The sequence below is a fragment of the Oryzomicrobium sp. genome, assembly GCF_021287045.1.
In the GTDB taxonomy this organism is placed as follows: Bacteria; Pseudomonadota; Gammaproteobacteria; order Burkholderiales; family Rhodocyclaceae; genus Oryzomicrobium.
Genome location: NZ_JAJTBG010000006.1, coordinates 113,480 through 169,080, shown reverse-complemented (window position 1 = coordinate 169,080; position 55,601 = coordinate 113,480). Strand labels below are relative to the sequence as shown.

Sequence of the window (55,601 nt, the reverse complement as noted above, 5' to 3'; positions counted from 1 at the left end):
GGACACCACGGTGACGCGCCTGCCGTGGCGCGGCCAGGTCCGGCGCGTGCGCATGGTGGTCTACCGGCGCACGTCCGCAGCCCCGGCCCCGCGGCGCGGCCAGTCGCCCGAGCAGGCGCTGACCACGATCTGCGACCGCCTCGCCGGCGGGCTGGCGAATGCCGGCGTGAAAGCCCGGCGTCTCGGCGCGGCGGACATCCACGCCTGGCTGCTGCGCTGGTTCAACCCGAATCCGACTTTGCTCGGCGCCACTGCCGAAGATCGGGAACGCTTCTACGCGCTGACCCGCTACCCGGAAGAGCGGGAGGAGGGCGAGATCGAACTCGCCAGCGGCACCGACTTCGCACAACGGCTGTTCTTCGGCCAGCCATGCTCGGACGTGCCCAACGGCCTGTGGTTCTTCGACGGCATGCCGCATCGGGTGATCGTGATGGATCGTCTGCGCACGCCACCCGTGACGGGCCATCTGACGGGCGAGACGCGCAAGGGCGGCGATGCCATGAACGCGCTGTTCGATCAGATGCCCGAGGACACGGTGATGTGCCTGACGCTGGTCGCCACGCCCCAGGACGTGCTGGAGGCGCACCTCAACCACCTCGCCAGGAAGGCCGTCGGCGAGACCCTGGCCTCGGAGCAGACCCGGCAGGACGTGCAGCAGGCGCGCGGCCTGATCGGCAGCGCGCACAAGCTCTACCGCGGCGCGCTGGCGTTCTACCTGCGCGGCCGCGACCTGGCCCAGCTCGATGCGCGCGGCCTGCAGCTCGTCAACGTGATGCTCAACGCCGGCCTGCAACCGGTACGCGAAGAGGACGAGGTGGCGCCGCTGAACAGCTATTTGCGCTGGCTGCCGTGCGTGTTCGATCCGGCTTCCGACAAGCGCCAGTGGTACACACAGCTCATGTTCGCGCAACACGTGGCGAACCTGGCGCCGGTCTGGGGCCGCAGTCAGGGCACGGGGCATCCGGGCATCACGTTCTTCAACCGCGGCGGGGGCCCGATCACCTTCGATCCGTTGAACCGCCTCGACCGGCAGATGAACGCGCACCTGTTCCTGTTCGGCCCCACGGGTTCGGGCAAGAGCGCGACGCTCAACAACATCCTGAACCAGGTCACGGCGATCTATCGGCCGCGCCTGTTCATCGTCGAGGCGGGCAACAGCTTCGGCCTGTTTGGCGACTTCGCGGCACGGCTGGGTCTCACCGTGCATCGGGTGAAACTTGCACCCGGCGCGGGCGTCAGTCTGGCTCCGTTCGCCGACGCCTGGCGCCTGGTCGATACGCCGAGCCAGGTACAGACGCTGGACGCCGATGCGCTCGACGAAGACCAGACCGATGCCGGCATGGCCGTGGAGGGCGACGAGCAGCGCGACGTGCTCGGCGAGCTGGAGATCACTGCACGACTGATGATCACCGGCGGCGAGGACAAGGAAGAAGCGCGCATGACGCGCGCCGACCGCAGCCTGATCCGCCAGTGCATTCTCGATGCGGCACAGCGCTGCGTAGCGGAGAAGCGCACGGTACTGACCCGCGATGTGCGCGACGCGCTGCGCGAGCGCGCCCGCGATGCGACGCTGCCGGAGATGCGGCGCGCACGGCTGCTGGAGATGGCCGACGCCATGGATATGTTCTGCCAGGGCGTGGACGGCGAGATGTTCGACCGGTCCGGCACGCCGTGGCCCGAGGCGGACATCACCATCGTGGATCTCGCCACCTTCGCGCGCGAGGGCTACAACGCCCAACTCTCGATTGCCTACATCTCGCTCATCAACACCGTCAACAACATCGCCGAGCGCGACCAGTTCCTGGGCCGCCCGATCATCAACGTGACGGACGAAGGCCACATCATCACGAAGAACCTGCTGCTTGCGCCCTACGTGGTCAAGATCACCAAGATGTGGCGCAAGCTCGGCGCCTGGTTCTGGCTCGCCACGCAGAACCTGGACGACCTGCCGAAAGCGGCCGAGCCCATGCTCAACATGATCGAGTGGTGGATCTGCCTGTCGATGCCGCCCGATGAAGTCGAGAAGATCGCGCGCTTCCGCGAACTCAACGCTTCGCAGAAGGCGCTGATGCTCTCGGCACGCAAGGAGGCCGGCAAGTTCAGCGAGGGCGTCATCCTGTCCAAGTCGATGGAAGTGCTGTTCCGCGCTGTGCCGCCCAGCCTCTACCTGGCGATGGCGATGACCGAGCCCGAGGAGAAGGCCGAACGCTTCCAGTTGATGCAGCAGCACGGCATCAGCGAGCTGGATGCCGCCTTCCGCGTGGCCGAGAAGATCGACCGCGCGCGGGGCATCGAACCGCTGGCGCTGGACACGTTGGCCTGACGGGAGCGACACGATGCGCCTGCCTTCATTCGCCCGCCGTCATCCTCGGATCGGTCTGCTGATCGTGGTGACGATTGCGGTGGCCTCGTGGATGCTGCTGCGCGCGCCGCAACCGGCAACCGAGTCCATGCCCCTGGCCGCCGCCGGGTCCGAAGCGCCGAAACCGGCCGGCCCGCCCTGGCTGTATGGCCGTGCCGATGCGCGCTTCACGGTGGTCGGGTACGCCGACCTGGAGTGTCCGTACTGCCGGGCCTACTTCCCCGCGCTCAAGCGCTGGATCGACGCCCATCCCGAGGTGAACTGGCAGTGGCATCACTTGCCGCTGTCCATGCACGAGCCGGCCGCGACTGCCGGGGCACGCCTGGCCGAGTGCGCGGGCGAGACGGGCGGACATGCCACGTTCTGGCAGGCCGTGGCGTGGCTCTACTCGAACACCCGTGGCGACGGCCAGGGCCCGCCGGAAGGCCTGCGCTATCCCGACCTCACACCAGCCATGCAGGGTTGTCTCGACAGCGAGCGCCCCGATGCCGTCATCCGTGCCCAGGCGGTGGAAGCAGCACAACAGGGCATCGCGGCCACGCCGGCCCTGCAACTGCGCGACCGCGAGTCCGGCAAGACCCTCCTGCTGCACGGTCCCGTCGAAGGCGATGCCTTGCTGTCGGCCATCGACCTGCTCGCCGCCGGCAGCACGACCGTAGCCGAACCCGCCCATTCCCCAGACATGCCCGCCGGCGTTGCCGGTGACATGCCCAGGTAGCCATCGATCTTCAAGGCTGCGGCGCGGCTTGTCCGCGTTGATCGAAACCCGTTCGCATCGCATCCCTTGACGCGAACAGCCACCGCATCCGCGGTGGTGGATGCCCGCTCGTCACCCGTTCCATCCCCATCGTCCCCAGGAGGGTTTGCCCTCCAGGGGCAGGCGCCCTCCGATCTCATCCATTGGAGGTTCGCCATGTCTCTTGTCATCGCCGACTCCCGCCCGGAGTCGCTCACCCTGATCGCCGCCCAACACGAAGACTGGATCATCCGGCAGGCCATCACCCTGCTGGAGAACCGCGTGTTCAAGGCCGGTCCGGCGCTGGGCAGTCCCGCCGCCGTGCGCGACTACCTGCGCCTGAAACTGGTCGCGGAGCCGAACGAAATCTTCGCCGTCGTGTTTCTCGACAACCAGCACCAGGTGATCGCCTTCGAGCCGCTGTTCCAGGGCACGGTCGACCAGACTTCGGTGTATCCGAGGGTGGTGGTCCAGCGTGCGCTGGCGCTCAACGCTTCGGCGCTGATCCTGGCGCATCAGCACCCCTCGGGGACCACCGAGCCATCGGCCGCCGATCGTGCGATCACCGAGCGGCTGAAGAGCGCCCTGGCCACCGTCGATGTCCGGGTACTGGATCACTTCATCGTCGGCAAGGGCAGCCCGTACTCGTTCGCCGAAGCCGGCTTGCTGTAGCAGCACCACCCCACGCGCATTCCTTTCATCACCACGGGAGCCCTTGGCTCCCGTTTCTTTTCGCCGGTGCGCAGGAAATCGGGACTGACCGGTTTCGGTTTCTTTGTCGTCCCCTGATCTGCGTTGCGCTCGACTACGAGTCTGCATCGACTCCGCGGAGGCGCGACATGCCGGCTCATTCCCTCAACCTTCCTGCCGCCTCGCGGCGCCCCCTGGCCGCCCGGCTGGCCGCTGGACTGTGCGCCGCGCTGCTCGGTCCCATCGCGGCGGCCGCCGATGTGCTCGTCGTCACCGACAGCCGTCATCCGGTGCAGGCCCCGGCCGGCGTGCGGGTCATCGAGCTGGACCAGGCCACGCGCATCGAGGTCGAACTCGCCGCGCACCTGCCGGCCGACCCGCAACAGGCCGCGGCCCTGGTGCGGCAGCGGTTGCATGACGGCGGCGAGGCCCTGCAGCGCCGCATCGGCCATGCCTACCAAGGTGTCGCGGATGCCTGGGGGCTGGGCATCGCCAAGATTCCCGCCGTGGTGGTCGATCGACGCTACGTGGTCTACGGCGAGCCCGACGTGCCCCGCGCCGTCGCGCGCATCAACGCCTACCGGAGCACGCAGCCATGAGCCTCCTGCTGGCGTCCCGGCGCCTGCGCGCCACCGTCGCCTCGCTGCTGCTGAGCGCGGCCACGTCGACATTCGCCCTGGACACCGCCACCATCGTCTCGTCGACGCTGTCCCCCGACTGTCTCGAATACCGCGTGGTCGGAATCTGCTACTGGCTGTACTGCACGCCCTTCGGCTGCTCGGTTCGCACCTCCGTCAAGGTGCGCCACTACGTCCCCGATGCGGTGGTGTCGAGCTACTCGAACACCGGCGAAAACCCGTGGCTGGAAGTCAGGGCGATGAGCATGCCCAACCCGAGCGCCAAGGCGGGCGGTGACGGCACGACCAATCACGACAACGAGAACAACCTCGCCAAGTTCAAGAACGCCGATGTCATCGGTCATCCGGCCGGGATGGTGTTCAGCCAGTTCGCCAGCGCCTCCGGCTACACCTGCGAAGGCGCGGGCATGGCCTTCATGCCGTATCTGCTGAGCACGCTCGACACGATCGCCTGGCGCTACAACATCCCGGAAGCGTTCTACCCCGAAGCGCTCATCCCCGGCCGGCGCGAAATCGGTACGCGCACCGGCCTGAACCTCTGGGGCAACGTGTATCCCCGCGGCGGCTTCCTGCACCAGACCGACGACCACAAGAGCGGCGCCGTGGTCGCGCAGCGCGCGGGCGACATCGTGACGCGCCGCAACCAGATCCACGTGTACCAGCCCCTGCTGGCCAACGCCCGCGACGGGTACTGGCCGGCCGGCGCGTTGATGGAGACCGACGCCTCGACGGGCAAGTGGCAGGAGCTGACGCCCACGCTCTCGAACACTTGCGTGGTCTTCCCGCACAACCGCACCCGCGTGCAAGCCCAGCAAGGCGACTACGCCTGGGCCTTGTGGCGGCCGTACTCCTGCTGCCGGCGCCGTGGCCAGGTCTTCCTCGGCAGCGTCGATTTCATGTGAGGAACCCACGATGAACGCCTCCCTCCCTGACTTCCTGCGCCGCGCGAAGTCGCACCTGCGGCCCACGCTGCTCGTGGCGACCATCACGCTGGTCGTCGGCGCCGCCTGGGCGCAGACCCGCATCGATCCCAATGGCGTGAACGTCAGCGGCAGCGCGATCGGCGACGACGTGCTCTACAGCATCGGCGGCGGCCGGGCCGTGTCGATGGGTGGTGCCGGCAACATGCAGAGCATCGGCGTCGGCGTCGGCTGGAACAGCAACCTGATCTGCGGCGACATGAGCATCACCACGACGCTGCAGAACCAGCTCAACGGCATCACCAACGGCTTCCAGACGATCATGAGCAACGTGATCCAGAACGCCACCAGCGCCGTGGCCTCGCTGCCGGCCCTGATCATCCAGCGCGCCGACCCGGGGCTCTACAACCTGCTGACCAACGGCATCCTCCAGGCGCGCCTGGACTTCGACCGCTCGAAGATGACCTGCCGGGCCATCGCAAACCGGATGGCGGACATGGCCGGCGGCCAAGCCGGCTGGGACCAACTCGCCGAGGGGATGGCGCTGCGGGATGCGGTCAGCAGCACCGATGCCGTCTCCGCCATCGAGCAGGCCGAGTCCAACAAAGGGAACAACGGCGTGCCCTGGGTCGGCGGCGGCAACGCGGGCGGCTCCGGCCAGAGTTCGATCAAGGTGGTCGGCGACGTGACACGCGCGGGCTACAACCTGCTCAACGGGCGCAGCGCCACCGATACCTCGTCGATCGCGCGCAGCGCCTGCGGCAACCGCCTGACCTGCCAAACCTGGTCCTCGCCCCAGGCGGCCGCGGACTGGGCGACCCGCGTGTTGGGCGAACGCGAGCAGCGCACCTGCGAAAACTGCACGAAGACCCAGACCACGCCTGGCGTCGGGCTGACGCCTATGATCCAGGAAGAGTACGAGACCAAGCTGCAGGCGCTGCAGGAACTGGTGACGGGCGCCCGGCCGACGACGCTGGCCAATCTCGACGCAGCCGGCAGCAGCTCGCTGCCGATCACCCGCGGCGTGATCGAGGCCCTGCGTGACGAACCCGACCAGGACGTGCTGGGCCGGCGCCTCGCGTCCGAGGCTGCGCTGTCCAGCGTGCTGGAGAAGGCCCTGCTGCTGCAACGCACGTTGCTGACCGGCAAGAAGGAGCCGAACGTCGCTGCCAACGAGCTGGCCGTGCAGGCGGTCGACCAGGAGAACAGCGCGCTGGAGCAGGAGATCAACAACCTCAAGACCGAGCTGGAGCTGCGCCGCACGCTGGCCGGCAACTCGGCGATGGCGATCATCCAGCGCCACAGCACCCGCGCTGCCGGTTCGCGCGGCATCTTCGAGGGCGACACCACGCGCGACCGTCTGCGGGAAGTCCAGAAGCCGCGGAGCGGTACGCCATGAGCCGGCTGGCCTGGCTGCGGCTGCCATGGCTGTTCAACCGCCGCGTCGGCGTGGCGCTGCTGTGGACCTTGCTGGTGGTGGCCGCGGCGGTGGCGGTGAACATCGCCGGCATCCACGTGGTCGGCGGCGTCGAGGGCTGGCAGCACTGGCTGCAGGCGCACGCCGGCCACTTCTTCGTGTGGCGGCTGTGCCTCTACGGAGCGACGGCTTACGGCTGGTGGTGGATGCGTCGGCGCCTGTTGCGGCGGGAGCCGTCCCGCGAGACGCATCAGCGCCTGCTGCGCACGGAGATCGCGGCCGTGATCGCCGTGGTCGCGCTGGAAGCCAGCCAACTGTTGCGGCACGGCTGAGACCGGGAGGCAGGCATGACGCTCTACACCACGGACTACCTGGAGTATTACCTGACCCTGGTGGCTTGGGTGGTCAACAACGGCATCTGGAGCATCCTCGTGGCCAGCGGCGTGTTCGCGCTGCCGTTCGTGGCCATCGTGATCCAGGAATGGCTCAAGGCCCGCAGCGAAGGTGCGGACGAGGGCAACAAGGGCGTGCTGTCGTCGATGCGCATCGAGAACCGGGTGTGGGTGGCGATCGTGGTCATCATGTTCGCCGGCATCCCGTTGATCCCGGTAGATCTCGCCACGATCAAGTTCGACACCACGCGCTCCGCGCAATGCCAGGTCAACGTCCCGCTGCCCAACGACACGGGCTGGTCCAACGTCTACACGGCGCTCAACAACCAGAGTGCGCTGGTGCCGGTGTGGTGGTTCTTCATGCACGCCATCTCAAAGGCGGTCACCGGCGCCGCGGTGGCGGCGATTCCCTGCGGCACGGACCTGCGTCAGATTCGCATGGAAGTCGATGCCACGCGCATCGACGATCCGGTGCTGGCACAGGAGGTCGCCGACTTTACGCACGACTGCTACGGGCCGTCGCGCGCCAAGCTGTTCATGAATCGGCCGACGCTCTCCGACGAGCAGGTGAACGACGTGACTTGGATTGGGTCGAGCTACTTCCTCGACACGGCCGGCTTCTACGACACCTACCACTCCCGCACGCCGCGCACGGCCTGGCCCTACGACGCGACCCGCGATGCGGGGCTGGCACAGGTGGACAGCGGCGGCGGCTATCCGTCCTGCCGACAGTGGTGGGCCGATGGCGGTCAAGGGTTGCGCAGCCGGCTGCTGGCACAGGTCGACCCGGACCTGCTGACCCGCATCGGGCGCTGGGTGGGCTTCCTGTCGCAGAGCGAGGTCAATGACTCGGTGATCCGCGCCGTCGTCTCACCGCGGCAGCAGAAGATGAACCAGGGCGCCGTCTACACCGACTACGGCGGCCAGATCGACAAGACGCTGCCGAACATCGTCACGCGCGGCGCGAGCGACCTGGGGCTGACCGTCGGCTCGCTGGGCTTCTTTCCGGCGATGGACGTGGTGCGCCAAGCGCTGCCGATGGTGCTGACGATGCTCAAGATGGCGCTCGTCATCTGCATCCCGCTAGTGCTGCTGATCGGCACCTACGACCTGAAGACGGTGATGACGGTGAGCTGCGTCCAGTTCGCGCTGTTCTTCGTGGACTTCTGGTTCCAGCTCGCGCGCTGGATCGACAGCACGATCCTGGACGCGCTCTACGGCTGGGGGTTTGGCGCGGACAGGCCGCACGCCAACTTCGATCCGCTGATCGGCTTGAACAACGCTTTCGGCGATATGCTGCTGAACTTCGTCATGGCGATGATGTTCATCGTGCTGCCGACGTTTTGGGTGATGGCATTGGCTTGGGCAGGCGTGCGCACGGGAAATATCGTGCAGGGGTTGTCCACCGCCACGTCGGACGCCAAGGGCGCTGGGGGGCGTGGCGCTGGCATGGCAATGAGCGCCGTATCGAAGAAGTGACCGCCGTTCAGTCGTCGTCGGTCACATGCGGGTCGATGCGCCAGTCGCTCTTGTCATAAAGCCCGAAGCCGTTGGGGCCTTCCCTCCACTCGGGTTGCGGTTCCTCTTGATCAGGGTCGTCGTGCTGCACGAACCATGCAGCAGTCACCGCAAAGGCAAGCAGCAGGGCCAGCCAGAACGCGGAGTAGAGCAGCGCACCGAGCACGGCGAGCTTGACGATCCAGAGCACCGCCGTCGCCGCGCCTGCGGGCAGCCCGCGCGTCACCAGCCAGCCGGCGACACGCTGCTCGCGGCGCAGGTATCCACGCCAGGCACGGCCAGCCCCCCGGCCCAGCCGGTGGCTCCAGCGCCCGTTGTGCGTGTTGGTGGTCATGCTCATGTGCCTCGGCTTCAGTGGTGCCTCACCTCATGGAGCGGCCGGTTGTGGCTTGCCCTCCAGCATAGACCGCGATCAGGAGGGCGGGTTGCGGCTGGCAGGGCCGGGTCGGCCTGGGTCGCAGGTCGATTAGATTCTGCACTATAAATCAAACCTTATGCTACTTTCCATGCACGTTCCTGCGATAGCTCTAGGGGCTGATTGGATTCCGTGCTATTTTTATAGCATGGATGGAAATTCTAGGCACCAGATAATCAAGCGGCTGCAGGCGGGACTTCCCCGCGGGGCGCCGTTCGACCTTGCCACCCTGAGCCAGTTCGGGGTGTCGCCCCAGCTCGCCGCCCACTATGCCGACGGCGGGTGGCTCGTGCGCCTGGCCCATGGCATCTATGCCTTCCCGAACGATGAATTCGGGGTCTACGGTGCGCTGAAGTTCCTGCAACAGCGCGTGCCCGGCCTGCACGTCGGCGGCAAGAGCGCCCTGGCCCTGCAGGGCGTGCGGCACAACCTGGGCAGCCGGGAGACGCTGGTGCTGTGGGGCGACGGTCGCTTCGCGTTGCCGGCCTGGTTCACCTCGCGCTTTCCGGCCCGCTACGTCCACGCCCGCCTGTTCGACTGGCCGGACACGGCGCTGGCCAGCAAGACCCTAACCACGCCGCCTGGCCTGCCCGAGGATCTGCGGGTGGCTGCCTCCGAGCGTGCCGTTCTGGAACTGCTGTACGAAGCCGGCGTCAAGCAGAGCCTCGAAGAGGCCCGCAACCTCTTTGATGGACTGCGTTCCCCCCGCAAGGACTTGCTCGGACAACTGCTGTCCTGCTGCACCAGCGTGAAGGCCGTGCGCCTGTTCCTGACCTGGGCGCGCGAGACCAGCCTCGTGGATGTCGATGCCCTGTTGGAGCAGTACCCGGTTCGCACCGGCAGCAACACGCGCTGGATGAGCCGGCTCGATGACGGCACCTTGCTGAGCCTGAGACCTCATGGATAAGACCTACGCGGACACCGTTCGCCTGCTGCTGGCCGTCGCGCCCGACGTGTTCGCCAACGACATCTTCGCCATGAAGGGCGGCACGGCCATCAACCTCTTCGTGCGGGACATGCCGCGCCTTTCGGTGGACATCGACGTGGTGTACCTCCCGTGGCAGACGCCGCGCGACGAAGCGCTGCAAGCCATCAACCAGGAGCTGGCCGCCATCGCCACGCGCGTTGCGCCACTGGGCGTGCAGACACGCCTGGTTCGCGCCAAGGACCTGGGAGACACCAAGCTGATCGTCGAGAACGACGCCAGCCAGGTGAAGATCGAGGTCAATGTCGTGTTCCGCGGCAGCGTGCTGCCCGTCGAGCGGCGGCCGCTGAGCGCCAAGACCAGCGATCTGTTCGGCGTCGAGTTCGAGCTGCCGGTTCTGGCACCGGACGAGCTGTACGCCAGCAAGCTGGTGGCCGCGCTGGATCGACAGCACCCCCGCGACCTGTTCGACGTGTGGCAGCTCTACGAATCGGGCGACATCAGCGACGGCATGGTCGAGTGCTTCGTGATCTATCTGGCGGGCCACAACCGGCCGCCCCACGAAGTGCTGTTCGGCAACGACAAGGACATCGCCGGCGAGTACGAGCGGGCCTTTGTCGGCATGACCGAAGTGGACTGCTCCCTGGAGACACTGCTCGACGCTCGCGCCAGGATGCGGCGCGAGCTGCCACAGCGACTGAGCACCGCGCACAAGCAGTTTCTGAGCGGGCTGGCGCGCGCAGAACCGGACTGGTCGCTGGTGCAGTGCCAGCACGCCGCGCAACTGCCGGCACTGCGCTGGAAGCTCGCCAATCTCGAAACCTTCCGCAAGCGCCGTCCCGACGACTTCGCAGCGCAATCCGCCGCCCTCGACACCGGCTTGGGCCAGAGCTGACGAACGTCCCGCAGCGCCCCACTTGCCGGGATTGCCCCATGCCGCATTCATCGTGGCACCCGCGCAGCAGCGGCCCTATACCCAAAGGCTTCCGACAAAGGCCAAAGGGCTGGGAAGGGGCAAAGGAAGGGCGCCAAGGGGAAAGGCCCTATCCTGAAAAGGCCAAAAGGCGCCCCTGAGCAGCCCGTCATCCGGGGTTCGCCATGCTCTCGCTGTTCCAGCGCAAAAGGGTGCCACCCACCGCCGGCACACCGCCCACTTCCGCCATCGAAACTCCGAAAGGGTTGATGCGGCCGGAGTCGGCCGCATCGCTGCTGGCCACGCCGCGCCGGCAGAAACTCCTGGAACACATCTGGCAGCGCACATCGCTCTCGCGCCGGCAGTTCGCCACGCTCTACCTAGCCCCACTGGAGCGCTACGCCGAGTTGGTCCAGCAGTTCCCGGCCTCCGAGAACCACCACCACGCCTATCCGGGCGGCATGCTGGACCACGGCCTGGAGATCGTCGCCTATGCGCTGAAATTGCGGCAGTCATACCTGCTGCCTGCGGGCGTCACGCCGGAGGCACAGGCGGCCCAGGCCGAAGCCTGGACCGCAGGCACGGCCTACGCGGCCCTGCTGCACGACATCGGCAAGATTGCGGTCGATCTGCACGTCGAGCATGCCGACGGCAGCGTCTGGTATCCCTGGCACGGCCCGCTGCGAAAGCCCTACCGCTTTCGTTACCGAAAGGAGCGCGAGTACCGCCTGCACAGCGCCGCCACCGGGCTGCTCTACGCGCGCCTTCTCGATCGGGACATCTTCGACTGGCTCAGCGGCTATCCCGACCTCTGGGCCGCGCTGCTCTACGTGCTGGCCGGCCAGTACGAGCACGCCGGCACGCTCGGCGAGTTGGTCGTGCAGGCCGACCAGGCATCGGTCGCCCAGGAACTCGGCGGCGATCCCAGCAAGGCGCTGGCGGCGCCCAAGCATGCGCTGCAACGCAAATTGCTCGACGGCTTGCGCTACCTGCTCAAGGAAGCGTTCAAGTTGAACCAGGCCGGCCCGGCGGACGGTTGGCTGACCCAAGACGCCTTGTGGCTGGTGAGCAAGACCGTCTCCGACAAGCTGCGCGCACATCTGCTGTCGCAGGGCATCGACGGCATCCCGGCGAGCAATACGGCGGTGTTCAACGTGTTGCAGGATCACGGCATCGTGCAGCCGACACCGGATGGCAAGGCGATCTGGAAGGCTACCGTCACCAGCGACTCCGGCTGGTCGCACGCCTTCACCTTCCTGAAACTCTCGCCGGCGATGATCTGGGATGCCGCCGACCGGCCGGCGCCGTTCGCAGGCCGTGTGCAGGTCGAAGAGGAACAGGCGGAGCCGCCGCCGCTGGCGCCGGCGGTTGCCGATGGGCCGCACGTGGTAGGCACCGAAGCTGCACCCGCGAGCACGGCGCCGATCGCTTCCGCAGCCACAGACACCGGCGTGGCCGCGCTGCTCGACCTGCTGGGCGACACCGCTCCACCCACGGCACCGGAGATCCCGAGTTCCCCTGTTGCCGAGCCCGAGCCGGCCCCTTCGACCGTGCCCCCGCCGCAGGTGAGACCCGCGCCTTCCCAGAATCGCGCGGAGCCCTCCGGGGCGCACTTCATGGCCTGGCTGCGTCAGAGCATCCAGACGCGCAAGCTCATCATCAACGACGCCAAGGCCCTGGTGCATACCGTCGCCGGTACGACCTACCTCGTCAGCCCCGGCGTGTTCCAGCGCTACGAGCAGGAGTACCTTCAAGTCGCCGCGCTGGCCAAGCAGGAGAAGCTGGAGGGGTGGCAGTGGGTACAGAAGCGCTTCGAGAAGCTGGGACAGCACCGCAAGCAGCCGAGCGGGCTGAACATCTGGACCTGCGAAGTCACGGGGCCGCGCAAGTCGCGCCGGCTGCACGGCTACCTGCTCGCCAGCCCGGATGCGCTGTTCCAGGAGACGCCGCCAGACAACCCATACCTGCGGCTCGTCAACGAGGCCGCAAAGCGCGAAGATTCAGCCCTTGGGGGCAAGGACGACGATCAGGCGTAGGCATGCGACCGCTGTGCGGGCCGGCTTCAATCTGCGGATGGGGCCGACTCTGCCAGCTTGGCTTCGGTCAGAGTCATCAAGTGGGCGGAACTGCATTTCAGCGCACGGGCGATCTTGAGGATGAGAGGTAGCGTGGGGACATGCTCGCCGCGCTCGATCTTGCCCATGTGCGACCGTTCGATGCCGGCCATGTGGGCCAGCGTTTCCTGAGCGATACCCTGGTTGGTTCTTTCTTCCCGCACGGCAGCCCCAAACGCGATGGCTGGTTCCGCTTCGTAGGTAGTGGTGCCGGTGGGGCGGCCCCTTTGGATCGAACGCTTTGGCATTGCCAAGAGCGTCGAACACGGTCACGATTTAAACCACGTTAAACTTAACTCATTCAACGGCTTCGAGATCAGTTGCCACGACTTCACCGCCTGGGGGGAGCTGGACGTGGAATCGAGTGACATCACCGCCGAAATTCGCATGGCCGTCCTCGGCGAATGGGTGCCTCCCCAGCTCGCCGACGTGCTCGCCCTGCAGCGCGCCGAAGAGCCGGAGACTCATGCCGTCCTGGCCGGATGGACAGATCCCGGTCGAGGCGCGGAGCTGCCGGGCGACGGCTTCGACTTCGCCTTGTCTGCGGCTGCCCGGCAGTGGCCTGGCTGGATATGCGAGCCGCTGTGGCCTGACACGCTGGCGGTCGCCGTGGCCAAGCGCTCCCACCTGCTGGCCTACCGTGAAGTGCCGTGCGAGGAAGTGCTCAAGCAGCCCTTGATCTGCTCGCAGTCCACGGCCGATGAACCATGGCGCGTGACCGTGCAGCGCGTGTTCGAAAACGCGCTGCAGGAGCGGGAGCAAACGGTGGAGACATTCGATGTGGCGATGACGCTGGTTGCTGCCGGGTACGGGATCGCCATTGCGCCTGCCGCGAGACTGGCGAGCTACCTACGCCGAGGCATCGCCGTACGGCCGCTGGCCGGCGCACCAATGATCGTGATGGCTTACCTGCTCCGCCGCAACGCTACCTTGTCGGACACCCAGGCAAGATTCGCCCGCCGCGCGCGCTTGGTGTCCTGACTGATGCGCTGGCCTTCCCATTGATGCGTAACGGCCGGAACTGCACGTCTTCGGCCCTCCGGCTCTGCCGCCATACGTAGTCGCCGATCAAATTGATGTGCTCCCAGCCCAGCGGCGACAGGTATTGCAGCAACCCGTCGTCGATCCCGTTGCCGGAGTCGCGCAGCGCCTGCGTCGCAGCTCATCCTGACAACAATCTACCCTTGTTACCCTTGTCTCGAATTTCAAGGAACCTAGCGATCAAACAGCCGACTCCGATGGAGATCGCAACATCGGCGAGGTTGAACGCGGGCCAGTGCATGCCCTGCCAGTGGAAGTCGAGGAAGTCCACAACCTGACCGCGCAGCAGGCGATCCACCACGTTGCCAAGTGCCCCGCCAAGAATGAGGCTGTAGCCGACGGCTTCGAAGCGCGGCAGCGTCTGCTTCAGTTGTCGGATGAGCCAGACCGCGACGAGCAGTCCTAACGTGATGAAGAAGTAACGTTGCCAGCCACTCGCTCCGGCCAAAAAGCTGAACGCGGCGCCCGGATTGAGCACATGCACGAGGTTGAAGAACGGCGTGATCTCGACCTGTTTGCCATAGACGAACGCCCGTTCGATCGAGAGCTTGGCTGCCTGATCAGCAGCAACCGCTGCCGCAGCCACCCCGTACCACGGCAAGGCCGGCGCGAGCAGCCCCTTTGCGCGCGCCGCAGTGGCGAACGAGATCAGCCACCGCGAGAGCACGGTGCAGCCCAAGCCCAGCCCCCAGCCTGCCAGCACGTCGCCCGGGAAGTGCATACCTGCCGCCATGCGTGACCAGCCAACCAGGGCGGCATACATCAACAGGCAACCGCGACCGCGCCAGGCCAGCAGCGGCCACAACGCAGCGGCCACCAGCGCCGCGTAGGTCGCGTGCCCGCTGGGCAGGCTGTAATGCAGCTCCACAGCGCCGATGACATGCACCGCTGCGCCCAGCACCGCATGCGGGCGCGGAAAGTCGAGCCACCACTTCAAGGCCGACGCCGCCGCCAAGGCCAGCAAGAACGCGACGCCGAAGTGCAACAAACGGCTCCGCACTAGCCGAACGCGGGCCGGATCGGAAGATGCCTTTGACCATGCCCATAGGCCCAGTACGGTTAGGGGCGCGGTCCAGTAGCTGCCGATTAGGCTGAAGAGCGACGCCAGCGGCCACAGCACTGCGGGCGTCCCAGCATTGATCGCTTGAAATAGCGCGAGATTCAGACCGGCCCAGTCATACAGCACGAATTTCCAACTCATCGGCGCAGCAGCCTCAAGCCATTGCCCACCACCAGCAGGCTAGCTCCCATGTCGGCGAACACCGCCATCCACATGGTCGCGTGGCCGGTGAAGGTGAGCACCAGGAACACGGCCTTGATGCCCAGCGCAAGCGCGATGTTCTGTGTGAGCACCTGTGCCGTGGTGCGGGACAGCCGCACGAAGGTCGGAATCTTGCGCAGGTCATCGTCCATCAGCGCCACGTCGGCCGTCTCGATGGCCGTGTCGGTGCCCGCCGCGCCCATCGCGAAGCCAATGTCGGCACGAGCCAACGCCGGAGCGTCGTTGATTCCATCACCGACCATGCCGACCCCGCCGGACTGGGCAAGCGCTTCGATCTCGCGCAGTTTGTCATCGGGGAGCAGGTTGCCTTGTGCGCGGTCGATCCCGGCCTGTGTGGCAATCGCCTTGGCGGTGTGTGGGTTGTCGCCGGTCAGCATCATGGTCTGGATGCCCAGCGCGTGCAGTTCGGCCACGGCGCTCCGGCTGCTGTCCTTGATGGTGTCGGCCACTGCCATGAGCGCCTGCACGCCCTCGGGCTCCACCAGCATCACCGCCGTCTTACCCTCGGCTTCCAGTGCGGTGATGCGTTGTTCCATTGCGGGGGAGCAATGTCCCAGCTCGTCGAGCATCCGATGGTTGCCGAGGTGATAGGCCACTCCGTCGATCACGCCGCGCACGCCTCGGCCGGGCAATGCGGCGAATTCCGCGACTTCGCGCAGCGCCACGCCGTCGGCAAGGGCGGCTTGCGCGATTGCCTTGGACACCGGATGGTCGGAGCGGCTGGCCAGGCTGGCCGCGAGACTACGGGCGTGCTGGGGCGAAGCGTTACCCAAGGCAACGAAGTCGGTCTGCGCGGGCTTGCCGTGGGTGATGGTGCCGGTCTTGTCCAAGGCCAGCCAGCGCAGCTTGCGGCCCTCTTCCAAATACACGCCGCCCTTGATGAGAATGCCGTGGCGTGCCGCTGCGGCCAACCCGCTGACGATGCTGACGGGTGTCGAAATCACCAGCGCGCACGGGCAGGCGATCACCAGCAAAACCAGCGCCCGATAGATCCAATCCAGCCATGCCGCTCCCACAAAGAGCGGCGGCACCAGTGCGACGACCACGGCCAAGGCGAATACGGCGGGCGTGTACCAGCGCGCGAACTGATCCACGAAGCGCTGGGTCGGCGCGCGGCTGCCTTGTGCGGCCTCCACCGCATGAATGATGCGGGCCAGCGTGGAGTTGTTCGCCAGCGCCGTGACACGGTACTCGAACGAGCCTGACTCGTTGAGGGAACCCGCAAAGACGGGATCGCCTAGGCCCTTGTCGACGGGCAGACTCTCCCCGGTGATCGGCGCTTGGTTCACGGTCGAGCGGCCTTCTACGACCTCCCCATCGAGGGCGATGCGTTCGCCAGGCCGCACTCGCACCCGGCTGCCGATCGCAACCTGCTTGGCATCCACCTCGCGCCATGAGCCATCAGGCTGTTGCACCGTGGCTCGCTCCGGGGCCAGATCGAGCAGCCCCGCGATGGCGTTGCGGGCGCGGTCCAGCGACTTGGCCTCGATGACCTCGGCCAAAGCGAACAACACCATCACCATCGCCGCCTCCGGCCAGTGCCCGATCAACATGGCCCCGGTGACGGCAATCGACATCAGGGCGTTCATGTTGAGGTTGCGGTTCTTGAGGGCAATCCATCCTTTCTTGTAGGTGGACAGGCCACCGGTGAGGATGGCGACCAGAGCCAGAACCATCACCGACCAATGATTGCCGCCTTGGAGCCAGTACACGGCCTCCGCCGCAACAGCGGCGACTAGCGAGATGCCGAGCGGCCACCAATGGGTCGTGGTCTGCCCCGGTGCTGATGACGCAGGCGTGCGGTTGGCTTCTTCGAGCACTTGGGCCTCGAAGCCGAGCGATTGCAGAGCACCCAGCACGTCAGGCAGCACGGCTGGGGCATGGCGCACGGTGAGCGTGCGTTGCATCAGGTTGAAGTCGAGATCGATCACACCGGCCAGCGTGGCGAGATTGCTGCGGATCAGCGCCTCCTCGGACGGACAATCCATCTTGGCGATGGCAAGGCGGGTGGTCTGCACCGCCGAGCGGTCGTCCTGTCGCACCGCCTGCATATCGACAGCCGCCAAGGCTTGTTCCACGGGGGCCAACGACGCCAGGGTGTGCCGCACGGTCAAGGTGCGCCGCATCAGGTTGAAATCGAGCTCCACCACGCCGGGCACGCCGCCCAGCTTGCCCCGGATCAGCGCTTCTTCCGTGGGGCAGTCCATGTTCTCGATGTGATAGACGGCAACCGCCACCCCGGTAGTGGCGCTGGTCTGTGTTTCTGATTTGAGAACGGGAGCATCAGCACAACCGTACCCGCTTGATCCGCAACTCATAGCAATTCCTCGGCGTCGTCATTCGTTCAAATGCATTAAAATCCCTATAGTGGCTATAGGGTCAAGCATTGGAGGACCAGCATGGAAATCAGGATCGGCGAACTGGCGCAGCGCACGGGATGCGAGGTCGTGACCATTCGTTACTACGAAAAGGAAGGGCTATTGCCTGAGCCGGCGCGAAGCAGCGGGAACTATCGGCTGTACGGCGAGGAGCAAGTCAAGCGCATGCAGTTCATTCGCCACTGCCGTTCGCTGGACATGTCGCTGGGCGAGATTCGGACCTTACTGAACCTGTGGGACAGCCCCACCCAGGATTGCGGAAAAGTGAATGCCCTGCTGGATGACCATATCCGGCAGGTGGAGGCGCGGGTCGAGGCGTTGTTGCAGCTAAGGCTGCATTTGACGGCCTTGCGTGAAAAGTGCGCCGGCGCACGACCCGTCGAGGCGTGCGGCATTCTTCAAGGGCTCGTGAATTGTTCTTGCCATACCGTCAGCACCCGAGACGAGGCCAGCGCTGGCGTTTAGCGTACGATTTTTCCCAAATTCTGTGGCTTCCCCTGCTAGGCGACCCCGACTCGCGGCAGGGTCCATTCGCTTTCCTTCACGGCTGTGCTCACGGCCATGACGAGCTTGTCGAGATTGCTGGCCGTCACGCCCTCCAGTGCCGAACGCCCCCGCAGCATCGAGCGCGGCTGCAGCAGTGCATGGTAGATCTGCCAAGGGTCCGCACCCCTGGTCAGCTTCAGGACGGACTGGATCAGCTCGTGCTTGAGTGGGTCGAGGTGCCAGTCCGGCACGCGCTGGCCGCGGTTGCCTACGTTCAACGCCAGCAAGTTGCCCGCCTTGATCTCGTAGCTGATCCACCTGCGGGATTTGCCTGCCATCCTGGCAAACGCAGCGACGGGAAGGTTGTGCGGCGCCTCGAAGACATCGAACAGTTCCATCCTCTCGCGCTGAATGTCCGAAGGCACCAGCGGCGCGGCCGATCGAGGGGGCGGAACCGCCGGCAGCCGATGTGCGGCGGCAGAAACCAACGGCATGGCGTCACCCGGCTTCGTCACGAGCAGGATTGGCGAAGCGGCAACCGGCGTGGAGGGCGCGCTTGCGGTTTGCTCACACGGGAACGCGGGCACGCCTTCCAGATGCACGGTGAGCGGCATGCTGGCTGCCTCGACCTGGTTCTGCTCGAAGAGGTCGAGCCGATCGGCCCAGTCCTGCATCATGCGGCGACGCTGCTCCACGTACTCGGCATGGTTGTAGGTCGCGCTGACCTTGTTGGGATCGACATGCGAGAGCTGTGCATCCACCCAGACCTTCGGGTAGCCGATCTCGTTGAGCGCAGTGGACATCGTGCCGCGGATGCCGTGTCCGGTCAGGCGTTCCTGATAGCCCATGCGCTTGAGCGCACCATTGAGCGTGTTCTCGCTGATGCGCTTCTTCAAGTCGCTGTCGTGCCGGAACAGGTGGCGCTGGGCCGGCTTGAACTCATCCAGCAGGTGCCGGACGATCTCCATGGCCTGAATCGACAGCGGCACGATGTAGGGCGGGATGTCCTTCGCCTGCTGCCGCTTCTTGCGCATATCCAACTGGAGTTGCTTCACGACGTCGGGCGGGATGATCCACAACCCACGGTCCAGATCGAATTGATCCGGCGTCGCCTGTCGCAGCTCTCCGGTTCGCACGCCGGTCAGCAGCAATAGCCGCAGCCCGAGCTGGGTCTGCCGCCTGCCGCGATAGCTGCGCAGCCGCTGCAACAGCTTCGGCAGCTCGGCCATGCGCAGGAACGGGTTGTGGTTGACGGGTGGCAGCGGCAGCGCCACCACATCGAGATCGGAGGCAGGGTTCTGCTCCAGGCCCGGCACGATCACCAGCGCGTAGCGGAACAGTTGGTTGAACCACGTCCTGACTTTCTCGGCGACGGAGAGCGCCCTGCGCTTCTCGATCTTGGCGATCACCTCCAAGAGGTCGGGACGCTTGATCTCATAGATCGACCGCTTGCCCAAGGCGGGCAGCACATCCTTGTCGAAGATGCGCGGAAGTATCGAGAGGGTCGTCTGCCGGCCTTCCTTGAGGCTGAGCCCGCGATGCTTGAGCCACTTGCGATACACCGCCTCGAAGGTGTTTTCGTCGGCGAGCCGGACAGCGGTGCGCTTCTGCTTGCGGTGAACGCGAGGATTGGTGCCTTTGGCCAGCAGGGCGCGCGCTTCGTCGCGCAGGCTGCGGGCCTCGCGAAGCGTCACCTCCGGATAGGTGCCGAGCGACATCCGCTTCTGCTTGCCCGCCCAGTAGTAGCGGAAGTGCCAAGTCCTGCCCCCTGCAGCCGTGACGGCCAGGGAGAGGCCATCCAAGTCAGGGAGGGTGTATGCCTTGCCAGTTGCCTTGGCCTGTCGAACGGCCAGGTCTGAGAGTGCCATGCTCTTGCTCCTGAACATGAGTCAGGAACCAGATGCTGGTCACGTCGACCTCGCCCCTCCATCAACAATCCGGAATCAGCCGCGCCCGCAAAAATGGACTTGTTTGTGGACTTAAAAGTCCCGGCTGTAGATGGATCGCAGTGGACCGCGGCAGAACGTCAAAGAGAGGAAAAGTCCTTGTGTGGCAACGACTTGCAGACTCTCTTGGACTTCTGCGGAAGTCCGCAGAATGATGCAGTGGAGCGGGTGAAGGGAATCGAACCCTCGTATGCAGCTTGGGAAGCTGCCGTTCTACCATTGAACTACACCCGCCCGTCTGGGCTTTGCGCCGCCGGCGTTGCACTGGCGGGGCGGCACGCATTCGTGTGCCGCAAGACAAGGCCCGCATTCTACGGGCGGAGCGCCGGTGCGGCAAGGCCGGCTCCCGGGGGAGGCCATCAGCCGGCCTGGCGCTCCATCCACCACAGGTCGAGGCGGACCATGGCGAAGGCGCCGGCGATGATTGCGGCCAGGGCGACGAAGCTGGCCAGGGCCAGGGTCGAGACGCCCGTGACGCCCTGGCCCAGGGTGCAGCCCATGGCCAGGATGCCGCCGAAGCCCATCAGCACGGCGCCGATCAGGTGGCGGGCGGTATCCCGGGCGTCGCGGAAGCCTTCCCAGCGGAACTCGCGGAAGGCCAGGGCCTGGAGCAGGGCGCCGAGGAAGGCGCCGGCCACGGTGGCGATGCTGAAGGTCACCTTGCGGCTGCCGTCGTTGGCCCAGGAGAGCCACTCCAGACTGTGGGCCAGGGGGCCGACGAAGGTCAGGGCCTCGGGGCGGCCGCTGGCGGTGCCGATGAAGGCTTCTTCCAGGGTGTCTGGATCTTCGGCGATGAAGCCCAGGTGGCCGGTGACGTACCAGGCGCCCACCACCAGGCCGCCCACGGCGAGGCCGCCGAGCAGGGGGCGGGTCCGCCAGACGTCGCGGCTGGCCAGGGCCCAGGCCAGGAACAGGCCGCCCACCACGATGGCCGCGACGATCCGGGCGGTGCCGGGAGCCAGGCCCAGCCCGGCGGCCAGGGTGCCGACGTCCGGCGCCGGCAGGGGCAGCGGGGGGGCGCTCTGCACCAGGGTGCGCAGCGGGGTGAGGATGCCGTGCATGGTCATTTCGGCGGTGAGGGCCAGCACCAGGAAGGCCACCAAGGACTTCAGGTTGCCGCCGCCGGCCCGGGTCAGGGAGCGCAGGCCGCAGCCCGAGGCCAGCACCATGCCGGCACCGAAGAGCAGGCCGCCGGTGACGAAGGGCACCAGGGGCAGGCGCGGCTGGCGGTAGATGGTGCGGGCCAGGGGCAGGTCGAAGGCGACTTCGAGCAGGGCGGCGCCGAGGATGGCCACGGCGATGGCCAGGGACCACATGCGCAGACGGGTGAAGCTGCCCATGCTGACCACGTCGGCCACGGCGCCGACGGTGCAGAAGTGGGTGGCGCGGGTGCTGAAACCGAGCAGGGCGCCCAGGAAGAAGCCGTAAAGGACTACCTGGCTGGCGAGTTGGCTGACGTCCATGGAAAGGGCGGGAAAGGGCGGGAAAAAGCGGGAGAAGGCAGGGGCGGCAGGGTGTTAGGCGCCGCGGTAGCGGGTCGGGTCGGCCAGGCCGGCGGCGGCGAAACCTTCGCGGCGCAGCCGGCAGGCGTCGCAGGCGCTGCAGGCGCGGCCCTGGTCATCGGCCTGGTAGCAGGACACGGTGAGGCCGTAGTCCACGCCGAGGCGGGTGCCGGTGCGCACGATGTCGGCCTTGGACAGGTCGATCAGGGGGGCGTGCACGCTCAGCCGGGCGCCTTCAACGGCGGCCTTGGTGGCCAGGTTGGCCAGGTCTTCGAAGGCCTGGACGAAGGCCGGGCGGCAGTCCGGATAGCCGGAATAGTCCACCGCGTTCACGCCGACGAAGACGTGGCGGGCGTCGAGTACCTCGGCCCAGGCCAGGGACAGGGCGAGCAGGATGGTGTTGCGCGCCGGCACGTAGGTGATGGGGATGCCGGGCTGGAGGCCTTCGGTGGGTACCTCCAGGCCGGGGTCGGTGAGGGCCGATCCGCCGAACTGGCCGATGTCGATCTTGGCCACCCGGTGCTCGGCGGCGCCCAGGGCCTTGGCGACGCGGACGGCGGCGTCCAGCTCGGCGCGGTGCTTCTGGCCGTAGTCCACGGACAGGCAGTAGCAGGCGTAGCCCTGTTCGCGGGCGATGGCCAGGACGGTGGCGGAATCGAGGCCGCCGGAAAGCAGGATGACCGCCTTGGGGGCGGCGGGAGAAACGGAATCGGTCATGGGGGCGGATGGTGGGGATAAACCCCGGGCAGGTCAATTCGCAGCAGTGGCAGGCGGGCGGCGGGGGCCGCCCCGGGATCAGTGGCCGTGGGCCAGGGCGGCCAGTTCCCGTTCGAGCAGGTCCGGGTCGCCCAGGTTGAGTTCGACCAGGCGGCGCAGGTGGCAGGCGCTGTCCAGGTCGATGCGCTCGCAGAAGAGGCCCAGGTGGGTGGCCTCGACGTGGGCGATGTGGCCTTCCAGGCGCACCACTGGGCCGGCGTCGCCGAGGGGGACTTCCACGGTGCACTGGGTGCCGATAGGTGGCGGGGCGTCCAGGGCGAGCAGGGCGCCCTTGAACGACAGGTCGAGCACTTCGCCGTCGAGCCGGCCCTGGCGGGTGAGCAGCCGGGCCGGTCCCCGGTAGACCACTCGGGCATGGTGGCGGCGCTCCTGGCCGGTGGGCGGAACGGGGGCGGTGGGATGGGCGGGCTGGTCGGACATGGCAGGGCTCCTCAAGCCCCGTGGCCGCGGGGATGCGGCCGGGGCGGGCTCACTTGCCCTGCATGTTACCCCAAAGGATTTTGTGCAGTTGCACCTGGAAGCGCACCGGCAGGCCGTCGGCCAGGATCCACTCGGCCAGCTGGCGCGGTTCGAGCTGGCCCGCCACCGGGGAAAACAGCACCGGGCACTTGTCGGCCAGGGCGTGCTCGTCCAGTTGGGCCTTGGCCCAGTCGTAGTCGCCCCGGGAGGCGATGACGATCTTCACTTCGTCCCGGGGAGTGAGGTGGGCCAGGTTGGCGAGCCGGTTGCGCCCGACCTCGCCGGAGTCCGGCGCCTTCAGGTCCATGATGCGCGACACCCGGGGGTCCACCTTGGCGATGTCCAGGGCGCCGGAGGTTTCCAGGGACACGTCGCAGCCGTCGTCGCACAGGGCGGCGAGCAGGGGCAGGCAGTTCTTCTGCGCCAGGGGCTCGCCGCCCGAGACGCAGACGTGGTGGGTCGGGTACTTGGCCACCTCGTAGAGGATCTGGCCGATGGTCTGGGTCTCGCCGCCGGTGAAGGCGTAGGCGGTGTCGCACCAGACGCAGCGCAGGGGGCAGCCGGTGAGGCGGACGAACACCGTCGGCAAGCCGACCCGGGAGGCTTCGCCCTGAACGGAATAGAAGATTTCGCTGATCCGCAGGGTCAGCTGACGGTGATTCTCCACCTCGGGTACTTCCTTTGCGTGCTGCTTATTTCTTGAGCCGGTCCTTGGCGGACTGGGCGGCCCGGCTGTCCGGGTACTTGGCGGCCAGGCGCTCCAGGGACTGGCGGGCGCCCTTGGCGTCGCCCAGCTCCTGCTGGCAGTTGGCGATGGTCAGCAGGGCATCCGGCGCCTTGGCGTGGTCGGGCCACTTGCTCAGCACCACCTGCTCGGCGGCGATCGCCTTCTTGCAGTCGCGCTGGGCGTAGAAGCTGTTGCCGAGCCAGAACTGGGCCGAGGGGGCGAAGTCGCTCTGGGCATGGGCGCGGCCAAAGGCGTCGAAGGCGTTGGCCGCTTCCTTGTACTTGCCGCCCTTGAACAGGGTCAGGGCCGCTTCGTATTCCTTGGCTTCGGCCTGGGGATTGGCGGCCGGCTTGGCCGGAGCCTGGGCTGCGGGGGCGTCGCCGCCGGCAGCCGGGGCATCGCCGCCGGATTGGGCCTGGGGCTCGAACTTGCGCAGCCGGGTGTCCAGGTCCAGGTAAAAGTCTTTTTGCCGCTGCTGGGCCTGCTGCAGCTCGTAGGTGAGCATTTCCACCTGGCCGCGCAGCTGGGCCACGTCGGACTTGAGGTTGTCGAGCTGGTTGGACAGCTCCAGCTGGGCGCGGTTGGCCGCTTCCAGCTTGTCGAGGCGGGCACGGGACTCGGCGCGCAGATCGGCGATCTGGCGACGGGCCTCGTCGTCGTCGAACATGCCGGCGTGCGCCGCGGGCGCCGCCGACAGGCCTGCGACCAACAGAGCCGCCAGGATCGCCGCCGTCCGCGACAGGCGGGCGGCAGGCGCGTGGGGAGAGGTGGGTCGCAGGCCAACCATCTTAGTACTCGCCGTTGTAGAGGATGTCGGCGCGACGGTTTTCGGCGTAGGCCGCTTCGTCGTGGCCTTCGGCCTTCGGCTTCTCTTCGCCCAGGGAGACGGACTCGATCTGGTCATCCTTGGCGCCGAGCAGGTTCAGGGCCTTCTTCACGGCGTCGGCACGCTTCTGGCCCAGGGCCAGGTTGTACTCGCGGGAGCCGCGTTCGTCGGTGTTGCCCTGGATCAGGATCTTGGCGGACTTGTTCTCGGACAGGTACTTGGCGTGGGCGGCCACCAGCTGCTTGTACTCGGCCTTCACTTCATACTTGTCGAAGTCGAAGTAGACGCTGCGCTTGGACAGGATGTTGTTCGGGTCCTTGAGCGGGGACAGGGCGCCGGACTGGTTGCCCACGCCGGAGGAGGTGGCGGTCGGGGTGCGGGTTTCCACGGCGGCGCCGGATTGGCCTTCGGTGCTGGTGGTGGAGCAACCGGTCACCAGGGCGGCGAGCAGGGCTGCGGTAATGGCAGAGGTTTGAGCGAAACGCATTGTGTTCTCCGAAAGGAAGAGCGTAGAGGAGGAAGTGGTCAGACGGTGACGGACGGCCGGGGCTACTTGACCAGGGGACCCCAGGCTGGCTCCCGCACGTCACCGGCGGCGATCGACAGGCGCTGCTTGATGCGACCATCGGCGGATACGGCGGACAACACGCCCCGGCCGCCGATTTCGGTGGCGAACAGGATCATGCGTCCGTTGGGAGCAAAACTGGGGGATTCGTCGCGGGAGGAGTCGGTGAGGACCTGGGTCTGGCGGGAGTTCAGGTCCATCACTGCCAGGCGGAAACCGCCGGCGCCGCGGGTGATGTAGGCAAGCAGCCGGCCGTCCGGGGACAGGCGCGGGCTGACGTTGTAGGAACCTTCGAAGGTGACCCGCTCCGCCGCTCCGCCGCTGGTGGCGACCCGGTAGATCTGGGGCTGGCCGCCCCGGTCGGAGGTGAAATAGACGTAGCGGCCGTCGGCGGACCACTGGGGCTCGGTGTCGATCCCGGACGAGGTCATCAGCCGGGTGACCCCGGAGCCGTCGGCGTTGAGCACGAAGATCTGGGAGCCGCCGTCCTTGGTCAGCACCACCGCCAGGCGGTTGCCGTCGGGGGACCAGGCCGGGGCCGAGTTGGAACCCTTGAAATTGGATACCACCTGGCGCCGTCCGGTGGCCAGGTTGTGCACATAGACCACCGGCTTCTTGTTCTCGAAGCTCACGTAAGCCAGGCGGCCGCCGTCGGGGGACCAGGCCGGGGAAATGATCGGTTCCTTGGAGACCAGGGCCGACTGGGCGTTCTGGCCGTCGGCATCGGCGATCTGCAAGGCGTAGCGGGAACCGGTCTTGACCACGTAGGCGATGCGGGTGGAGAAGACGCCGGGTTCGCCGGTGAGCTTTTCGTAGATGAAGTCGGCGATACGGTGGCCGGCGGCACGCAGCGCCGGAGTGCTGGTCAGGTAGGCGGCGCCGCCCAGGGATTGCTGGCGGGTCACGTCATAGAGGCGGAAACGGGCCTCCATGCGGCCATCGCCGCCGCTGGCCAGGCTGCCGGCGGCCAGGGCGTCGGCGCCGCGGCCCTTCCAACTGCCGTAGTCCACGGCGCTGTTCTCGGTCAGCGCCTGGCTGCCCGGGTCGATCATCTTGAACAGGCCGCTGCGTTCCAGGTCGCCGCGCACCACGGTGGTCAGGGCGCGGGACAGGCCCGGTTCGCCGCCGAAATCGGCGATGGCGATGGGAATGCGGTTGGCACCGGCGCCGGTGACCTCGACGGTCAGCTGGGCGTGAGCCACGTGGGGCAGGACCGACAGGGCCAGGGCGGCAAGCAGCCCCTGGATCAGGGAGCGGCGCGGCAGGAATCGGGGAGTCGTCATGGGCGATATCGGGGTTCAGGCGGCAGCCGGTGGGGCGCCGCGAAAAAAAGCATTATAAAACCTTAGGTTTCCCGGGGGCGGTACTTGATGGTGATCACGCGGTCGGGCTGGCCCGAGTCCGGCTTGGGTAGCGGCGAGGCGTTGTGGATGGCGCGCTCCACCGCGGCGTCGAGGGCCGGATTGCCGCTGCTCTTTTGCAGCTTGACGCTGATCACCTCTCCGGTGATCAGCTGCTCCACCTGGAACACCGCTTCCGGGTTGCCTTGAACGTTGGGCGGCAACACCACGTAGCCGCGCACCTTGGCGCTGATCTTGGCGGCGTAGTCGCCGCGGCCGATGTTGCGCGCCACCGTGGCGGTTTCCGCTTCGGCCAGGTTCTTTAGCCGGTTGTCGCTCTGCTGCCGGGAAACCTTCTTGTTGACCTGGTTCAGCTCATCGTTGAGGGCCGAGCTGAAGTCCGGACGGGGCGGCTCGGGCTTCTTCTCGGCCTTGGGTTCGGGTTTCGGCTCGGGCTTTTTCTCCGGCTTGGGCTCGGGCTTCGGTTCCGGCTTCTTTTCCGGTTTCGGTTCGGGCTTGGGCTCGGGTTTTGGCTCGTGCTTCTTCTCCGGCTCCTTCTTCACCGCGATGTCGGGCTTGGCCACCGGCTTGACCGGGGGCGGCGGCTCGGGGGCCGGTTTGGGCGCGACCTTGGGTTCGGGAGGGGGAGGAGGAGGTGGCGGCGGGGCGCTCGGCTTGGGCGCGGCGGTCACCAGCCCCGGCGTGGCGTTCCACAGCTCCACCTGGACCGAGGTCGGCGGGGTCGAGCGCCACGAGACGCCGACGATGAGGAAGATCGCCAGGGCCACGTGCACGGCGACGGCGAGCACGAGGCTCGCCCGTTTTCCCGGGGCCGGGGCCGTGTCGAGGTAGTGCAGGGCGGACATTGGCGGAGGATCAGCGCTTGCCGGCGGTCGGGGTGACCTGGACGTCCATGCCGACCCGCTTGACGCCCGATTCCTTGAGCTGGCCGAGCACCTCGGCGAGCAGTTCGAGCTTGACCGACTTGTCGCCGACCACGGCCACCGGACGCTCGTCGTTGCCGTTTTGCAAATCCACCACGGTGCGGGCGATGTCGCGCTTGTCCACGGACTGCTCGGGGCCGCCGTAGCCGTCCTTGAGGACGATCGACTGGTCGGCCTTGAGGGACACCACCACCGGGTTCTGCGGCGTTTCGTTGCCGGCGGCGGCGGTGGGCAGGTCGATCGAGCCGGTCTGCATCATCGGCGCGGTGACCATGAAGATCACCAGCAGCACCAGCATCACGTCGATATAAGGGACGACGTTGATTTCGTTCTTGAGACGGCGGGGACGCATGGACTCGGACCCTTAGCGCATCTGCCGCTGCAGGATGTTGGAGAACTCTTCCATGAAGCTCTCGAAACGGGTGGACAGCCGGTCGATGTCGTAGGCGAAGCGGTTGTAGGCGAGCACCGCGGGGATTGCCGCGAACAGGCCGATGGCGGTGGCCACCAGGGCTTCGGCGATGCCGGGGGCCACCGAGGCCAGGGTGGCCTGGCCCACGTTGGACAGGCCGCGGAAGGCGTGCATGATGCCCCACACGGTGCCGAACAGGCCCACGTAGGGGGACACCGAACCGACCGAGGCGAGGAAGGCCAAGTGGTCTTCCAGGCCGTCCACCTCGCGCTGGTAGGTGGCGCGCATGGCGCGGCGCGAGCCGTCCACCACGTCCTTGGCTTCCAGGTTCTTCTGGCCGCGCAGCTTGGTGAATTCGCGGAAGCCGGATTCGAAGATGCGCTCCATGGCGCCGGCGTGGTGGCGGTCGTTGACCGCGCTCTGGTAGAGGTTGGCCAGGTCGCCGCCGGACCAGAAGTCGCGCTCGAACTGCTCGGTCTTGTTGCGCGCCAGGCGCACCGCGAACCACTTGCGGAAGATGTAGTACCAGGACATGAAGGAGACGCCGGCCAGCAGCGCCATCACCAGCTGCACGACGGCGCTGGCGTTGGTGATCAGATGCAGGATCGACAGGTCTTGGGTGACGTTCATTGCAGGGTCTCGAATTTGGCGCGCAGCCAGTCGGGGATGGGAGTCGATTTCATCTTGGCGAAGTCCACGCAGACGATCTGCACCGTGGCGGTGACCAGTTCTTCCCAGCCGGACGGCGCGTCCGGGCTGGCGCGGCGCACGTGCTGGCGGAACACCACCTGGCTGCGGCCGAGCTTGTCGACCTCCAGGCCGACGTTGAGCAGGTCGTCGAGACGGGCCGGGCGCAGGTAGTCGATGTTGATGTTGCGCACCACGAACACCAGGTTGTGGTCCCGGGCCAGGTCGCGCTGGTCGTGGCCGATCTGGCGAAGCCATTCGGTACGGCAGCGTTCGAGGAAATCTAGGTAGGTGGCGTGGTAGACCACGCCGCCGGCATCGGTGTCGGCGTAGTAGACCCGGACGGGCCAGGTGAAGGCGTTGGGCTTTTGTTCGTGGGCGGGCATGAAGGCGCTATTTTAGGAGTCTGGAAAGCGAGCGAGAAACCTGGGCTGTAACGCACTGTAACCAGTTGTTGCAAATCCGGAGGAAAGGCGGCTCAGCTTTCCTCGTCCCACAGCTGGGGCGTGGCCTCGGCGGGCAGTCCGGCGGGGGGGCGGAAACCCAGGTGGCGGTAGATGGCGGCGGTGGCCATACGTCCCCGGGGGGTGCGTTGCAGGTAGCCCTGCTGGATCAGGTAGGGCTCCAGCACGTCCTCGATGGTGTCCCGGGCCTCGCCGATGGCCGCCGCCAGGTTGTCCACGCCGACCGGGCCGCCGCCGAACTTGTCGATGACGGCTTCGAGCAGCTTGCGGTCCATCATGTCCAGACCGGCCGGGTCCACGTCGAGCATGGACAGGGCGGCGTCGGCCACCGGGGCGGTGATCACGCCGCCGGCCTTGACCTCGGCGTAGTCGCGCACCCGGCGCAGCAGCCGGTTGGCGATACGCGGCGTGCCCCGGGAGCGCTTGGCGATCTCCAGGGCGCCGTCGGGTTCGATGGCGACGTTGAGCAGGCCGGCGGAGCGGCTGACGATGTGGGTCAGCTCGGCGGCGTTGTAGAACTCCAGCCGCGAGACGATGCCGAAGCGGTCGCGCAACGGGTTGGTCAGCATGCCGGCCCGGGTGGTGGCCCCCACCAGGGTGAACGGCGGCAGGTCGAGCTTGACCGAGCGGGCCGCCGGGCCTTCGCCGATCATGATGTCGATCTGGAAATCCTCCAGGGCCGGGTAGAGGATTTCCTCCACCACCGGCGACAGGCGGTGGATTTCGTCGATGAACAGGACGTCGTTGGCGTCCAGGTTGGTCAGGATCGCCGCCAGGTCGCCGGGGCGCTCCAGCACCGGGCCCGAGGTCTGGCGCAGGTTGACGCCCATCTCCTGGGCGACGATGTGGGCCAGGGTGGTCTTGCCCAGGCCGGGGGGGCCGAACAGCAGCACGTGATCGAGGGATTCGCCGCGCTTGCGGGCCGCCTGGATGAAAATCTCCAGTTGCTCCCGCACCTTGGCCTGGCCCACGTAGTCGGCCAGGCGCTTCGGCCGCAGCGCCCGCTCGATGGCCTCCTCCTGGGTGGAGGCGGCGCCGGGGGCGATCAGGCGGTTGGCGGGGGCGGAAAAGGAGTCGGTTTCGATCATCGGGGGACGGACGGATCAGGGCAGAGGCCGGGGCGGAGGCAACTCAGGTCTTGGCCAGGAGCTTGAGGGCCTGGCGGATGCCGTCGGAAACGGAAACGCCGGCAGGCAGCTTGTCCATGGCCTGGCCGGCTTCGCGCTCATTGTAGCCGAGGGCCAGCAGTGCATTGAGGATGTCGTGGCTGGCGTCCGGGGCCAGGGCGCCAGCGGCACCGGCGGCGGCGCCCACCGGGGCGAGCTTGTCCTTGAGTTCGAGCAGCAGGCGCTCGGCGGTCTTCTTGCCTACCCCGGGGATCTTGGTCAGCCGCCCGGTTTCCTGGCGCGACACGGCGGCGGCCAGCTCACTCACCGACAGGCCGGAGAGCACGGCCAGGGCCATCTTCGGTCCGACCCCGGAAATCTTCACCAGCTGGCGGAAGGTGGCTCGCTCCTCGGCGGTGAGGAAGCCGAATAGGAAGTGGCCGTCTTCGCGCACCACGTGATGGGTGAGCAGCACGGTCTTCTCGCCCAGGCCGGGCAGGTTGTAGAAGGTGCTCATGGGCACGTCCACCTCGTAGCCCACGCCGCCCACGTCCACCAGGACCTGGGGCGGGGTTTTCTCGATGAGGGTGCCGGCGAGTCGTCCGATCATTTCTTGTCCCCGGAAGAGGTTGAGAGGGTGGCCGCGCCGGGCAGGCGGGCCAGGTCCTTGGCCATCAGCCGGCCGCCGCGGCGGCGGCCGGCTGTGGGCAGGGCGCCCATGCCCAGGCCGCCGTGGGCGTGGCAGATGGCGCAGGCCAGGGCGTCGGCCGCGTCCGGCGATGGGTCGCCGGGCAGTTGCAGCAGGCGCCGCACCATGTGCTGCACCTGGGTCTTGTCGGCCCGGCCGTGGCCCACCACCGCCTGCTTGATCTGCATGGTGCCGTATTCGGCCACCGCCAGGCCGGCCAGGGTCAGGGTGGTGATGGCGGCGCCCCGGGCCTGGCCGAGCAGCAGGGTGGACCAGGGGTTGCGGTTGAGGAACACCTCCTCGATGGCCGCCTGGCCCGGGGCGTGGGCGACGACGATGGCGTCGATGCCCCGGGCGATGGTGGCCAGCCGCTCGGGCAGGCCGGCCTTGTCGTCGGTGCGGATGCAGCCGCTGGCCACGTAGGCGAGCTTGCTGCCGGTGACGTCGATGACGCCGAAGCCGGTGATGCGCAGCCCCGGGTCGATGCCGAGGATGCGCAGGGTGGTGGGCGCGGGCAAGGTCACGGCCGGCTCACTTGCGCGCCAGGGCGACACCGCCCACCGCCACCGCCATGCCGACCAGGGCGGCGCCGGTGAGGGTCTCGCCGAAGGCGGCCCAGGCGATCAGGGCCGTGGTCGGCGGGGTAAGGTAGAACAGGCTGGCCACGTTGACCGCGCTGCCGCTGCGGATCAAGAGGTTGAGCAGGCTGATGGCGCCCACCGACAGCACCAGCACCAGCCAGAGCAGGGCGAAGACGAACTGGCCGCTCCAGGCGATGTGGAACGATTCGCCACTGGCCGCGGCGGCCAGGGCGGTGACCAGGGCCGTGGGCACGAACTGGATGACCGCGCCGGTGCGCAGGTCGAAGTGGGGGCAGAAGCGTTTCTGGTACAGGGTGCCGGCGGTGATCGCCGCCAGGGCGAACAGGGCCGGCAGCAGCAGGGCGCCCAGGGGTAGGCCGGCCAGCTTGCTGGAGACCACCAGGGCGACGCCGACGAAGCCCAGGGCCAGCCCCAGCCATTGCCGACCGGTGACCTTCTCGCCGAGCAGCAAGCCGGCGCCCAGGGCGGTGAGCAGGGGCTGGGTGCCGACCACCAGGGAGGTGACCCCGGCGGGCAGGCCCAGGCCGATGGCGACGAACACCCCGCCCAGGTAGCAGGCATGCAGCAGCACCCCGGTGACGGCGATGTGCAGCCACTGGCGCGGCTCCTTCGGCCAGGGGGCGCGGGTGGCCAGGGCCACCCCCAGCATCAGGGCGATCACCAGCATGTAGCGGGCGAGCAGGAAGGTGAGGGGCTCGGCGTAGGGCAGGCCGAACTTGGCGCCGATGAAGCCGGTGCTCCACAACAGGACGAAGAGGAGCGGCAGGAGCGGGCGCAGGGTGGGCACGGGCGTCGGGGTCGGAGAAAAAGGCTGGAAAGGCCAGGGGCTAAAACGACGAAGCGGCGCCGGGCGCCGCTTCGTCTTTCGCCTCGGGAGGCTCAGTCCTCGAACACCGCCGAGGAGTACACCTCCTGGACGTCGTCCAGGGATTCCAGGGCGTCGAGCAGCTTCTGCATCTTCACCGCGTCGTCGCCGGACAGGGGCGACTCGTTGAGGGGCTTCATGCTCACCTCGCCGAATTCGGCCTTGAAGCCGGCGCGTTCCAGGGCTTCCTTGACGGTGGTGAATTCCCAGGGGCCGGTGAGGACTTCGATGGAACCGTCGTCGTTGCTCACCACATCGTCGGCACCGGCTTCCAGGGCGGCTTCCATCAGAGCGTCCTCGTCGGTGCCCGGGGCGAACATCAGCTGGCCGCAGTGCTTGAACTGGAAGGCCACGCAGCCGTCGGTGCCCATGTTGCCGCCGTACTTGGAGAAGGCGTGGCGCACGTCGGCCACGGTGCGGACCTTGTTGTCGGTGAGGCAATCCACGATCACCGCCGCGCCGCCAATACCGTAACCTTCGTAGCGGGCTTCCTCGTAGCTGACACCTTCGAGCTGGCCGGTGCCGCGCTTCACGGCGTTGTCGATGTTGTCCTTGGGCATCGATTCGCCCTTGGCCTTTTCGATCGCCAGGCGCAGGCGCGGGTTCATGGCCGGGTCGCCCCCGCCCATCTTGGCCGCTACCGTGATTTCCTTGATCAGCTTGGTGAAGACCTTGCCGCGCTTGGCGTCCTGCCGGCCTTTACGATGCTGGATGTTGGCCCATTTGGAATGCCCGGCCATAGCTCACCTCAAACGTGATGTAGTGTCGAAAACCCGCTCTGATACGGATGCAAGAGCGTTTTAGAATCGCAAAATTCTAGCATAGCGAGGCTCTCCCCCATGGTTGCTCCCCTTCCCGTTGCCCGGCACCAGGCCGAGGATCTGTGCCTGCTGCCCGCCCTGGCCAACCGCCACGGCCTGATCACCGGCGCCACCGGCACCGGCAAGACCATCACCTTGCAGGTGCTGGCCGAGCGCTTCTCGGCCATTGGCGTGCCGGTGTTCCTCGCCGACGTGAAGGGCGACCTGTCCGGCGTCGCCGCCCCAGGGCAGGAATCGGCCAAGCTGGCCGAGCGGCTAAAGAGCCTGGGCGTCGCCGACTGGGCGCCCCAGGCGCTGCCCGTGGTGTTCTGGGACGTCTACGGCAAGCAGGGCCACCCGGTGCGGGCCACCATCTCCGACATGGGGCCGGTGCTGCTGGCCCGGCTGCTCAACCTCAACGACACCCAGGCCGGGGTGCTGCAGCTGGTGTTCAAGATCGCCGACGACAACGGCCTGTTGCTGCTCGACCTGAAGGACCTGCGCGCCATGGTCCAGCACGTCGGCGACAACGCCAAGACCTTCACCACCGAGTACGGCAACATCTCCGCAGCCTCCATCGGCGCCATCCAGCGCGGCCTGCTGACCCTGGGCGAGCAGGGGGGTGAGGTGTTCTTCGGCGAGCCGATGCTCGACATCGCCGACCTGATGCAGACCGACGGCAATGGCCGCGGCGTGGTCAACGTGCTGGCTGCCGATTCCCTGATGCAGCAGCCCCGGCTGTACTCCACCTTTTTGCTCTGGCTGCTCTCGGAGTTGTTCGAGCGCCTGCCCGAGGTGGGGGATGTGGACAAGCCCAAGCTGGTGTTCTTCTTCGACGAGGCCCACCTGCTCTTCAACGAGGCGCCGCCGGCCCTCCAGGAAAAGATCGAGCAGGTGGTGCGGCTGATCCGCTCCAAGGGCGTGGGCGTCTATTTCGTCAGCCAGAACCCCCTGGACATTCCCGAGAAGGTCCTCGGCCAACTCGGCAACCGGGTCCAGCACGCCCTGCGCGCCTTCACGCCGCGGGACCAGAAGGCGGTCAAGACCGCCGCCGAGACCCTGCGCGCCAACCCGGCCTTCGACGCCGCTGCGGCCATCACCGAACTGGGGGTGGGCGAGGCCCTGGTCTCCTTCCTCGACGAGAAGGGCCGGCCGGCCATGGTCGAGCGGGCCTTCGTCCTGCCGCCGGCCTCGCGCATCGGGCCCCTGACGGCCGACGAGCGCGGCGCGGTGATCAAGGGCTCCCTGCTGTTCGGCCACTACGAGCAGGCGATCGACCGGGAAAGCGCCTACGAAATCCTGCGCGGCCGCAGTGCCCAGACCCCGGGGTCCGCCGACGGCGCCCCGGCTGGAACGACGGTACCGGCCCCGTCGGGCGGCGGCCTTGGAGACGTGCTCGGCGACATCTTCGGCGGCGCCCCGGCGGCCAAGGGCGGGCGGCGCAGCGACTCCCTGGTGGAAACCCTGGCCAAGTCGGCGGCCCGAGCCCTCGGCTCTCAGGTGGGTCGGGAGATCGTGCGCGGCGTGCTCGGCTCGATCCTCGGCGGCAGCGGATCGCGCCGCCGTTGAGGGTGCCGGCCCGCGCCGCAGCGCATCGGCTGCGGCCGCAGCCGGCAAGATATCCGGCCATCGCCGGCCCGCCGCAAGGCGGAGCCGGCGTTTTCGTTTACGGCGATATTCCTTGAGGCAAGTCATGATCGGGCGATAGGATTCAGGCATATTCCTTCCTGTTATTCCCGCCTGTCCCTTTTTACCCCCATGGCTTTCCCCTTTTTTCGGTCCGGTCGCGCCGCCGCCATGGCGGGCGGGCGTCTTTGCCGCTGCCTGCTGATGCTGCTCGGCCTGGCCCTGCTGGCGGGCTGCGACAAGCCGCGGCTACCCCTGGCGGTGGGGGCCAATCCCTGGCCGGGCTACGAAGCCCTGTTCCTGGCCCGGGACCAGGGGCTGGTCAGCGAAGCGGCGGTGCGGGTGCTCGACTTTCCCGCCACCGGCGAGGTGATGCGGGCCTTCCGCAATGGCACCCTGGATGCCGCCGCCCTGACCCTGGACGAGGCCCTGACCCTGGTGGGTAACGGTGAGGCGGTGAAGGTGGTGCTGGTGTTCGACGTGTCCGCCGGCGGCGACGCCGTGGTGGCCCAGCCTGGGCTGGAATCCCTGGGCGCCCTGCGGGGGCGGCGGATCGGGCTGGAGCCCAACACCACCGCCTCCCTTCTGCTCTACCGGGCCCTGAACTCGGCCGGGCTGGCGGCGGGGGACGTGACCGTGGTGCCGCTTTCCCTGGACAAGCAGCAGCGCGCCTTGCAGCGCGGCGAGGTGGATGCCCTGGCTACTTGCGAGCCGGTGCGTTCCCGGCTCGCCGCCGGCGGTGCCCGGGTGCTCTACGACAGCACCGCCATGCCCAACGAGATCGTGGACGTGCTGGTGGTGCGCCAGGCCGCCCTGGACGAGCGGCCCGGCGACGTGGCGGCCCTGGTCCACGGCCTGGGCCGGGCACAGCAGCGGCTGATCGGCGGCGACGCGACGGTGATCGCCCAGGGGGCCCACCGCAGCAACCTCACTCCCGACCAGTTTCGCCAGGCCCTGGCCGGCATGATCCTGCCGGACATTGAGCAGAACCGGAGACTGCTGGCCCCCCGGGGGGAACTGGACGTCCAGGCCGGCCGGCTGGTGGCGTTCATGGAGCAGCAGGGCTGGTTGCGCCAGGCGCCGGCGGCCAGCGTGCTCGACGACCGGCTGGTGCGCGACGCCGCCATCCTGCCCCAGGGCGGAGGCCGCTCATGAAGCTACGCCACGGCCTGCCGGTCGCCCTGCTCGCCTTCGCCTCCCTGCTTGGGTTGGGCTTCTACCTGACCGACCGGGTGCGCAGCGCCGCCGAGGTCGAGCAGCAGGTGACGTCCCTGGCCGCCTTCAACGGCGACCGGCTGGCGGCGGAGGTGGAGGACGAGATCATCGCCGGCGACAGCGCCGCCGCCGAGCGCACCCTGGTGCGCCTTTCCGCCATGCCCCACCTGCGCCAGGCGATGGTGCTGGACGACCGGCTGCGGGTGCAGCTCGCCAGCCGCTTCAACCGCAAGGGGGCCGATTTCGCCTCGCTGCCGGGCATGCCCCCGGCCGAGCATTTCGCCGCCGCCGGCCTGCGCATGGCCGGTGAGGTGCTGCTGTCCCCCGAGCGCACTACCTTGTGGTCGATCTACCCCCTGCGCCTGCCGCCGCCTCCGGGGGAACTGCGCGCCACCCGGGTGGGCTACCTGTACCTGGAGTACGACCTGGGCGTGGCCAAGGACTTGGCACGGTGGGAAGCGGGACGGCGCTTTTTGGTCATCGGCGCCGGCATCGCCCTGCTCTGCCTGCTGCTGTGGGCCGTTCTCGACCGGTTGGTGGCGCGCCGTCTGCAAGCCCTGAGCGACGCGGCCCGGGCCTTCGACGGCGGCCGGGCCAAGGCCGAGGCCCTGGCCCAGTTGCCCAAGCCGGGGCGCGACGAGATCGGCCGGCTGTCCGCCGCCCTGGCCGGGATGATGGACGAGATCGGCCGCCACCAGGAGACCCTGGCCGCCAGCAACGCCGCCCTGTCGCGGGAGATCGACGAGCGCCGCCAGGCCGAGGCCTCCCTGCGCCTGGCTGCCCAGGTGATCGCCAGCAGCAACGACGCGATCATGATCACCGACGCCGAGCACCGCATCATCCGGGTCAACCCGGCCTTCACCCGAATCAACGGCTACGAGGCCGACGAGGTGGTGGGCAAGCCCCCCGCCATGCTCCGTTCCAGCCGCCACGAGGGCGCCTTCTACGAACGCATGTGGCAGGAGGCGGAAATCCGCGGCATGTGGCAGGGCGAGGTCTGGCACACCCGCAAGGGGGGCGAGCAGATCGCCCTGTGGCACTCGGTCACCACCCTGCGCGATTCCGCCGGCCGCCTCACCCACTACGTCATCGTCAGCTCCGACCTGTCCCGCTACAAGGAGGCCGAGGAGCGCATCCGCTTCCTCGCCAACTTCGACCTGCTCACCGGCCTGCCCAACCGGGTGATGCTCCAGGAGCGCCTGCACCGATCCATCGAGGAGGCCGCCTTCGACCGGGAGGAGCTGGCCCTGATCCTGCTCAACGTGGATCGCTTCCAGGCGGTGAACGATTCCCTCGGGCCGGGGGCCGGGGACGAACTGCTCCAGGCCATCGCCGCCCGCCTCGGCGCGGCGATTCAGGAAGGGGAGATGGCGGCACGCATGGGCGCCGACGAATTCGCCGTGCTGCTGCCCCGCTGCGGCGTGGACCGGGCCGCCTGGCGCGCCCAGCAACTGCTCGGCGACCTGTGCCGGCGCTACGACCTGAGCACCCAGCCGGTGGAGGTGACCGTCACCGCCGGCATCAGCCTGTTCCCCCACGACACCCGGGACGGCGCCGGCCTGCTGCGCGACGCCGACGCCGCCGCCCGCCACGCCAAGGAGGCGGAACGGGGCGGCTTCCGCTTCTTCGCCCCGGAAATGAACGCCCAGGCCCTGGACCGCTTCGCCCTGGAAAACGACCTGCGCCACGCCCTGGCCGCGGGCCAGCTGTTTCTCGCCTACCAGCCCCAGGTCGAAGTGGCCGGCGGCCGGGTGGTGGGGGTCGAGGCCCTGGTGCGCTGGCAGCATCCGGAAAAGGGCCTGATCTCGCCGGCCCGCTTCATCCCGGTGGCCGAGGAATCCGGGCTGATCCTCAGTCTGGGGGACTGGGTGCTCAAGGAAGCCACCCGCCAGACGGCGCGCTGGCAGGAGCAGGGCTTGGACCTGCGGGTGGCGGTGAACCTGTCCGCCCTGCAATTCCGCCAGAGCCAGCTGCCCACCCAGGTCAAGGCCGCCCTGGAAGAGGCCGGGCTGGCGGCGCACCGCCTGGAGCTGGAGATCACCGAATCCACCCTGATGGACAACACCGAGCAGGCCATCTCGCACCTGTGGGAGTTGTCGGACATGGGGGTGCAGCTGGCCATTGACGACTTCGGCACCGGCTATTCGAGCCTCGCCTACCTGAAGCGCTTCCCCCTGCAACGGCTGAAGATCGACCAGGCCTTCGTGCGCGACCTGAGCACCGACGCCAACGATGCCGCCATCGTCACCGCCATCGTCGGCCTGGCCCGCAGCCTGGGCATGCAGGTCACCGCCGAAGGGGTGGAAACCGCCGAGCAGCTGGCCTACCTGGCCGACCTGTCCTGCGACGAGTACCAGGGCTACTACTGTAGTCGGCCGATCCCGGCGGGGGATATTCCCGAGGTGGTGGCCCGCCAGGCAAACCTGCTGGAGGTCTAGGCGGGGCGCGGACTTTCAGCCATGGCGGCTGGAGAATGAGAACTGGCGCGGGGTTTCAGGCAGACCACCTGAAACCCCGCGCCAGTTCTAGGGTTTGGGGCAGCGGCTTGCGCTACCCCGCATCGTGGCCCCGGCGGCCGTCCGTCCGGCCGCAACCCGTTACGCCTTGAGGCGGCGCACGATCTCCAGGGTCAGGTCGGCCTGGTTGAGGCAGTAGAAGTGCAGCCCCGGCGCGCCCTGGGCGATCAGGGTACGGCACAGGCCGGTGACCACCTCCAGGCCGAATTCCCGCACCGCTTCTGCATCGTCCCCGTAGGCCTCGAACTGGCGCCGCACCCAGCGCGGGATCTCGGCGCCACACTGGTCGGCGAAGCGGGCCAGCTTGGTGTAGCTGGCGATGGGCATGATGCCCGGCACGATCGGAATCTCGACCCCGGCGTCCCGCACCCGAGCGACGAAGTGGGCGTAGGCGTCCGGGTTGTAGAAGAACTGGGTGATGGCCGAGTCGGCCCCGGCGCGGGCCTTGGTGACGAAGGCGGCCAGGTCTGACTCGAACGAGGCGGCCTGGGGGTGCACCTCCGGGTAGGCCGCCACTTCCAGGTGGAAGCCGCCCTCGGCGGCGCTGCCGGTCTCGGCGCGGATGAAGCTCACCAGGTCGCTGGCGTAGCGGAATTCGCCCAGGCTGGCCATGCCCGAGGGCAGATCGCCGCGCAGGGCGACGATGCGGCGGATGCCCTGGGCGCGGAAGCCGGCGAGGATTTCGCGGATGCTTTCCCGGGTGGCGCCGACGCAGGACAGGTGGGGGGCGGCGGCGCGGCCCTCATCCTGGATCTCGCGCACGATGGCGAAGGTGCGCTCCTGGGTCGAGCCGCCGGCGCCGTAGGTCACCGAGAAGAATTCCGGATTGAGGGCGGCCAGGCGGGCCCGGGTGGCGCGCAGCTTGTCCGCCCCTTCCGGGGTTTGCGGCGGGAAGAATTCGATCGAGATGGGCAGGGTCGCGGGCGTCATGGTGGGCGTGGTCATGGCGTGGGTTGTCAGTCTTGCAGTCTTGGAATAATGGATTCAGGTGTCAGGCGCGGCCGGCGTGGATGAAGAATTCCCGGTTGCCGTCGCCGCCGGTGATCGGGCTGTCCACGTAGTGGTGCACCGTGAGGCCGAGGTCGGCGGCGGCCGTGCGCATCCGCGCCTCCACCTGGGGGTAGAGGGTGGCGGCCTTGACCAGCCCGCCCTTGGCCAGCTTGTCCGGCCCCACTTCGAACTGGGGCTTGACCAGCAGCAGCAGGGTGCCGCCCGGGGCGAGCAGGGCCGGCACCCGGGGCAGGATCAGGGTCAGGGAGATGAACGACAGGTCGCCCACGATCAGGTCGAAGCCGGCGGCGGGAAAGTGCTCGCCCAGGTCGGCCGGGCTCAGGGCCCGGGCGTTGATGCCTTCCAGGGTGACGACCCGGGGATCGCCCGCCAGGCGCGGGTGGATCTGGCCGTGGCCCACTTCCACCCCCACCACCCGAGCCGCACCGGCGTGCAGCAGGCAGTCGGTAAAGCCGCCGGTGGACTGGCCCAGGTCGAGGCAGGTCTGCCCCGCCGGGTCGATGGCGCAGGCGGCCAGGGCCCCGGCCAGCTTGAGGCCGCCGCGGGATACGTAGCGGTCCTCGTCGCCGGGCAGGAGTTGCAGCGGCGTGTCGTCGGCCACTTCCAGGCTGGGCTTGGCCACGGCCTCCCAGCCCTTGCCCAGGTCGGCCAGCACCCGGCCAGCGGCGATCAGGCGCTGGGCGGCGGTGCGCGATTCGGCCAGCCCCCGGGCCACCAGGGCCTGGTCGGCGCGCTGCCGGCCGGCGGGACGGGCGTGGGAGGCGGGCGCCTTGTGCGCCGGGGCGGCGCGCTGGGCGCGGCGGTGGAAGGAATCCATGGTCATGGCCGGTGTCGGTTCAGCGTTCCGCGCTCAGCAACAGGCGCAGGCCGAGCACCGCCAGGGCGGCGCCGAAGGCCCGCTCCAGCCAGTGGCCGCAGCGCAGGAAGGCGGCGCGCACCCGGGGCTGGGTGAAGAACAGGGTGACCAGGGCGAACCAGGCGAACTGCAACGCCATCAGCCACAGGCCGTAGGCGGCCAGGCGCGGCAGGGGCGTGGCCGGGCTGAGGACCAGGGTGAACAGGGCGAGGAAGTACAGGGGCGCCTTGGGGTTGAGGGCGTTGGTGAGAAAGCCCCGGCCCAGGTGGCGCCGGGCCGATTCATGCGCGGGGGCGCTGTTCGGCGCGCCGTCGGCGGCGTCCGGCGTCGCCGTGGGCCGGGCACGCAGGCCCTTCCAGCCCAGGTAGAGCAGGTAAGCCCCGCCGGCCAGCTTGAGAGCGGTGAGCCAGGCGGCCGAGTGGGCGATCAGGGCCGCCAGACCGGCGGCGGAATAGGCGATGTGCACCGCCAGCCCCAGGGCGATGCCCAGGCTGGTGAGCAGCCCAGCCCGTCGTCCGGCGAGCAGCGACTGGCGGACTACCATGGCGAAGTCGGGGCCGGGCGTCGCCGCCGCCAGCAGATGCACGGCGGTGAGGGTGGCAAAGGCCGAGAGTCCGTCCATGGTGTGGCTCCGCAAGGGCGCAGCACTTCCTCAGCGAGGGAAGGCGCCGCGCCAGCAAGGTGTTCGGGCGCCCAGCCGGCGCCCCGCGCATTGACGTGGGGCGCCGGCCGGGACGCGGGGCCGCTTAGTAGCGGTAGTGGTTGGGCTTGAAGGGACCGTTCTTGGGCACGCCGATGTAGGCGGCCTGGGCGTCGGTCAGCTCGGTGAGGTTGGCGCCGATCTTCTTCAGGTGCAGGCGGGCGACCATTTCGTCGAGCTGCTTGGGCAGCACGTATACGCCCACCGGGTATTGCTCGGTCTTGGCGTACAGCTCGATCTGGGCCAGGGTCTGGTTGGCGAAGGAGTTGCTCATGACGAAGCTGGGGTGGCCGGTGGCGCAACCCAGGTTCACCAGGCGGCCTTCGGCCAGCAGGATCAGGCGCTTGCCGTCGGGGAAGATGATGTGGTCCACCTGGGGCTTGATGTTTTCCCACTCGTACTGGCGCAGGCTGGCGACTTCGATCTCGGAGTCGAAGTGGCCGATGTTGCAGACGATGGCGTTGTTCTTCATCGCCTTCATGTGGCCGTGGGTGATCACGCCGACGTTGCCGGTGGTGGTGACGAAAATGTCGCCCAGGGCGGCGGCTTCGTCCATGGTCACCACGCGGTAGCCTTCCATGGCGGCTTGCAGGGCGCAGATCGGGTCGATCTCGGTGACCCAGACGGTGGCGCCGAGGCCGCGCAGGGACTGGGCGCAGCCCTTGCCCACGTCGCCGTAGCCGAGCACCACGCCGATCTTGCCGGCGATCATCACGTCGGTGGCGCGCTTGATGCCGTCCACCAGGGACTCGCGGCAGCCGTAGAGGTTGTCGAACTTGGACTTGGTGACCGAGTCGTTGACGTTGATGGCCGGGAACTTCAGCTCGCCCTTGGCGTGCATCTGGTAGAGGCGATGCACCCCGGTGGTGGTCTCCTCGGTGACGCCCTTGATCTGGGCCAGGCGGGTCGAATACCAGGTCGGGTCCGTCTTCAGCTTGGCGCGGATGGAGGCGAACAGCACCACGGCTTCCTCGCTGTCCGGGTTGTCGAGCACGGACAGGTCCTTCTCGGCCCGGGCGCCCAGGTGCAGCAGCAGGGTGGCGTCGCCGCCATCGTCGAGGATCATGTTCGAGTAACCACCGTCGGTCCACTCGAAGATGCGGTGGGTGTAGTCCCAGTAGTCTTCCAGGGATTCGCCCTTGATGGCGAACACCGGCACGCCGCTGGCGGCGATGGCGGCGGCGGCGTGGTCCTGGGTCGAGAAGATGTTGCAGGAGGCCCAGCGCACTTCGGCGCCCAGGGCGGTCAGGGTCTCGATCAGTACCGCCGTCTGGATGGTCATGTGCAGGGAGCCGGTGATGCGGGCGCCCTTCAGGGGCTGCTTGGCGGAAAATTCTTCGCGGATCGCCATCAGACCGGGCATTTCGGTCTCGGCAATGCGGATTTCCTTGCGGCCCCAGTCGGCCAGGGAGAGGTCGGCGACGCAGAAGTCGCCCTTGAGGTCAGCCACAGCGTTCATATAGAACTCCGGATCGTGTGGCCGGGGGGATGGGGGTGCGGCAGTCTGCTCACCCGTCTCCGAACCCGGCAGGGTTGAAAGACATATGCGGGTGAGCGCCGTTGACCTGGGTGCCACGGCAGGGCGCCGGGCACCTTCCGAGCCTGACCGGTCGGTCGCCAAACGGCGGACCGGCTGCAACGCTCCTCGGAAGAAGGCGGATGATACGTCCCCGGCGCGGTTTGCTCAATGCCCGCCGCCGCCCGGGGATGGGGCGGGTCAGAGGGGTTCGGCGGGGCCGCCCCAGAGCTGGTTGAGGTCGGGGAAGCGCCACTTTTCCGGGTCTTCCCGGCTGGCGATCTTTTCATGGCAGCCGGGCTGGCCCAGGTCCACGATCTCGGGACGGATGCGCGCCTGGGCCTTGGTCGAGTAGAACACCTTGAGGCGCGGCACCAGCAGGGACTTGGGGTTCTGCTCCATGACCACCCCGAGGCGGCCCGATTCGAGGCGCACCAGGGAGCCCACCGGGTAGATGCCCACGGTCTTGACGAAGGCCTTGAACACCGCCGGGTCGAAGTGGCCCTCGGCCCATTCGGCCATCTTGCGCAGGGACTCGGCCGGGTCCCAGCCGGATTTGTAGGGGCGGTTCGAGGTGATCGCGTCGTAGACGTCGCAGACCGCGCCCATCTTGGCGTAGAGACTGATCTGGTCGCCCTTGAGGCGCTCCGGGTAGCCGCTGCCGTCGATCTTCTCGTGGTGGTGCAGGCACACGTCCAGGGCCACGTCGCTCACCCCGCTGCCGGCCAGCAGCATGGCGTGGCCTTCGGCCGGATGGCTCTTCACCGCTAGGAACTCGGCGTCGGTGAGCTTGCCCGGCTTGTTGAGAATGGCCGGGTCGATGGCCATCTTGCCCAGGTCGTGGAGCAGGCCGGCCATGCCGGCTTCGCGCACTTCGGGTTCGCTCAGGCCCAGTTCCCGGGCCAGGGCGATCATCAGGGCACAGACCGCCACCGAGTGCATGTAGGTGTAGTCGTCGGCAGTCTTGAGTCGGGCCAGGCTGATCAGGGCGCCGGGGTTGCGCAGCACCGAATTGGAAATCTCGTCTACCAGGGGCTGGGCGTTGGCCGCGTCCAGGGCCTTGCCCATGCGCGCTTCCTGGAACATGGAGGTGACCGCCTGGCGCGACTTGGCGCAGATGCGGGCGGCCCGTTCCAGCTCCATGGACATGGAGACCTTTTCGATAGCCGGCGCGGGCTCGCTGCCGGCGGCGCGCAGCAGCTCGCGCTCCACCGCGGCGTCGGATTCCTCCTTGGCCTGGCCTTCGGCCACGTCGAAGCCTTTGGTGGTGTCGATCCACACCTCGCGGATGCTGCTGTCGAGAATGCGCTGGATGTCTTCCGGGTCTTCGAGCAGGAAGGCGGAGCGCCAGAACGGGTGCTCCATCCAGGAACCGCAGAGTTCGTGCAGGTGCATGCCGACCCGCAGATGGTCGACCGAGATTCGCTTGAGCATGCGCGTATCTGAAATGGGTAGGCTGCCTAGTTTATAGGCACGTGCCGGAACGGACCAAAGAAATACGCCACGCTCCCCCTGTCTGGACCGGCCAGCCCAGGCTCGGCCGGCCGAAACGATGACGGGGAGCCGAAGCTCCCCGTCGCGGTCGGTCCCGGCTGGCGCCGGAACCGGGCCTTGCTTGCCCTGCTTTACAGCCCGGCGGCGGCGCGCAGGATCTGCGCCTTGTCGGTGGCTTCCCAGGTGAATTCCGGCTCGTCCCGGCCGAAGTGCCCGTAGGCGGCGGTCTTCTGGTAGATCGGGCGCAGCAGGTCGAGCATCTGCACGATGCCCTTGGGGCGCAGGTCGAAGTGGGCGCGCACCAGTTCGGTCAGCTTCTCGTTGCTCACCTTGCCGGTACCGAAGGTCTCGACCATGATCGAGGTCGGCTGGGCCACGCCGATGGCGTAGGACACCTGCACCAGGCACTTGCTGGCCAGGCCGGCGGCGACGATGTTCTTGGCCACGTAGCGGCCGGCATAGGCAGCGGAACGGTCCACCTTGGAGGGGTCCTTGCCGGAGAAGGCGCCACCGCCGTGGGGGGCGGCACCGCCGTAGGTGTCGACGATGATCTTGCGCCCGGTCAGGCCGCAGTCGCCTTGCGGGCCGCCGATGACGAAGCGGCCGGTGGGGTTCACCAGGTACTTGATCTCGCCCTTGATCAGCTCCTTGGGCAGCACGGGCTTGATCACGTCCTCGATCACCGCCTCGCGCAGGCTGTCCAGGGGGATGTCCGGAGAGTGCTGGGTGGACAGCACCACGGTGTCGATGGCCACCGGCTTGCCGTCCTCGTAGCGGATGGTGACCTGGGACTTGGCGTCCGGGCGTAGCCAGGGCAGGCGGCCGTCGCGGCGCAGCAGGGACTGGCGTTCCACCAGACGGTGGGACAGGTAGATCGGCAGGGGCATCAGGGACGGGGTTTCGTCACAGGCGTAGCCGAACATCAGGCCCTGGTCGCCGGCGCCCTGGTCCAGGCCGTCGTCGTGGGCCTTGTCCACGCCCTGGGCGATGTCGGGGCTCTGCTTGTCGTAGGCCACCAGCACGGCGCAGCCCTTGTAGTCGATGCCGTACTCGGTGTTGTCGTAGCCGATGCGGCGGATGGTGTCCCGGGCCACCTGGATGTAGTCCACGTTGGCGTGGGTGGTGATCTCGCCGGCCAGCACCACCAGACCGGTGTTGCACAGGGTCTCGGCGGCGACGCGGGCCTTGGGGTCCTGGGTCAGGATGGCGTCCAGGATGGCGTCGGAAATCTGGTCCGCGACTTTGTCGGGATGGCCTTCGGAGACGGACTCCGAAGTGAAGAAGTAGTTGTTCGACATGAGTGGTGGACGCTCCAAAAACAAAATCCCCGGATTGTTGCCGGCGTACCGGCTCCGGGGATGCGAGCGGTGACGCTTTAGCAGTATTTGTCGCCGGCTTTTCATGGCCGGCGCCGCCCTGCAAGTTGTCCGTTTAACTCGGCGGTCCGATAATTCTCGCTTTTTGGCCGGACCCGGTCAAGCCGACGGGCACTAAAGACCCTATTCATGTCCCTGATTTACCGCCTTATTTTCAAAGGAATCGCCCGGCTGCCCCTGCCGCTGCTGCATGGCGCCGGCGCCATGCTCGGGCGGCTGGCCTACCGTTTCGCCCCCCGCGTCCGGGAGCAGGCCCGGGCCAACCTTGCCCTGGCCCTGGGGGTTGCCGAGGCCGACCGGCTGCTGCCGGAGGCGATGGCCGAGTCCGGCAAGGGAGCCCTGGAGTTGCCCTCCACCTGGCTGTCCTCCCTGGAGGCGGTGACCGACCGGGTCAAGCGGGTGAGCGGCTGGGAACACGTGGCCGAAGCCCAGGCTCGGGGCAAGGGAGTGATCTTCCTCACGCCCCACCTGGGCTGCTTCGAGATCGCCGCCCAGTACCTGGCCCGCCACGCCCACGGGGTGCCGATCACGGTGCTGTATCGGGAGCCCAAGCAGGCCTGGATGAAGGAATTCCTCCTGGCCGGCCGGGTGCGCGGCGACCGGATGCGGGTGGCCGCCGCCGACCTGGCCGGGGTGCGCACCCTGATCCGCGCTCTGAAGCACAAGGAAATGGTCGGCCTGCTGCCCGACCAGGCCCCCGGCGCCGGCCAGGGCGAGTGGCTGCCCTTCTTCGGCCGCCCCGCCTACACCATGACCCTGGCGGCCCGGCTCACCGAAACCGGCGCCGCCACCCTGTTTGTGTACATGGAGCGCCTGCCGGACGGCCAGGGCTACCACTACCACATCCGTCCCCCGCTCACGCCCCTGGAGGGCGATACCGTGGCCCGCGCCGCCCAGATCAACCGGGAGGTGGAGGCCATGATCCGGGAATGCCCGACCCAGTACCTGTGGGCCTACAACCGCTACAAGCAGCCGTCCGGCGCGCCGCCGGCGCCGGACGTCGACGTCGCTCCCATGAACACTCCGCCGACCGCCCCATGAGCAAATTCTTCACTTACCTCGCCCTGGGGCTGCTCTGGCTGCTGCACTGGCTGCCCCTGCCGGCCTTTGTCGCCATCGGCCGCGGGCTGGGCAGCCTGTTCTACTGGCTGGCTGCGCCGCGCCGCAAGGTCGTGCTGACCAACCTCAAGCTGTGCTTCCCCCACCTGTCCGACGCCGAACGGGTGCGCCTGGCCAAGGACCACTTCGCCATGGTGGCGCGCAGCTTCCTCGAGCGCAGCATCCTGTGGTTCGCCCCCGAGGCGCGCATCCGCCGCCTGGTGCGCTTCAAGAACCAGGAGCGCTTCGACGCCCTGGTCGGCCAGCCGGTGATCCTGCTCGCCCCCCACTTCGTCGGCCTGGACTGGGGCGGCGCGCGCATCGCCATGAGCTACAACTGCGCCAGCATGTACGCCCACCAGAAGAACCCGATCCTGGACAAGTGGCTGCTGCACGGCCGCACCCGCTTCGGCGACCAGCAGCTGCTGTCGCGCCAGGACGGGGTGCGCGGCATTGCCCGGGCCCTCAAGGCGCACCGGCCGTTCTACTACCTGCCGGACATGGACTACGGCCCCCGGGATTCGATCTTCGTGCCCTTCTTCGGCGTCCAGGCGGCCACCATTTCCGGCCTACCCCGGCTGTCCACCCTGGGCCGGGCGACGGTGCTGCCGGTGGTCACCCGGGCACTGCCCGACGGCGCCGGCTACGAAGTGGAGTTCGGCGAGCCGTGGACCGACTACCCCACCGACGACCTGGACGCCGACACCCGGCGCATGAATGCCGAGATCGAGCGCTGGGTGCTGACCATGCCCGAGCAGTACTACTGGGTGCACAAGCGCTTCAAGACCCGCCCGCCGGGCGAGCCGCGCATCTACTGAGGAACTGAGGACGGCCATGAGCAACGCTTCCCGACTGCCCGCCGGCGCCGCCATCCGCCCCATGGATGCGGCCGACATCGGCCCGGTGGCCGAACTGGCCCGGCGCATCTGGCAGGCCACCTACCCGGGCATCATCACCCAGGGCCAGATCGATTACATGCTGGCGCAGCGCTACAACGCTACGGTGCTGGCCGAGGAACTGGGCCGGGACGACGTGGCCTGGGACGTGCTATGGCGCGACGGCGCGCGCATCGGCTTCGCCTCCACCCTGTTTTCGCCGGAAGGGGATGAAGCCAAGCTCGACAAGCTCTACCTGGACCCGGCCCACCAGCGCGGCGGCCTGGGCGGCGCCCTGATCGCCCACGTGGTGGAACGGGCCGCCGCCCGGGGCTGCCAAACCCTGGTCCTGGCGGTCAACAAGCACAACGCCCCGGCCATCGGCGCCTACCGCAAGCACGGCTTTGCCGTGCGCGAATCCGTCACCAAGGACATCGGCAACGGCTTCGTCATGGACGACTTTATAATGGTCCGCAATCTATCCAGCACCACCCCGCGTTGACGCGTTACGCTACCCCATCATGAACCTCAAGTTTTCCAAGATGCACGGCCTGGGCAACGACTTCGTCGTCATCGACGGCGTGCGCCAGTCCGTAAACCTCAGCGCCGCCCAGGTGCGCGCCCTGGCCGACCGCCACTTCGGCGTCGGCTGCGACCAATTGCTGCTGGTGGAGCCCGCCTCCCAGCCCGGCGTCGATTTCCGCTACCGCATCTTCAACGCCGACGGCGGCGAGGTGGAGCAATGCGGCAACGGCGCCCGCTGCTTCGTGCGCTTCGTGCACGACCAGGGCCTGACCGACAAGCGCGCCATCCGGGTCGAAACCCAGAAGGGCATCATCGAACCGCGCCTCAACGACGACGGCGAGGTCACGGTGGACATGGGCGTGCCGGTGTTCGAACCGGACCAGGTGCCCTTCGTCAGCCCCAGCCGGGAGACGGTCCAGCCCCTCCAAGTGGGGGACGAGGAGGTCCTGATCACCGCCGTGTCCATGGGCAACCCCCACGCCGTCCAGGTGGTGGCCGACGTGGACAGCGCCCCGGTGGAGCGCCAGGGGCCGATCATCGAATCCCACCCGCGCTTCCCCAGGCGGGTCAACGCCGGCTTCATGCAGGTGGCGGACCGCCACAGCATCCGCCTGCGCGTCTATGAGCGCGGCGCCGGCGAGACCCTGGCCTGCGGCACCGGCGCCTGCGCCGCCGTGGTGTCCGGCATCGCCCGGGGCCTGCTCGATTCCCCGGTCCGGGTCGAGACCCGGGGCGGCTTCCTGACCATCGCCTGGGGCGGCGAGGGCACCCCGGTGCTCATGACCGGCCCGGCCGTCACCGTCTTTTCCGGAGAAATCACCCTATGAGCGCCACCACCGCCGCCCTGCGCGCCGAAGACGTCGCCCACTACTTGCAGAACCACCCCCAGTTCTTCGAGGACTACGCCGACCTGATGGCCCGGGTGGTGATTCCCCACCCCCACGGCGGCCGCGCCATCTCCATCACCGAGCGTCAGATGCTCACCCTGCGCGAGCAGAACCGCACCCTGGAAGGCCGGCTGATGGAGTTGATGCGTTACGGCGAGCAGAACGACGCCATCTCCGAGAAGCTGCACCGGCTGGCTGTCTCCCTGGTGGCCGCCGCCTCGCCCCTGGCCGTGGCCAACGCGGTGCACATGCAGCTCAAGGAAGACTTCGAGGTGCCCCACGTGGCCCTGCGCCTGTGGGACACCCCGGCGGGCATGGGCGAGGGCGCCGAGCTGCCCGACTTCCTGGCCTTCGGCGAGGAGCTGGCGGTGTTCGCCGAAACCCTGGGCAAGCCCTACTGTGGCGCCGCCCACGGCTTCGAGACCTCCTCCTGGTTCGGCCCCGACGCCCCCCACGTGCGCTCCCAGGCCCTGATCGCCCTGCGCAGCGGCGGCGCCACCCTGGGCATGATCGCCCTGGGCAGCGAGGACGCCCAGCGTTTCTACGCCGACATGGGCACCCTGTACCTGGAGCGCCTCGGCGAACTGGTTTCGGCTGCCTTTCTGCGGGTGGCCCGCCCGGCCTGAGCGCCATGACCACCCGGGCCAAGCCGGCTCCCCGGCCTCGCACCGGGGGGGCGGCGCCAATGCAGCGCCTGCCCTCCGGCGCTGAACCGACCCTGGCCCCGGCGCCGGCCGTGGCCCCCGCCGATGCCGCCCGCATCGCCGCCTTCTGCGCCGAGCTGCGCGACCAGCGCCGCTCCTCGCCCCACACCGTGGCCAACTACGGTCGCGACCTGGAGCGGCTGGCCGGCCTGGCCGCCGGGCTGGCCTCGCCCCTGACCCTGGACGCCATCCAGGGCCACCACATCCGTCGCTTTGCCGCCACCCTGCACGGCGGCGGGCTGTCCGGGCGCTCGATCGCCCGGCTGCTCTCGTCCTGGCGCGGCTTCTACCGCTGGTTCGCCGCCCGGGGCGGCCCGGGTGCCAATCCGGTGGAAGGGGTGCGGGCGCCCAAATCGCCCAAGCGCCTGCCCAAGGTTCTCTCCCCGGACGAGGCCCAGCGCCTGCTCGACGGCGACGATCCGGGCGCCGGCGACAACGCCGACCCGCGCCTGCTCTGCCGCGACAAGGCCATGTTCGAGCTGTTCTATTCCTCGGGGCTGCGCCGCGCCGAGCTGACCGGCCTTAACCTCGATTGCCTGGCCGACCTGGCCGGGGGCGAGGTGCGGGTGCTGGGCAAGCGTTCCAAGCCACGCATCGTGCCGGTGGGGTCCGCCGCCAAGGCCGCCATCGAAGCCTGGCTGGCGGTGCGCGGCGAGCTGGCCGCGCCGGACGAGCCGGCCCTGTTCGTCTCCCGCCTCGGGCGCCGCCTGTCGGACGCCATGGTGGGGGTGCGCCTCGACCAGCGGGCGCGCCGCCTCGGGCTGGAGGTACATGTCCATCCCCATATGCTGCGCCACTCCTTCGCCTCCCACGTGCTGCAATCCTCCGGCGACCTGCGCGCCGTGCAGGAGATGCTTGGCCATGCCAGCATTGCCTCGACCCAGGTCTACACCCACCTGGACTTTCAGCACCTGGCCAAGGTGTACGACGCCGCCCACCCCCGGGCCAAGCGCAAATGAGCGCCCCGGACGAATCCAAGCAAGCAGCCCTACCCCGGGGCGGTCGCGCCAATCCCGACGACCTGCGCCGCTACCGGCGCAACCTGCAAAGCGAGGTGGACAGCGCCGCCCTGTACCGGGCCATGGCCGACCACGAGCCCCAGCCCGAGCTGGCCGACGTGTACCGCCGCCTGGCCCAGGTGGAAGAGGCCCACGTCGAGTTCTGGTGCCGCCGCCTGGTCAAGGCCGGCGCCCAGCGCCCGCCCTTGCTGCCCTCCTGGCGCGCCCGGGTGCTGATGGCCCTGGCCCGGCGTCTGGGGGCCAAGACCGTGCTGCCGGTGGTGGCCGCCCAGGAAAGCCAGGACCGCACCACCTACGACGCCCAGCGCGAGGCCAGCGGCACCCAGATGCCCGCCCAGGAACGCTCCCACGCCCGCCTGCTCGCCCGCCTGGCGTCCCCGGGCGGGGCAGCCTGGGACGGCGGCGCCTACGCCCGGCTCGAAGGCCGCCACGGCGCCGGCGGCGGTAACGCCCTGCGCGCCGCGGTGCTGGGGGCCAACGACGGGCTGGTGTCCACCTTCAGCCTGGTGATGGGGGTGGCCGGCGCCCAGTTCGAAGCGTCCACCGTGCTCGCCACCGGCCTGGCCGGCATGCTCGCCGGCGCCTGCTCGATGGCCATGGGCGAGTGGATCTCGGTACAGAGCAGCCGGGAGATGTACGCCAGGCAGATCGCCGCCGAGGCCGACGAACTGGCCGAGGTGCCCGCCGAGGAACAGGCCGAGCTGGCCCTGATCTACCGGGCCAAGGGCTTCGAGGCCGCCGAGGCCGAGGCCATCGCCGCCCGGGTGATCGCCGACAAGTCCGCTGCTCTCGACACCCTGGCCCGGGAAGAGCTGGGCATCAACCCGGACGACCTGGGCGGTTCCGCCGGCAATGCCGCGGCGGCTTCCTTCGTGGTCTTCCTGGTGGGGGCGCTGGTGCCGGTGCTGCCCCTCTTTTATCTCGACGGCCAGACGGCCATCATCGGCTGTGCCATAGCCAGCGCCCTGGGCCTGTTCGCCATCGGCGCCGGCATCTCCCTGTTCACCGGCCGCCATGCCGCCTGGTCCGGGCTGCGCCAGCTGGTCATCGGCCTGGCCGCTGCCGCCGTCACCTACGGGGCCGGGCGCGGGCTGGAAGGGCTATTCGGCAGTTAGGGGGCGTGGCGGGAGTCGAGGCGCTTTCTAACCCTTGCCCCGATACTGCCGTGCCGCTGCCGAGTCTCCGCCCTATCCTGCCGGCTCCGGCGCTTGCTTGACCGCCGGGGTGCGCGCGCCGCTGGCATCCCCCGCTCCGGGTCAGTACACTCCCGCCTTCGCGGCGCCTTCCGGGCGCCGCAGTGCGTTTTTCCGTCTTCCCCCGTTTTTCTCCCGTTCTGCGAAAGCCTCCCCATGGCCCAACTCGTCCTCCTGCCCGGCAAGGACCGCTCCCTGCGGCGCCGCCACCCCTGGATCTTCGCCGGCTCGGTCGGCCGCCTGGAGGGCCGGGCCCGGCCCGGGGACACGGTGGAGGTGCTGGCCGACGACGGCACGCCGCTCGGCCGGGGCGCCTACAGCCCCAAATCCCAGATCCGGGTGCGCATGTGGACCTTCGACGCCGCCGAATCCATCGACGACGCCTTCTTCAAACGCCGCATCGCCGCCGCCGTGGCCCGCCGCCAGGCCCTGCCCGAGCTGGCCGCCGATCTGGGGCCGGAGGGCGGGGTGCGCCTGCTCCACGCCGAATCCGACGGCCTGCCCGGGGTGATCGCCGACCGCTACGGCGACACGGTGGTGGTGCAGCTGACCAGCGCCGGCGCCGACAAATGGCGCAAGGCCATCGTCCATGCCCTGCTCCAGGCCGGCGCCCCCCTGGGGGTGACCCGGGTCTACGAGCGCTCCGATTCCGACGTGCGCGCCATGGAGGGGCTGGAGCCCACCACCGGCTGGCTGGCCGGGGAAGGGGAGGCGCCGCTCTCCATCGTCGAGAACGGCGTGCGCCTCGGCGTGGACGTGGCCGGCGGGCACAAGACCGGCTTCTACCTGGACCAGCGCGAGAACCGGCTGCTCACCGGCCAGCTGGCCAAAGGCAAGCGCGTGCTCAACTGCTTTTGCTACACCGGCGGCTTTTCCCTGCAAGCCCTGGCCGGCGGTGCCGCCCACGTGGTGTCGGTGGATTCCTCCGGCCCGGCCCTGGAACAGGCCAAGCGCAACCTGGCCCTCAACCCGGGGCTCGACCCGGCCCGGGCCGAGTGGCGCGAGGCCGACGTGTTCGAGGAGCTGCGCGCCATCCGCAAGTCCGGCGAACAGTTCGACCTGATCATTCTCGACCCGCCCAAGTTCGCCCCTTCCGCGGCCCACGCCGAGCGCGCCTCCCGGGCCTACAAGGACATCAACCTGCTGGCCCTGCGCCTGCTGCCTCCGGGCGGGCTGCTGCTCACCTATTCCTGCTCCGGCGGCATCGGCGTGGACCTGTTCCAGAAGATCGTCGCCGGCGCCGCCAGCGACGCCGGCCGCGACGCCCGCATTCTGCGCCGCCTGGCCGGCGGCCCGGACCACCCGGTGGCCCTGGCCTTCCCCGAGGGCGAATACCTGAAGGGCCTGCTCGTCCAGGTGGACTGAGCCGGGGCGGCCGGGCGGAGACCCGCGCTCTGCCCCGTGCCTTCGTCCCCATGGGACGCGGCCAGCCGGCCGGGTGCCATGGATGAGGCTGTCAGGCTGCCGCCGCACCGTGGAAATTTCGGCACGGGCCTGGGACTCTCCCGGGGCGGTGTGCCACCCCCCTGCAATCGCCGCGACTGGCGGGCATCTCCGCGTTGCCATCGCCGAATGCCGCGCCATTGCTTGCTCTCCAGGATGGCATCGTGAAGATGCCCGTCCCTATTGGGGTTTGGCGCAGGGGTGTCGCCATGTTTTTATTCCATTTGTGCAACTCTGTTGCATTTGCGGTCGTGTAGCGTTTATCATGGCGCCATGGCTACTGCTCCGTCCCCCCTCCCTCCCTCTGCCGCTGACGCAGACGGCGCGGCCCCGGTGGCCTCTCCGGCGGCCGCCGCCCTGCGCGCCATCGGCGCCCGGGTCACCCCGGCCCGGGTGCGGGTGCTGACCCTGCTGCGCGAGGCGCCCACGCCCATGTCTCACCACGACGTGGAGACCGCCCTGGGGCCGGACGCCGGCGACCGGGTGACCCTCTACCGGGTGCTCGACTGGCTGGCCGAGGCCGGCCTGGCCACCCGCGGCGTGGACGCCACCCGGGTGACCCGCTACGCCGCCGCCCGGGACGGTAAGCACCAGAACCACCTGCACTTCCACTGCGACGACTGCGGCCAGGTGTATTGCCTCGACACCCCGCCACCGCCGCCGCCGGAGCTGCCCGCCGGCTTCCAGTTGCAGCGCGCCGAGCTCGATCTGCACGGCCAGTGCGACCGCTGCAACAGCGGCAAGGCCTGACCGTGGCACCCCTGTCCCGCGCCGCCCGTCGGAGCGGCGCGGCCCGCTGCCGCCCGGGGGCCGCCGCCATGCTCCTCCCTTCGTTTGCCGCAACATCCGCCGGAGTCCGTCCGTGAGCCGCACCGCCCCCATTCCCGTCACCCTGCTCACCGGCTTTCTCGGCGCGGGCAAGACCACCCTGCTCAATCGCATCCTGACCGAACGCCACGGCGAGCGCATCGCCGTGATCGAGAATGAGTTCGGCGAGGTGGGCGTGGACAACGAGCTGCTGCTCGGCTCCGACGAGACCATCGTCGAGATGAACAACGGCTGCATCTGCTGCACCGTGCGCGGCGACCTGATCCGCATCCTCACCGACCTGGCGATCCGCCGCGAGGCCGGCCTGATCGACTTCGCCCGGGTGATCATCGAGACCACCGGCCTGGCCGACCCGGGGCCGGTGGCCCAGACCTTCTTCGCCGACGAGGACGTGGCGCGCTGCTACAAGCTCGACGCGGTGGTGACGGTGGTGGATGCGGTGCACGGCGCCGCCCAGCTCGACGCCCACGGCGAGGCCCGCGCCCAGGCCGGCTTTGCCGACCGGCTGCTGCTGTCCAAGACCGACCTGGCCGAGCCGGCGGCCCTGGCGGAGCTGACCGCCCGGCTGCGCGCCATCAACCCCCGGGCCCGGCTGATGGACGCCCCCTTCGGCAATGCCCCCCTGGACGCCCTGCTCGACGTGCGCGGCTTCGACCTGGATGCCATCCTGGAGGTGGCGCCGGATTTCCTCACCTCCCACCGCCATCACCACCAGGACGACATCAGCGCCTTCGTCTTCGAGGCCGAGCGGGACTTCGATGGGGCCCGCCTGGAGGACTTCCTGGGCGGCCTGGTGATGGTCTACGGCAACGACCTGCTGCGCTACAAGGGTGTGCTGGCCATGGATGGGCGGCCCGAGCGGATCGTCTTCCAGGGCGTGCACATGATGATGGGCGGCACCCCGGAAGGACTCTGGCCGGCGGGCCAGCCGCGCCGCTCGCGCTTCGTCTTCATCGGCCGCAACCTGCCCCGGGAACTGCTCGAACGGGGCCTGAACGGCTGCCTGCAAAAGCCGGCCGCCGACGTTGAGGCTGGGCAATGAGCACGCCAGCCGCCGACCGGCGCATTCCGGTGACCCTGCTCACCGGCTTTCTCGGCGCCGGCAAGACCACTCTGCTCAACCGCCTGCTCAAGACTCCCGCCTTTGCCGGGGCGGCGGTGCTGATCAACGAGTTCGGCGAGGTCGGCGTCGATCACCACCTGGTCGAGAAGATCGACGAGAACCTGGTCCTGCTCGATTCCGGCTGCCTGTGCTGCACCGTGCGCGGCGACCTGGCCCGCAGCCTCAAGGACCTGTTCATGCGCGCCCTGCGCCGCCAGGTGCCGCCGATCACCCGGGTGATCATCGAAACCACCGGCCTGGCCGACCCGGCCCCGGTGATCTACACCCTGCTCGAAGACTTCTTCCTCGCCGAACGCTACCGCCTCGACGGCGTGCTCACCGCGGTCGATACCCTCAACGGCGCCGCCACCCTGGCGGCCCACCGGGAGGCGCTCAAGCAGGCGGCCATGGCCGACCGGCTGCTGCTGACCAAGTGCGACCTGGCCACGCCGGCCGAGCGCGCCGCCACCGAAGCGGCCCTGGCCGCCCTCAACCCGGGGGCGCCGCGCCTGGCCCTGGAGCCCGCCGGCCCCCTGGCGCCGGAGTCGTTCATCGACCTGGGCCTCTACGCGCCCGCCGGCAAGCATCCGGATGTGGCCCGTTGGCTGGCCGATGAGGCGGTGCGCGCCGCCGCCCCCGGCCATGCCCACGTCCACGACGCCAACCGCCATTCGGACCAG

Annotated in this window: 53 protein-coding genes, 1 tRNA gene, 2 pseudogenes and 1 riboswitch (2 of these 57 running past the window's edge); of the genes and pseudogenes, 27 read left to right on the top strand and 29 right to left on the bottom strand. The window is 68.5% G+C overall.

The genetic code is table 11. The features are described 5' to 3' along the window. From LWW89_RS08575 to LWW89_RS08540, 8 genes are all read left to right on the top strand, one after another. Positions 1–2,323: the 3' portion of a conjugative transfer ATPase gene (locus tag LWW89_RS08575; protein ID WP_023093110.1), read on the top strand. It extends 566 nt beyond the left edge of the window; the window shows 2,323 of its 2,889 coding nt (coding positions 567–2,889); its start codon lies beyond the left edge, outside the window; the stop codon is at positions 2,321–2,323. 13 nt (positions 2,324–2,336) lie between these two features. Further along, positions 2,337–3,080 (top strand): thioredoxin domain-containing protein, encoded by a 744-nt coding sequence (locus tag LWW89_RS08570; RefSeq protein ID WP_023093109.1) that lies wholly within the window; start codon positions 2,337–2,339, stop codon positions 3,078–3,080. A gap of 195 nt (positions 3,081–3,275) precedes the next feature. Continuing rightward, complete coding sequence (radC, locus tag LWW89_RS08565) at positions 3,276–3,770, top strand: DNA repair protein RadC (RefSeq protein ID WP_023093108.1); 495 nt, start codon at positions 3,276–3,278, stop codon at positions 3,768–3,770. 167 nt (positions 3,771–3,937) lie between these two features. Continuing rightward, positions 3,938–4,387, top strand: coding sequence for a TIGR03757 family integrating conjugative element protein (locus LWW89_RS08560; RefSeq protein ID WP_023093107.1), 450 nt, complete (start codon positions 3,938–3,940; stop codon positions 4,385–4,387). Further along, complete coding sequence (locus LWW89_RS08555) at positions 4,384–5,328, top strand: TIGR03756 family integrating conjugative element protein (protein ID WP_023093106.1); 945 nt, start codon at positions 4,384–4,386, stop codon at positions 5,326–5,328. Before LWW89_RS08560 ends, LWW89_RS08555 begins: the two co-directional genes overlap by 4 nt. A gap of 10 nt (positions 5,329–5,338) precedes the next feature. Beyond that, entirely contained in the window at positions 5,339–6,745 is a 1,407-nt protein-coding gene (locus LWW89_RS08550; RefSeq protein ID WP_023093105.1) for an integrating conjugative element protein, read from the top strand. Beyond that, a complete protein-coding gene (locus tag LWW89_RS08545) occupies positions 6,742–7,095 on the top strand; it encodes a hypothetical protein (RefSeq protein WP_003292115.1) in 354 nt (117 codons plus the stop codon). The genes LWW89_RS08550 and LWW89_RS08545 overlap by 4 nt, the downstream gene beginning before the upstream one ends. Before the next feature lie 15 nt (positions 7,096–7,110). After that, entirely contained in the window at positions 7,111–8,634 is a 1,524-nt protein-coding gene (locus LWW89_RS08540) for a conjugal transfer protein TraG N-terminal domain-containing protein (protein WP_023093104.1), read from the top strand. Between the two features lie 7 nt (positions 8,635–8,641). Here LWW89_RS08540 and LWW89_RS08535 read toward each other — a convergent pair whose 3' ends face one another. Then, positions 8,642–9,013, bottom strand: a complete 372-nt coding sequence (locus tag LWW89_RS08535) for a DUF3742 family protein (RefSeq protein ID WP_031642510.1) — start codon at positions 9,011–9,013, stop codon at positions 8,642–8,644. 223 nt (positions 9,014–9,236) lie between these two features. On the opposite strand from LWW89_RS08535, the gene LWW89_RS08530 reads away from it, so the two are divergent. The 3 genes from LWW89_RS08530 (at position 9,237) to mobH (ending at position 12,962) form a co-directional block, all read left to right on the top strand. After that, positions 9,237–9,995, top strand: coding sequence for a type IV toxin-antitoxin system AbiEi family antitoxin domain-containing protein (locus LWW89_RS08530; RefSeq protein WP_023093102.1), 759 nt, complete (start codon positions 9,237–9,239; stop codon positions 9,993–9,995). Further along, positions 9,988–10,908, top strand: a complete 921-nt coding sequence (locus LWW89_RS08525; protein ID WP_019373846.1) for a nucleotidyl transferase AbiEii/AbiGii toxin family protein — start codon at positions 9,988–9,990, stop codon at positions 10,906–10,908. The genes LWW89_RS08530 and LWW89_RS08525 overlap by 8 nt, the downstream gene beginning before the upstream one ends. A gap of 203 nt (positions 10,909–11,111) precedes the next feature. After that, positions 11,112–12,962, top strand: coding sequence for a MobH family relaxase (gene mobH / locus LWW89_RS08520; protein WP_023093101.1), 1,851 nt, complete (start codon positions 11,112–11,114; stop codon positions 12,960–12,962). A 26-nt stretch (positions 12,963–12,988) separates the two neighbouring features. On the opposite strand, the gene LWW89_RS08515 is transcribed toward mobH, so the two are convergent. Then, on the bottom strand, positions 12,989–13,288 hold the full coding sequence (locus tag LWW89_RS08515; protein ID WP_003282197.1) for a helix-turn-helix transcriptional regulator: 300 nt from the start codon (positions 13,286–13,288) through the stop codon (positions 12,989–12,991). Positions 13,289–13,394: 106 nt separating this feature from the next. Here LWW89_RS08515 and LWW89_RS08510 point away from each other — a divergent pair, with 106 nt between their 5' ends. Next, the gene (locus LWW89_RS08510; RefSeq protein ID WP_031642508.1) at positions 13,395–14,021 is read left to right on the top strand and encodes a substrate-binding domain-containing protein; all 627 of its coding nucleotides are present in this window, start codon (positions 13,395–13,397) and stop codon (positions 14,019–14,021) included. Here the strand turns inward: LWW89_RS08510 and LWW89_RS08505 are convergent. The 3 genes and pseudogenes from LWW89_RS08505 to LWW89_RS08495 form a co-directional block, all read right to left on the bottom strand. Further along, a pseudogene (locus LWW89_RS08505) lies at positions 13,966–14,190 on the bottom strand (Tn3 family transposase); the annotation flags it as partial. The gene LWW89_RS08510 and the pseudogene LWW89_RS08505 sit on opposite strands and share 56 nt — an antisense overlap. Positions 14,191–14,202: 12 nt before the next feature. Further along, a complete protein-coding gene (gene lspA / locus LWW89_RS08500; protein WP_013721907.1) occupies positions 14,203–15,282 on the bottom strand; it encodes a signal peptidase II in 1,080 nt (359 codons plus the stop codon). Beyond that, positions 15,279–17,600 carry a heavy metal translocating P-type ATPase gene (locus LWW89_RS08495; protein ID WP_224787484.1) on the bottom strand — a complete coding sequence of 774 codons (2,322 nt, stop codon included), beginning with the start codon at positions 17,598–17,600 and terminating at the stop codon, positions 15,279–15,281. Before LWW89_RS08495 ends, lspA begins: the two co-directional genes overlap by 4 nt. A 162-nt stretch (positions 17,601–17,762) precedes the next feature. On the opposite strand from LWW89_RS08495, the gene cadR reads away from it, so the two are divergent. Continuing rightward, complete coding sequence (cadR, locus tag LWW89_RS08490) at positions 17,763–18,206, top strand: Cd(II)/Pb(II)-responsive transcriptional regulator (protein WP_013721909.1); 444 nt, start codon at positions 17,763–17,765, stop codon at positions 18,204–18,206. 35 nt (positions 18,207–18,241) lie between these two features. On the opposite strand, the gene LWW89_RS08485 is transcribed toward cadR, so the two are convergent. The 18 genes from LWW89_RS08485 to LWW89_RS08400 all read right to left on the bottom strand — a co-directional run bounded on the left by LWW89_RS08485 (position 18,242) and on the right by LWW89_RS08400 (position 32,877). After that, entirely contained in the window at positions 18,242–20,095 is a 1,854-nt protein-coding gene (locus tag LWW89_RS08485; protein ID WP_023093099.1) for an integrase arm-type DNA-binding domain-containing protein, read from the bottom strand. A 238-nt stretch (positions 20,096–20,333) separates the two neighbouring features. Further along, positions 20,334–20,407: transfer RNA gene (locus LWW89_RS08480), tRNA-Gly, on the bottom strand. A gap of 125 nt (positions 20,408–20,532) precedes the next feature. After that, positions 20,533–21,636 (bottom strand): YeeE/YedE family protein, encoded by a 1,104-nt coding sequence (locus LWW89_RS08475; RefSeq protein WP_293263645.1) that lies wholly within the window; start codon positions 21,634–21,636, stop codon positions 20,533–20,535. Between the two features lie 54 nt (positions 21,637–21,690). Then, positions 21,691–22,392 carry a 7-cyano-7-deazaguanine synthase QueC gene (gene queC, locus LWW89_RS08470; RefSeq protein ID WP_293263644.1) on the bottom strand — a complete coding sequence of 234 codons (702 nt, stop codon included), beginning with the start codon at positions 22,390–22,392 and terminating at the stop codon, positions 21,691–21,693. Between the two features lie 78 nt (positions 22,393–22,470). Next, positions 22,471–22,872 (bottom strand): PilZ domain-containing protein, encoded by a 402-nt coding sequence (locus tag LWW89_RS08465; protein ID WP_293263643.1) that lies wholly within the window; start codon positions 22,870–22,872, stop codon positions 22,471–22,473. Positions 22,873–22,921: 49 nt separating this feature from the next. Next, the gene (gene queE, locus LWW89_RS08460; protein WP_293263642.1) at positions 22,922–23,578 is read right to left on the bottom strand and encodes a 7-carboxy-7-deazaguanine synthase QueE; all 657 of its coding nucleotides are present in this window, start codon (positions 23,576–23,578) and stop codon (positions 22,922–22,924) included. A gap of 25 nt (positions 23,579–23,603) precedes the next feature. Further along, complete coding sequence (ybgF, locus tag LWW89_RS08455) at positions 23,604–24,425, bottom strand: tol-pal system protein YbgF (RefSeq protein WP_293263641.1); 822 nt, start codon at positions 24,423–24,425, stop codon at positions 23,604–23,606. Position 24,426: 1 nt separating this feature from the next. After that, positions 24,427–24,951 (bottom strand): peptidoglycan-associated lipoprotein Pal, encoded by a 525-nt coding sequence (gene pal, locus LWW89_RS08450; protein ID WP_293263640.1) that lies wholly within the window; start codon positions 24,949–24,951, stop codon positions 24,427–24,429. 62 nt (positions 24,952–25,013) lie between these two features. Further along, complete coding sequence (tolB, locus tag LWW89_RS08445; protein ID WP_293263639.1) at positions 25,014–26,312, bottom strand: Tol-Pal system beta propeller repeat protein TolB; 1,299 nt, start codon at positions 26,310–26,312, stop codon at positions 25,014–25,016. Between the two features lie 62 nt (positions 26,313–26,374). Then, on the bottom strand, positions 26,375–27,235 hold the full coding sequence (locus LWW89_RS08440) for an energy transducer TonB (protein ID WP_293263638.1): 861 nt from the start codon (positions 27,233–27,235) through the stop codon (positions 26,375–26,377). Positions 27,236–27,245: 10 nt separating this feature from the next. Continuing rightward, the gene (locus LWW89_RS08435) at positions 27,246–27,665 is read right to left on the bottom strand and encodes an ExbD/TolR family protein (RefSeq protein WP_293263637.1); all 420 of its coding nucleotides are present in this window, start codon (positions 27,663–27,665) and stop codon (positions 27,246–27,248) included. Positions 27,666–27,677: 12 nt separating this feature from the next. Further along, on the bottom strand, positions 27,678–28,355 hold the full coding sequence (tolQ, locus tag LWW89_RS08430; protein ID WP_293263636.1) for a protein TolQ: 678 nt from the start codon (positions 28,353–28,355) through the stop codon (positions 27,678–27,680). After that, positions 28,352–28,798: a tol-pal system-associated acyl-CoA thioesterase gene (gene ybgC / locus LWW89_RS08425; RefSeq protein WP_293263635.1), complete on the bottom strand. Its 447-nt coding sequence runs from the start codon at positions 28,796–28,798 to the stop codon at positions 28,352–28,354. The genes tolQ and ybgC overlap by 4 nt, the downstream gene beginning before the upstream one ends. A gap of 92 nt (positions 28,799–28,890) precedes the next feature. Continuing rightward, positions 28,891–29,964 carry a Holliday junction branch migration DNA helicase RuvB gene (gene ruvB / locus LWW89_RS08420; protein ID WP_293263634.1) on the bottom strand — a complete coding sequence of 358 codons (1,074 nt, stop codon included), beginning with the start codon at positions 29,962–29,964 and terminating at the stop codon, positions 28,891–28,893. 43 nt (positions 29,965–30,007) lie between these two features. Beyond that, complete coding sequence (gene ruvA / locus LWW89_RS08415; protein WP_293263633.1) at positions 30,008–30,592, bottom strand: Holliday junction branch migration protein RuvA; 585 nt, start codon at positions 30,590–30,592, stop codon at positions 30,008–30,010. Then, positions 30,589–31,194 (bottom strand): crossover junction endodeoxyribonuclease RuvC, encoded by a 606-nt coding sequence (gene ruvC / locus LWW89_RS08410; RefSeq protein WP_293263632.1) that lies wholly within the window; start codon positions 31,192–31,194, stop codon positions 30,589–30,591. Before ruvC ends, ruvA begins: the two co-directional genes overlap by 4 nt. A 7-nt stretch (positions 31,195–31,201) precedes the next feature. Then, entirely contained in the window at positions 31,202–32,050 is an 849-nt protein-coding gene (locus LWW89_RS08405) for an EamA family transporter (protein WP_293263656.1), read from the bottom strand. Positions 32,051–32,151: 101 nt separating this feature from the next. Further along, on the bottom strand, positions 32,152–32,877 hold the full coding sequence (locus LWW89_RS08400) for a YebC/PmpR family DNA-binding transcriptional regulator (protein ID WP_293263631.1): 726 nt from the start codon (positions 32,875–32,877) through the stop codon (positions 32,152–32,154). Positions 32,878–32,976: 99 nt separating this feature from the next. On the opposite strand from LWW89_RS08400, the gene LWW89_RS08395 reads away from it, so the two are divergent. From LWW89_RS08395 to LWW89_RS08385, 3 genes are all read left to right on the top strand, one after another. Beyond that, positions 32,977–34,506 carry a helicase HerA-like domain-containing protein gene (locus tag LWW89_RS08395; protein ID WP_293263630.1) on the top strand — a complete coding sequence of 510 codons (1,530 nt, stop codon included), beginning with the start codon at positions 32,977–32,979 and terminating at the stop codon, positions 34,504–34,506. Positions 34,507–34,695: 189 nt separating this feature from the next. Continuing rightward, entirely contained in the window at positions 34,696–35,718 is a 1,023-nt protein-coding gene (locus LWW89_RS08390) for an ABC transporter substrate-binding protein (protein ID WP_293263629.1), read from the top strand. Further along, complete coding sequence (locus LWW89_RS08385; RefSeq protein WP_293263628.1) at positions 35,715–38,216, top strand: EAL domain-containing protein; 2,502 nt, start codon at positions 35,715–35,717, stop codon at positions 38,214–38,216. The genes LWW89_RS08390 and LWW89_RS08385 overlap by 4 nt, the downstream gene beginning before the upstream one ends. Positions 38,217–38,375: 159 nt before the next feature. Here LWW89_RS08385 and metF read toward each other — a convergent pair whose 3' ends face one another. The 6 genes from metF to metK all read right to left on the bottom strand — a co-directional run bounded on the left by metF (position 38,376) and on the right by metK (position 45,169). Next, positions 38,376–39,239 carry a methylenetetrahydrofolate reductase [NAD(P)H] gene (gene metF / locus LWW89_RS08380; RefSeq protein WP_293263627.1) on the bottom strand — a complete coding sequence of 288 codons (864 nt, stop codon included), beginning with the start codon at positions 39,237–39,239 and terminating at the stop codon, positions 38,376–38,378. Between the two features lie 46 nt (positions 39,240–39,285). Further along, positions 39,286–40,128 carry a TlyA family RNA methyltransferase gene (locus tag LWW89_RS08375; RefSeq protein ID WP_293263626.1) on the bottom strand — a complete coding sequence of 281 codons (843 nt, stop codon included), beginning with the start codon at positions 40,126–40,128 and terminating at the stop codon, positions 39,286–39,288. Between the two features lie 13 nt (positions 40,129–40,141). Then, complete coding sequence (locus LWW89_RS08370; RefSeq protein ID WP_293263625.1) at positions 40,142–40,783, bottom strand: LysE family transporter; 642 nt, start codon at positions 40,781–40,783, stop codon at positions 40,142–40,144. A gap of 124 nt (positions 40,784–40,907) precedes the next feature. After that, positions 40,908–42,320 (bottom strand): adenosylhomocysteinase, encoded by a 1,413-nt coding sequence (gene ahcY, locus LWW89_RS08365; protein ID WP_293263624.1) that lies wholly within the window; start codon positions 42,318–42,320, stop codon positions 40,908–40,910. Between the two features lie 86 nt (positions 42,321–42,406). Further along, a riboswitch (S-adenosyl-L-homocysteine riboswitch) is annotated at positions 42,407–42,514 on the bottom strand. A gap of 64 nt (positions 42,515–42,578) precedes the next feature. After that, positions 42,579–43,811 (bottom strand): HD-GYP domain-containing protein, encoded by a 1,233-nt coding sequence (locus LWW89_RS08360; RefSeq protein WP_293263623.1) that lies wholly within the window; start codon positions 43,809–43,811, stop codon positions 42,579–42,581. A gap of 191 nt (positions 43,812–44,002) precedes the next feature. Then, positions 44,003–45,169 (bottom strand): methionine adenosyltransferase, encoded by a 1,167-nt coding sequence (gene metK / locus LWW89_RS08355; protein WP_293263622.1) that lies wholly within the window; start codon positions 45,167–45,169, stop codon positions 44,003–44,005. Positions 45,170–45,373: 204 nt separating this feature from the next. On the opposite strand from metK, the pseudogene LWW89_RS08350 reads away from it, so the two are divergent. The 11 genes and pseudogenes from LWW89_RS08350 to LWW89_RS08300 all read left to right on the top strand — a co-directional run. After that, positions 45,374–46,288, top strand: a pseudogene (locus tag LWW89_RS08350) (lysophospholipid acyltransferase family protein); the annotation flags it as partial. Beyond that, on the top strand, positions 46,285–47,163 hold the full coding sequence (locus LWW89_RS08345; protein ID WP_293263621.1) for a lipid A biosynthesis acyltransferase: 879 nt from the start codon (positions 46,285–46,287) through the stop codon (positions 47,161–47,163). The pseudogene LWW89_RS08350 and the gene LWW89_RS08345, both read left to right, overlap by 4 nt. Positions 47,164–47,179: 16 nt before the next feature. Next, positions 47,180–47,722, top strand: a complete 543-nt coding sequence (locus LWW89_RS08340) for a GNAT family N-acetyltransferase (RefSeq protein WP_293263620.1) — start codon at positions 47,180–47,182, stop codon at positions 47,720–47,722. 19 nt (positions 47,723–47,741) lie between these two features. Further along, complete coding sequence (gene dapF / locus LWW89_RS08335; RefSeq protein WP_293263619.1) at positions 47,742–48,572, top strand: diaminopimelate epimerase; 831 nt, start codon at positions 47,742–47,744, stop codon at positions 48,570–48,572. Further along, complete coding sequence (locus tag LWW89_RS08330; RefSeq protein ID WP_293263618.1) at positions 48,569–49,258, top strand: DUF484 family protein; 690 nt, start codon at positions 48,569–48,571, stop codon at positions 49,256–49,258. Before dapF ends, LWW89_RS08330 begins: the two co-directional genes overlap by 4 nt. A gap of 59 nt (positions 49,259–49,317) precedes the next feature. Continuing rightward, entirely contained in the window at positions 49,318–50,295 is a 978-nt protein-coding gene (locus LWW89_RS08325; protein WP_293263617.1) for a tyrosine recombinase XerC, read from the top strand. After that, positions 50,292–51,470, top strand: coding sequence for a VIT1/CCC1 transporter family protein (locus LWW89_RS08320; RefSeq protein WP_293263616.1), 1,179 nt, complete (start codon positions 50,292–50,294; stop codon positions 51,468–51,470). The genes LWW89_RS08325 and LWW89_RS08320 overlap by 4 nt, the downstream gene beginning before the upstream one ends. 234 nt (positions 51,471–51,704) lie before the next feature. Beyond that, positions 51,705–52,913 (top strand): class I SAM-dependent rRNA methyltransferase, encoded by a 1,209-nt coding sequence (locus LWW89_RS08315; protein WP_293263615.1) that lies wholly within the window; start codon positions 51,705–51,707, stop codon positions 52,911–52,913. Between the two features lie 411 nt (positions 52,914–53,324). Continuing rightward, a complete protein-coding gene (locus tag LWW89_RS08310; RefSeq protein WP_293263614.1) occupies positions 53,325–53,741 on the top strand; it encodes a transcriptional repressor in 417 nt (138 codons plus the stop codon). Between the two features lie 112 nt (positions 53,742–53,853). Then, positions 53,854–54,861, top strand: a complete 1,008-nt coding sequence (locus tag LWW89_RS08305; RefSeq protein WP_293263613.1) for a GTP-binding protein — start codon at positions 53,854–53,856, stop codon at positions 54,859–54,861. Then, positions 54,858–55,601, top strand: partial view of a GTP-binding protein gene (locus LWW89_RS08300; RefSeq protein ID WP_293263612.1) — the 5' portion only. 393 nt of this gene lie beyond the right edge of the window; 744 of the gene's 1,137 nt are visible here — the first part of the coding sequence; the start codon lies at positions 54,858–54,860; its stop codon lies beyond the right edge, outside the window. The genes LWW89_RS08305 and LWW89_RS08300 overlap by 4 nt, the downstream gene beginning before the upstream one ends.

What these genes read in the sequence shown, in the direction of transcription:
- LWW89_RS08570 (WP_023093109.1), top strand. Translation starts at nt 2,337, where the DNA reads ATGCGCCTGCCTTCATTCGCCCGCCGTCATCCTCGGATCGGTCTGCTG.
- radC (WP_023093108.1), top strand. Translation starts at nt 3,276, where the DNA reads ATGTCTCTTGTCATCGCCGACTCCCGCCCGGAGTCGCTCACCCTGATC.
- LWW89_RS08560 (WP_023093107.1), top strand. Translation starts at nt 3,938, where the DNA reads ATGCCGGCTCATTCCCTCAACCTTCCTGCCGCCTCGCGGCGCCCCCTG.
- LWW89_RS08555 (WP_023093106.1), top strand. Translation starts at nt 4,384, where the DNA reads ATGAGCCTCCTGCTGGCGTCCCGGCGCCTGCGCGCCACCGTCGCCTCG.
- LWW89_RS08550 (WP_023093105.1), top strand. Translation starts at nt 5,339, where the DNA reads ATGAACGCCTCCCTCCCTGACTTCCTGCGCCGCGCGAAGTCGCACCTG.
- LWW89_RS08545 (WP_003292115.1), top strand. Translation starts at nt 6,742, where the DNA reads ATGAGCCGGCTGGCCTGGCTGCGGCTGCCATGGCTGTTCAACCGCCGC.
- LWW89_RS08540 (WP_023093104.1), top strand. Translation starts at nt 7,111, where the DNA reads ATGACGCTCTACACCACGGACTACCTGGAGTATTACCTGACCCTGGTG.
- LWW89_RS08535 (WP_031642510.1), bottom strand. Translation starts at nt 9,013, where the DNA reads ATGAGCATGACCACCAACACGCACAACGGGCGCTGGAGCCACCGGCTG.
- LWW89_RS08530 (WP_023093102.1), top strand. Translation starts at nt 9,237, where the DNA reads ATGGATGGAAATTCTAGGCACCAGATAATCAAGCGGCTGCAGGCGGGA.
- LWW89_RS08525 (WP_019373846.1), top strand. Translation starts at nt 9,988, where the DNA reads ATGGATAAGACCTACGCGGACACCGTTCGCCTGCTGCTGGCCGTCGCG.
- mobH (WP_023093101.1), top strand. Translation starts at nt 11,112, where the DNA reads ATGCTCTCGCTGTTCCAGCGCAAAAGGGTGCCACCCACCGCCGGCACA.
- LWW89_RS08515 (WP_003282197.1), bottom strand. Translation starts at nt 13,288, where the DNA reads ATGCCAAAGCGTTCGATCCAAAGGGGCCGCCCCACCGGCACCACTACC.
- lspA (WP_013721907.1), bottom strand. Translation starts at nt 15,282, where the DNA reads ATGAGTTGGAAATTCGTGCTGTATGACTGGGCCGGTCTGAATCTCGCG.
- cadR (WP_013721909.1), top strand. Translation starts at nt 17,763, where the DNA reads ATGGAAATCAGGATCGGCGAACTGGCGCAGCGCACGGGATGCGAGGTC.
- LWW89_RS08485 (WP_023093099.1), bottom strand. Translation starts at nt 20,095, where the DNA reads ATGGCACTCTCAGACCTGGCCGTTCGACAGGCCAAGGCAACTGGCAAG.
- LWW89_RS08475 (WP_293263645.1), bottom strand. Translation starts at nt 21,636, where the DNA reads ATGGACGTCAGCCAACTCGCCAGCCAGGTAGTCCTTTACGGCTTCTTC.
- queC (WP_293263644.1), bottom strand. Translation starts at nt 22,392, where the DNA reads ATGACCGATTCCGTTTCTCCCGCCGCCCCCAAGGCGGTCATCCTGCTT.
- LWW89_RS08465 (WP_293263643.1), bottom strand. Translation starts at nt 22,872, where the DNA reads ATGTCCGACCAGCCCGCCCATCCCACCGCCCCCGTTCCGCCCACCGGC.
- ybgF (WP_293263641.1), bottom strand. Translation starts at nt 24,425, where the DNA reads ATGGTTGGCCTGCGACCCACCTCTCCCCACGCGCCTGCCGCCCGCCTG.
- pal (WP_293263640.1), bottom strand. Translation starts at nt 24,951, where the DNA reads ATGCGTTTCGCTCAAACCTCTGCCATTACCGCAGCCCTGCTCGCCGCC.
- tolB (WP_293263639.1), bottom strand. Translation starts at nt 26,312, where the DNA reads ATGACGACTCCCCGATTCCTGCCGCGCCGCTCCCTGATCCAGGGGCTG.
- LWW89_RS08440 (WP_293263638.1), bottom strand. Translation starts at nt 27,235, where the DNA reads ATGTCCGCCCTGCACTACCTCGACACGGCCCCGGCCCCGGGAAAACGG.
- LWW89_RS08435 (WP_293263637.1), bottom strand. Translation starts at nt 27,665, where the DNA reads ATGCGTCCCCGCCGTCTCAAGAACGAAATCAACGTCGTCCCTTATATC.
- tolQ (WP_293263636.1), bottom strand. Translation starts at nt 28,355, where the DNA reads ATGAACGTCACCCAAGACCTGTCGATCCTGCATCTGATCACCAACGCC.
- ybgC (WP_293263635.1), bottom strand. Translation starts at nt 28,798, where the DNA reads ATGCCCGCCCACGAACAAAAGCCCAACGCCTTCACCTGGCCCGTCCGG.
- ruvB (WP_293263634.1), bottom strand. Translation starts at nt 29,964, where the DNA reads ATGATCGAAACCGACTCCTTTTCCGCCCCCGCCAACCGCCTGATCGCC.
- ruvA (WP_293263633.1), bottom strand. Translation starts at nt 30,592, where the DNA reads ATGATCGGACGACTCGCCGGCACCCTCATCGAGAAAACCCCGCCCCAG.
- LWW89_RS08400 (WP_293263631.1), bottom strand. Translation starts at nt 32,877, where the DNA reads ATGGCCGGGCATTCCAAATGGGCCAACATCCAGCATCGTAAAGGCCGG.
- LWW89_RS08395 (WP_293263630.1), top strand. Translation starts at nt 32,977, where the DNA reads ATGGTTGCTCCCCTTCCCGTTGCCCGGCACCAGGCCGAGGATCTGTGC.
- LWW89_RS08390 (WP_293263629.1), top strand. Translation starts at nt 34,696, where the DNA reads ATGGCTTTCCCCTTTTTTCGGTCCGGTCGCGCCGCCGCCATGGCGGGC.
- LWW89_RS08385 (WP_293263628.1), top strand. Translation starts at nt 35,715, where the DNA reads ATGAAGCTACGCCACGGCCTGCCGGTCGCCCTGCTCGCCTTCGCCTCC.
- metF (WP_293263627.1), bottom strand. Translation starts at nt 39,239, where the DNA reads ATGACCACGCCCACCATGACGCCCGCGACCCTGCCCATCTCGATCGAA.
- LWW89_RS08375 (WP_293263626.1), bottom strand. Translation starts at nt 40,128, where the DNA reads ATGACCATGGATTCCTTCCACCGCCGCGCCCAGCGCGCCGCCCCGGCG.
- LWW89_RS08370 (WP_293263625.1), bottom strand. Translation starts at nt 40,783, where the DNA reads ATGGACGGACTCTCGGCCTTTGCCACCCTCACCGCCGTGCATCTGCTG.
- ahcY (WP_293263624.1), bottom strand. Translation starts at nt 42,320, where the DNA reads ATGAACGCTGTGGCTGACCTCAAGGGCGACTTCTGCGTCGCCGACCTC.
- LWW89_RS08360 (WP_293263623.1), bottom strand. Translation starts at nt 43,811, where the DNA reads ATGCTCAAGCGAATCTCGGTCGACCATCTGCGGGTCGGCATGCACCTG.
- metK (WP_293263622.1), bottom strand. Translation starts at nt 45,169, where the DNA reads ATGTCGAACAACTACTTCTTCACTTCGGAGTCCGTCTCCGAAGGCCAT.
- LWW89_RS08345 (WP_293263621.1), top strand. Translation starts at nt 46,285, where the DNA reads ATGAGCAAATTCTTCACTTACCTCGCCCTGGGGCTGCTCTGGCTGCTG.
- LWW89_RS08340 (WP_293263620.1), top strand. Translation starts at nt 47,180, where the DNA reads ATGAGCAACGCTTCCCGACTGCCCGCCGGCGCCGCCATCCGCCCCATG.
- dapF (WP_293263619.1), top strand. Translation starts at nt 47,742, where the DNA reads ATGAACCTCAAGTTTTCCAAGATGCACGGCCTGGGCAACGACTTCGTC.
- LWW89_RS08330 (WP_293263618.1), top strand. Translation starts at nt 48,569, where the DNA reads ATGAGCGCCACCACCGCCGCCCTGCGCGCCGAAGACGTCGCCCACTAC.
- LWW89_RS08325 (WP_293263617.1), top strand. Translation starts at nt 49,318, where the DNA reads ATGCAGCGCCTGCCCTCCGGCGCTGAACCGACCCTGGCCCCGGCGCCG.
- LWW89_RS08320 (WP_293263616.1), top strand. Translation starts at nt 50,292, where the DNA reads ATGAGCGCCCCGGACGAATCCAAGCAAGCAGCCCTACCCCGGGGCGGT.
- LWW89_RS08315 (WP_293263615.1), top strand. Translation starts at nt 51,705, where the DNA reads ATGGCCCAACTCGTCCTCCTGCCCGGCAAGGACCGCTCCCTGCGGCGC.